The 56,942-nt window shown below is 70.4% G+C and carries 50 protein-coding genes and 1 pseudogene (1 of these 51 running past the window's edge); 24 read left to right on the forward strand and 27 right to left on the reverse strand.

What is annotated here, in order from left to right:
- Nucleotides 1-34: 34 nt before the first annotated feature.
- Nucleotides 35-811: an FHA domain-containing protein gene (locus tag AVR91_RS11290; RefSeq protein ID WP_063275232.1), complete on the reverse strand. Its 777-nt coding sequence runs from the start codon at nucleotides 809-811 to the stop codon at nucleotides 35-37.
- Nucleotides 808-2,544, reverse strand: a complete 1,737-nt coding sequence (locus AVR91_RS11295) for a serine/threonine-protein kinase (protein WP_063275231.1) — start codon at nucleotides 2,542-2,544, stop codon at nucleotides 808-810. Before AVR91_RS11295 ends, AVR91_RS11290 begins: the two co-directional genes overlap by 4 nt.
- A gap of 136 nt (nucleotides 2,545-2,680) precedes the next feature.
- Here AVR91_RS11295 and AVR91_RS11300 point away from each other — a divergent pair, with 136 nt between their 5' ends.
- The 5 genes from AVR91_RS11300 to AVR91_RS11320 are packed head-to-tail and all read left to right on the forward strand — an operon-like array spanning nucleotide 2,681 to nucleotide 10,185.
- Entirely contained in the window at nucleotides 2,681-4,759 is a 2,079-nt protein-coding gene (locus AVR91_RS11300) for a fibronectin type III domain-containing protein (protein ID WP_143253958.1), read from the forward strand.
- Between the two features lie 17 nt (nucleotides 4,760-4,776).
- Nucleotides 4,777-5,739 (forward strand): AAA family ATPase, encoded by a 963-nt coding sequence (locus tag AVR91_RS11305; RefSeq protein ID WP_063275243.1) that lies wholly within the window; start codon nucleotides 4,777-4,779, stop codon nucleotides 5,737-5,739.
- Nucleotides 5,739-6,866 carry a DUF58 domain-containing protein gene (locus AVR91_RS11310; protein ID WP_228709183.1) on the forward strand — a complete coding sequence of 376 codons (1,128 nt, stop codon included), beginning with the start codon at nucleotides 5,739-5,741 and terminating at the stop codon, nucleotides 6,864-6,866. The genes AVR91_RS11305 and AVR91_RS11310 overlap by 1 nt, the downstream gene beginning before the upstream one ends.
- Nucleotides 6,867-6,889: 23 nt before the next feature.
- Nucleotides 6,890-8,944 (forward strand): transglutaminase family protein, encoded by a 2,055-nt coding sequence (locus AVR91_RS11315; RefSeq protein ID WP_063275229.1) that lies wholly within the window; start codon nucleotides 6,890-6,892, stop codon nucleotides 8,942-8,944.
- A complete protein-coding gene (locus AVR91_RS11320; RefSeq protein WP_063275228.1) occupies nucleotides 8,941-10,185 on the forward strand; it encodes a protein kinase domain-containing protein in 1,245 nt (414 codons plus the stop codon). The genes AVR91_RS11315 and AVR91_RS11320 overlap by 4 nt, the downstream gene beginning before the upstream one ends.
- Before the next feature lie 4 nt (nucleotides 10,186-10,189).
- On the opposite strand, the gene AVR91_RS11325 is transcribed toward AVR91_RS11320, so the two are convergent.
- The 9 genes from AVR91_RS11325 to AVR91_RS11365 form a co-directional block, all read right to left on the reverse strand.
- Entirely contained in the window at nucleotides 10,190-10,558 is a 369-nt protein-coding gene (locus tag AVR91_RS11325) for a YciI family protein (RefSeq protein WP_063275241.1), read from the reverse strand.
- 85 nt (nucleotides 10,559-10,643) lie between these two features.
- Nucleotides 10,644-13,358, reverse strand: coding sequence for a helix-turn-helix transcriptional regulator (locus AVR91_RS11330; protein WP_063275227.1), 2,715 nt, complete (start codon nucleotides 13,356-13,358; stop codon nucleotides 10,644-10,646).
- A 44-nt stretch (nucleotides 13,359-13,402) separates the two neighbouring features.
- Nucleotides 13,403-15,535: a transglutaminase family protein gene (locus tag AVR91_RS11335; RefSeq protein WP_063275226.1), complete on the reverse strand. Its 2,133-nt coding sequence runs from the start codon at nucleotides 15,533-15,535 to the stop codon at nucleotides 13,403-13,405.
- Nucleotides 15,532-16,653, reverse strand: coding sequence for a DUF58 domain-containing protein (locus tag AVR91_RS11340; protein WP_063275225.1), 1,122 nt, complete (start codon nucleotides 16,651-16,653; stop codon nucleotides 15,532-15,534). The genes AVR91_RS11335 and AVR91_RS11340 overlap by 4 nt, the downstream gene beginning before the upstream one ends.
- 2 nt (nucleotides 16,654-16,655) lie before the next feature.
- Nucleotides 16,656-17,615 carry an AAA family ATPase gene (locus AVR91_RS11345; RefSeq protein ID WP_063275240.1) on the reverse strand — a complete coding sequence of 320 codons (960 nt, stop codon included), beginning with the start codon at nucleotides 17,613-17,615 and terminating at the stop codon, nucleotides 16,656-16,658.
- 111 nt (nucleotides 17,616-17,726) lie between these two features.
- Complete coding sequence (locus AVR91_RS11350; protein WP_063275224.1) at nucleotides 17,727-18,047, reverse strand: hypothetical protein; 321 nt, start codon at nucleotides 18,045-18,047, stop codon at nucleotides 17,727-17,729.
- Nucleotides 18,048-18,051: 4 nt separating this feature from the next.
- Nucleotides 18,052-20,820, reverse strand: coding sequence for a polymorphic toxin-type HINT domain-containing protein (locus AVR91_RS11355; RefSeq protein WP_228709184.1), 2,769 nt, complete (start codon nucleotides 20,818-20,820; stop codon nucleotides 18,052-18,054).
- A gap of 126 nt (nucleotides 20,821-20,946) precedes the next feature.
- Nucleotides 20,947-21,270: a hypothetical protein gene (locus tag AVR91_RS11360; protein ID WP_063275222.1), complete on the reverse strand. Its 324-nt coding sequence runs from the start codon at nucleotides 21,268-21,270 to the stop codon at nucleotides 20,947-20,949.
- A gap of 4 nt (nucleotides 21,271-21,274) precedes the next feature.
- Nucleotides 21,275-22,048 carry a TMF family protein gene (locus AVR91_RS11365; protein WP_143253959.1) on the reverse strand — a complete coding sequence of 258 codons (774 nt, stop codon included), beginning with the start codon at nucleotides 22,046-22,048 and terminating at the stop codon, nucleotides 21,275-21,277.
- A gap of 111 nt (nucleotides 22,049-22,159) precedes the next feature.
- Between AVR91_RS11365 and AVR91_RS11370 the strand changes: the two genes are divergently transcribed.
- Entirely contained in the window at nucleotides 22,160-23,422 is a 1,263-nt protein-coding gene (locus AVR91_RS11370) for a serine/threonine protein kinase (protein ID WP_063275220.1), read from the forward strand.
- Nucleotides 23,423-23,689: 267 nt separating this feature from the next.
- On the opposite strand, the gene AVR91_RS11375 is transcribed toward AVR91_RS11370, so the two are convergent.
- From AVR91_RS11375 to AVR91_RS11385, 3 genes are read right to left on the reverse strand one after another with little or no spacing between them, the layout of a single operon-like run.
- Entirely contained in the window at nucleotides 23,690-25,507 is a 1,818-nt protein-coding gene (locus AVR91_RS11375) for a fibronectin type III domain-containing protein (protein WP_063275239.1), read from the reverse strand.
- Between the two features lie 57 nt (nucleotides 25,508-25,564).
- Nucleotides 25,565-26,815: a sensor histidine kinase gene (locus AVR91_RS11380; protein WP_063275219.1), complete on the reverse strand. Its 1,251-nt coding sequence runs from the start codon at nucleotides 26,813-26,815 to the stop codon at nucleotides 25,565-25,567.
- A complete protein-coding gene (locus tag AVR91_RS11385; protein WP_083737498.1) occupies nucleotides 26,812-27,492 on the reverse strand; it encodes a response regulator transcription factor in 681 nt (226 codons plus the stop codon). The genes AVR91_RS11380 and AVR91_RS11385 overlap by 4 nt, the downstream gene beginning before the upstream one ends.
- A gap of 57 nt (nucleotides 27,493-27,549) precedes the next feature.
- On the opposite strand from AVR91_RS11385, the gene AVR91_RS44285 reads away from it, so the two are divergent.
- Genes AVR91_RS44285 through AVR91_RS11400 form a run of 3 tightly spaced genes read left to right on the forward strand, consistent with a single transcriptional unit; the run spans nucleotide 27,550 to nucleotide 30,065 of the window.
- Nucleotides 27,550-28,821: an AfsR/SARP family transcriptional regulator gene (locus AVR91_RS44285; protein ID WP_063275218.1), complete on the forward strand. Its 1,272-nt coding sequence runs from the start codon at nucleotides 27,550-27,552 to the stop codon at nucleotides 28,819-28,821.
- Nucleotides 28,818-29,390, forward strand: coding sequence for a helix-turn-helix transcriptional regulator (locus tag AVR91_RS11395; RefSeq protein ID WP_063275217.1), 573 nt, complete (start codon nucleotides 28,818-28,820; stop codon nucleotides 29,388-29,390). Before AVR91_RS44285 ends, AVR91_RS11395 begins: the two co-directional genes overlap by 4 nt.
- Nucleotides 29,391-29,408: 18 nt before the next feature.
- On the forward strand, nucleotides 29,409-30,065 hold the full coding sequence (locus AVR91_RS11400; protein ID WP_063275216.1) for a winged helix-turn-helix domain-containing protein: 657 nt from the start codon (nucleotides 29,409-29,411) through the stop codon (nucleotides 30,063-30,065).
- 10 nt (nucleotides 30,066-30,075) lie between these two features.
- On the opposite strand, the gene AVR91_RS11405 is transcribed toward AVR91_RS11400, so the two are convergent.
- Entirely contained in the window at nucleotides 30,076-31,326 is a 1,251-nt protein-coding gene (locus AVR91_RS11405) for a hypothetical protein (protein ID WP_063275215.1), read from the reverse strand.
- Nucleotides 31,323-31,874, reverse strand: coding sequence for an RNA polymerase sigma factor (locus AVR91_RS11410; RefSeq protein ID WP_143253961.1), 552 nt, complete (start codon nucleotides 31,872-31,874; stop codon nucleotides 31,323-31,325). The genes AVR91_RS11405 and AVR91_RS11410 overlap by 4 nt, the downstream gene beginning before the upstream one ends.
- Nucleotides 31,875-31,977: 103 nt before the next feature.
- Between AVR91_RS11410 and AVR91_RS11415 the strand changes: the two genes are divergently transcribed.
- From AVR91_RS11415 to AVR91_RS11445, 7 genes and pseudogenes are all read left to right on the forward strand, one after another.
- Entirely contained in the window at nucleotides 31,978-33,420 is a 1,443-nt protein-coding gene (locus AVR91_RS11415; protein ID WP_063275214.1) for a hypothetical protein, read from the forward strand.
- 61 nt (nucleotides 33,421-33,481) lie between these two features.
- Nucleotides 33,482-33,910 (forward strand): hypothetical protein, encoded by a 429-nt coding sequence (locus tag AVR91_RS11420; RefSeq protein ID WP_211282694.1) that lies wholly within the window; start codon nucleotides 33,482-33,484, stop codon nucleotides 33,908-33,910.
- A pseudogene (locus tag AVR91_RS44505) lies at nucleotides 33,849-34,355 on the forward strand (WD40 repeat domain-containing protein); the annotation flags it as partial. The gene AVR91_RS11420 and the pseudogene AVR91_RS44505, both read left to right, overlap by 62 nt.
- Nucleotides 34,356-34,374: 19 nt before the next feature.
- On the forward strand, nucleotides 34,375-34,626 hold the full coding sequence (locus AVR91_RS43760) for a hypothetical protein (RefSeq protein WP_063275213.1): 252 nt from the start codon (nucleotides 34,375-34,377) through the stop codon (nucleotides 34,624-34,626).
- A 35-nt stretch (nucleotides 34,627-34,661) separates the two neighbouring features.
- Entirely contained in the window at nucleotides 34,662-36,041 is a 1,380-nt protein-coding gene (locus AVR91_RS11435; RefSeq protein WP_063275212.1) for a serine hydrolase domain-containing protein, read from the forward strand.
- 13 nt (nucleotides 36,042-36,054) lie between these two features.
- Nucleotides 36,055-36,807 (forward strand): MerR family transcriptional regulator, encoded by a 753-nt coding sequence (locus tag AVR91_RS11440; RefSeq protein WP_211282698.1) that lies wholly within the window; start codon nucleotides 36,055-36,057, stop codon nucleotides 36,805-36,807.
- An 86-nt stretch (nucleotides 36,808-36,893) separates the two neighbouring features.
- Nucleotides 36,894-37,991 carry an NAD(P)/FAD-dependent oxidoreductase gene (locus AVR91_RS11445; RefSeq protein ID WP_063275211.1) on the forward strand — a complete coding sequence of 366 codons (1,098 nt, stop codon included), beginning with the start codon at nucleotides 36,894-36,896 and terminating at the stop codon, nucleotides 37,989-37,991.
- Between the two features lie 277 nt (nucleotides 37,992-38,268).
- Here AVR91_RS11445 and AVR91_RS11450 read toward each other — a convergent pair whose 3' ends face one another.
- The 5 genes from AVR91_RS11450 to AVR91_RS11470 all read right to left on the reverse strand — a co-directional run bounded on the left by AVR91_RS11450 (nucleotide 38,269) and on the right by AVR91_RS11470 (nucleotide 43,232).
- Nucleotides 38,269-39,237: an amidohydrolase family protein gene (locus AVR91_RS11450; protein ID WP_063275210.1), complete on the reverse strand. Its 969-nt coding sequence runs from the start codon at nucleotides 39,235-39,237 to the stop codon at nucleotides 38,269-38,271.
- A gap of 120 nt (nucleotides 39,238-39,357) precedes the next feature.
- Nucleotides 39,358-39,873, reverse strand: coding sequence for an SRPBCC family protein (locus AVR91_RS11455; protein ID WP_063275209.1), 516 nt, complete (start codon nucleotides 39,871-39,873; stop codon nucleotides 39,358-39,360).
- Nucleotides 39,874-39,958: 85 nt separating this feature from the next.
- Nucleotides 39,959-40,882, reverse strand: a complete 924-nt coding sequence (locus tag AVR91_RS11460) for a VOC family protein (RefSeq protein ID WP_063275208.1) — start codon at nucleotides 40,880-40,882, stop codon at nucleotides 39,959-39,961.
- Between the two features lies 1 nt (nucleotide 40,883).
- Complete coding sequence (locus AVR91_RS11465) at nucleotides 40,884-41,741, reverse strand: fumarylacetoacetate hydrolase family protein (protein WP_063275207.1); 858 nt, start codon at nucleotides 41,739-41,741, stop codon at nucleotides 40,884-40,886.
- Nucleotides 41,742-41,783: 42 nt separating this feature from the next.
- On the reverse strand, nucleotides 41,784-43,232 hold the full coding sequence (locus tag AVR91_RS11470) for an amidohydrolase family protein (protein WP_063275206.1): 1,449 nt from the start codon (nucleotides 43,230-43,232) through the stop codon (nucleotides 41,784-41,786).
- Nucleotides 43,233-43,336: 104 nt separating this feature from the next.
- Between AVR91_RS11470 and AVR91_RS11475 the strand changes: the two genes are divergently transcribed.
- From AVR91_RS11475 to AVR91_RS11490, 4 genes are all read left to right on the forward strand, one after another.
- Nucleotides 43,337-44,026 (forward strand): GntR family transcriptional regulator, encoded by a 690-nt coding sequence (locus AVR91_RS11475; RefSeq protein ID WP_063275205.1) that lies wholly within the window; start codon nucleotides 43,337-43,339, stop codon nucleotides 44,024-44,026.
- Nucleotides 44,027-44,108: 82 nt separating this feature from the next.
- A complete protein-coding gene (locus AVR91_RS11480; RefSeq protein WP_063275204.1) occupies nucleotides 44,109-44,699 on the forward strand; it encodes a TetR/AcrR family transcriptional regulator in 591 nt (196 codons plus the stop codon).
- A 454-nt stretch (nucleotides 44,700-45,153) separates the two neighbouring features.
- On the forward strand, nucleotides 45,154-45,717 hold the full coding sequence (locus tag AVR91_RS11485; protein WP_063275203.1) for a hypothetical protein: 564 nt from the start codon (nucleotides 45,154-45,156) through the stop codon (nucleotides 45,715-45,717).
- Between the two features lies 1 nt (nucleotide 45,718).
- Nucleotides 45,719-47,152, forward strand: a complete 1,434-nt coding sequence (locus AVR91_RS11490; protein ID WP_063275202.1) for a dihydrolipoyl dehydrogenase family protein — start codon at nucleotides 45,719-45,721, stop codon at nucleotides 47,150-47,152.
- Nucleotides 47,153-47,232: 80 nt separating this feature from the next.
- Here AVR91_RS11490 and AVR91_RS11495 read toward each other — a convergent pair whose 3' ends face one another.
- Genes AVR91_RS11495 through AVR91_RS11515 form a run of 5 tightly spaced genes read right to left on the reverse strand, consistent with a single transcriptional unit; the run spans nucleotide 47,233 to nucleotide 52,561 of the window.
- A complete protein-coding gene (locus AVR91_RS11495) occupies nucleotides 47,233-48,438 on the reverse strand; it encodes a PucR family transcriptional regulator (RefSeq protein ID WP_063275201.1) in 1,206 nt (401 codons plus the stop codon).
- A gap of 19 nt (nucleotides 48,439-48,457) precedes the next feature.
- Complete coding sequence (locus AVR91_RS11500; protein WP_063275200.1) at nucleotides 48,458-48,823, reverse strand: RidA family protein; 366 nt, start codon at nucleotides 48,821-48,823, stop codon at nucleotides 48,458-48,460.
- Nucleotides 48,820-50,058: an NAD(P)/FAD-dependent oxidoreductase gene (locus AVR91_RS11505; RefSeq protein WP_228709185.1), complete on the reverse strand. Its 1,239-nt coding sequence runs from the start codon at nucleotides 50,056-50,058 to the stop codon at nucleotides 48,820-48,822. The genes AVR91_RS11500 and AVR91_RS11505 overlap by 4 nt, the downstream gene beginning before the upstream one ends.
- Nucleotides 50,055-50,999 (reverse strand): dipeptidase, encoded by a 945-nt coding sequence (locus AVR91_RS11510; protein WP_063823170.1) that lies wholly within the window; start codon nucleotides 50,997-50,999, stop codon nucleotides 50,055-50,057. The genes AVR91_RS11505 and AVR91_RS11510 overlap by 4 nt, the downstream gene beginning before the upstream one ends.
- Entirely contained in the window at nucleotides 50,999-52,561 is a 1,563-nt protein-coding gene (locus AVR91_RS11515; protein ID WP_143253962.1) for an amidohydrolase family protein, read from the reverse strand. The genes AVR91_RS11510 and AVR91_RS11515 overlap by 1 nt, the downstream gene beginning before the upstream one ends.
- Nucleotides 52,562-52,665: 104 nt before the next feature.
- Here AVR91_RS11515 and AVR91_RS11520 point away from each other — a divergent pair, with 104 nt between their 5' ends.
- From AVR91_RS11520 to AVR91_RS11535, 4 genes are all read left to right on the forward strand, one after another.
- Complete coding sequence (locus tag AVR91_RS11520) at nucleotides 52,666-54,060, forward strand: serine hydrolase domain-containing protein (RefSeq protein WP_063275196.1); 1,395 nt, start codon at nucleotides 52,666-52,668, stop codon at nucleotides 54,058-54,060.
- Between the two features lie 389 nt (nucleotides 54,061-54,449).
- Entirely contained in the window at nucleotides 54,450-55,043 is a 594-nt protein-coding gene (locus tag AVR91_RS11525; protein WP_063275195.1) for a TetR/AcrR family transcriptional regulator, read from the forward strand.
- A gap of 2 nt (nucleotides 55,044-55,045) precedes the next feature.
- Nucleotides 55,046-55,894, forward strand: coding sequence for an oxidoreductase (locus AVR91_RS11530; protein ID WP_063275194.1), 849 nt, complete (start codon nucleotides 55,046-55,048; stop codon nucleotides 55,892-55,894).
- 601 nt (nucleotides 55,895-56,495) lie between these two features.
- Nucleotides 56,496-56,768, forward strand: coding sequence for a GlsB/YeaQ/YmgE family stress response membrane protein (locus AVR91_RS11535; RefSeq protein ID WP_063275193.1), 273 nt, complete (start codon nucleotides 56,496-56,498; stop codon nucleotides 56,766-56,768).
- A gap of 159 nt (nucleotides 56,769-56,927) precedes the next feature.
- On the opposite strand, the gene AVR91_RS11540 is transcribed toward AVR91_RS11535, so the two are convergent.
- Nucleotides 56,928-56,942: the end of a hypothetical protein gene (locus AVR91_RS11540; RefSeq protein WP_143253963.1), read on the reverse strand. The gene runs 306 nt beyond the window's last position; the window shows 15 of its 321 coding nt (coding positions 307-321); its start codon lies beyond the right edge, outside the window; its stop codon occupies nucleotides 56,928-56,930.

A 56,942-nucleotide genomic window follows, 5' to 3' on the forward strand; every position in this document is an offset into this window, starting at 1 on the left:
AAGTGGCTTTCGCAACACGCGACCGCGGACGAGATCACGACCACGACCGCGCTTCCAGCAGCGCGAGATCCGGCGGCACCAGGGTCGCGGAGTGCAGCAGCTCGCCGATCAGATGGACGTTCAGCGCATTGCCCACCGGCTCGCCGATCTCTTCCCTGGTGAGGCCGGGCACCCCGGCGTCGACGAGCCGCATGCGGACGTTGGTCACCACGTGCTCGGCCTTCTTGGGCGCCCACTTCCGTTCCGGTTCCAGCTTGGCCAGCTGCTCGGCGACCCGGCGCCAGCTCAGGGGCTGGGGGTAGGCCTCCTGCCGGAGGAAGCGTTGTGCCAGCGCGACCAGGACGGTGCGCTCCTCCGTGGTCAGCCGCCAGACGCCCGGCGGTTCCGTGACCTCCGTGCCGAGGGACACCGGGGCAGTCGAATCCTTTCCCGCGACGAAGATCTCCAGCAGATGTTCACGTCCGCTGGAACCGCGGACGAAAAGCGCGGTGTAGCCGTCGGAAAGCGGTGCCGGTTCGTCGCCGCCGAAGACGAGCCGGGAGCCGGGGAGCCGGATCGGGAGCTTGCCCTCGTTGCGCACGCACCAGGCGCCGCCTTCGTGGACGAGGGTTCCCTGATGACGGCTGATCCGGCGATCGTCCTCGCCGAGACAGACGTGCACGTCGTCCCGGTTGCGGCCGAACAAGAGCTGCCGTCCGTCTTTCGGGGGCATCGACGACCGGCCGGACACGGTCGAGGCGAAGATCGTCCCCGGCTCGGCCGGCGGGACACCGTGGGCGAGGCTGGGATGGCAGCGGTCGAACGTGGTCATGGCAGTCTCCTCGCCACTTCGCCCGCCAGGATCGTGGCCGGGCCGCAGAGCCGTGCCGACGGCGGGTCGCCGTTCACGACGATCAGGACGGATTCCAGCATCGGGATGTTGTCGATATCGGTGTACGGGCGATAGGCGATCGTCGAGCGGCACGTTCCCGGCCCGTAGTCGTCGGCGGCCGTCCGGATCTCCCGGCCGGCCTCGGTGCTGTACGCGCCGTCCTCGTCGTCGAGGGGATGTCCCCGGTCGAAGATCACCCGGACCCGGACGGCGGGACCCTCGAAGTTGCAGCTCCACCGGCCGAAGTACGGCTGCGGCGGGCCGGGCACTTCGGGTGCCGCGGGATCGAGGAGGGCGCACGCGTCCACCTCCGCGAGGGAGCGCGCCGGGAATTTCCCTTTCCGAAGCGGATTTCCGTCGCGGGACAGCGCCTTCGTCGCCGAATCGGTGGCGACGTCGGCGATCGCGCACAGGTCAACCGGGGCGCCGGGGTCGTCGCTCGCGGTGACCGCGACGAGGTATCCCTCGGGTACGAGGATCAGCCGGGCGCATTTGTCGTCCTGGAGCGGGCCGCCGACGACGTCGAAGGCACCGACGCGTTTCAGTTCGCCGTCCGGCGGATTCCCGGGATGGCTCTTCAGTTCCACTTTGACGTCGGTGAAAGTCCCGTCGCCGCGGTGGAGGAGCACGTCGCACCGGTTGAAGTTGCCGTAATCGGGTTCGAGTTCGGTGCGCCCGTACGAGCGGAGCGCGGCCGTGTCGGTCAAGCGGCAGGGATCGAGAGCACGCGCGTCGAAGGGTGCGGGCGTCGCCGGCGTGCCCGCCGAGAGCATGCCGGCCGCGACGGCCGCGATTCCCGCCGCCACGCCGATCGGACGCCGGAACCGGTGGCGCCGGCCTCGTCGCGCCGGTGCCACCTTGCCCGGGCACGCCGCCAGGGCGGCGGCCGCTTCGGCGGCGGACGGACGGAGTGCCGGGTCCGGATCCAGCATCCGCGCGAGCGGAGCGGCCAGTTCGCCCGCGGCACGGGACATCGGGATGTCGCCGTCCGCGGCACGCCGGACCCTGGCGAGCGGGGTCTCCCCGGCGAACATCGGCGAACCCTCGAGGGCGGCGTAGAGCGTCGCGCCGAGGGAGAACACGTCCGAGGCCTCCGTGGGCGGGTCGCCGCGTGCGACCTCGGGAGCGAGATAGCCGGGAGTGCCCGCGTACAGCGCGGCGTCGGTCAAGGTCTCGTCCGCCGCGACGGAACGGGAAATGCCGAAATCGGTCAGTTTCACCCGCCCGTCCTCGCCGATCAGGACGTTGCCCGGTTTGAGGTCGCGATGGAGGATCTTCCGCTCGTGGACGGCGGCGAGCGCCGACGCCAGCCGGACCCCGATTTCCGCGACCTCCGCCTCGGGCAAGGGGCGTTCGGTCAAAACGGCGGCGAGGGTCCGCGAAGGGACGTACTCCTGGATCAGCCACAGCTCGTCGTGATCGCTGACGATTTCGTGATAGACGACGACATTCGGATGGTCGACCGAAGCGGCCAGGCGTGCTTCGCGGCGCAGCTTGCGGCCGGCTCCGGTGGCGCTCATCTTCGCTTGTTTGGCCGCGACCGTCCGCCCGGTCCGCTCGTCGAGCGCGCGCCAGACCACGCCCTCCCCGCCGGCGCCGACGCGTTCGACCAGCCGGTAGCGATCCGCGATCAGGCGGCCCGCCGGTTCACGGTCTCGGCGCGAGAACGTCATGTCGGACCATCCGTGGTCGTGAGCCGGAGAAAGTACCCGTACGGGCACCGAGCGTAGCGTGGCCGGTCCCCGCGCCAGTAGGAGACGGGGAATCGGTTCGGGAACCCTCCCGAATCGCTCGGCTACCGTCCGTGCCGTGAAAAAGGGCACTCGGGGGAGCACGGCTTGGCGGGCCCGGCTGCCGGTCGTGACGATCGTCGTGGTCTCGGTGGCGGTTTTGACGACCGCGGTCACCGGCGCGGCGAAACCGCCGCCGGGGATCCAAGAGATCCCCGGCGGCCACTGGGTCTACAACTCCCTGCTCCAGTCGGCTTTCCACATCGACGGCGGTACGGCGGGGATCGACGCGCAGGTCGCGGTGCCCGGCGATCCGGGCAGCCAGGTCGTGCAGGGGGACACCAGCGGCTACGTCGTGGGCGGTACCCGGATCACCCCGTTCGGCAAGTCGGACCTGACCGCCGGGCCGCCGGGGGTGCCGCCCTCGGGCGAGGTCCCGGCCGGGGTGGAGACCGCGGGCGGCCCGTATCTGGTGTACCGGCAGGCCGGACAGATCATCCGGCTCGGCGATCCGCCCGCGCCGATCTCCGCCGGGGGACCGGTCGGCGACCCGGTCGCCACCGCGGAGGGGACACTGTGGCTGCCGCGTATCGCGTCCGGTCTGCTCTGCCGGCTGGACCGCGGCGCGGAGAACGTGTCCTGCCCGGTCACCCTGCCCGCCGGCCACTTCGGCGCACTGACCCTGGTGGGGGACGAACTGTACTTCGTCGACGCGTCCGACGGCGTCGTGCGTGCGGTCGAATCCGGTGGTCTCGGCGTGCCGGTCCCGATGGGGCTCGGCGCGGGCGCCGACCTCCGGACGGCGGCCAACGACGTCGCCGGTCGCGTGGCCGTGCTCGACCCGGCGCGGAGCCTGCTGCATCTGGTCGACCCCGCTCCCGGGCCGCGGCGGCCGATCACGGTGCCGCTCCCGCCAGGGCAGTACGACGCGCCGGTCGCGGCGGGTTCGGTGGTCGTCGTGGTCAACCGCACGTCGGGCAGGTTGTTCACCTACGACGCCGACGGCAGGCAGACCGACGACAAGCCGCTCCCGGCCGACGGCGGCACGGCACGGGTCGTCCGCGGCGAGGACGCGCACGTCTACGTCGACGGCGGCCAGGGCGCCCACGTCCTCGTCGTCGCCAAGGACGGCAAGGTCACCGACGTTCCCGTGGTACCGCCCACGGAGAAGAAGGATCAACCGGTCCCGGCGCAGCCCGCCCCGGGACAGGGGCCGGTGGCTCCGCCCGCTCAGCGAGGTGGCGAGGACGGGCGTCGCGGCCAGGACCCCGGTACCGACCGGCCCGGTCCCTCGAAGCCGAACCCGCCGCCGGTCACCCCGCCCGCCGTCCCGGCCAGTCCACCGGGCGCGCCGCCCGGGGTGTCGGCGACGGGAGAGGCGGGCGCGGTCACGGTCGCGTGGTCGGCCGCTCCCGCCAACCGGGCCGACGTGACGTCGTACCGGATCAGCTGGGCGGGTGGTTCCCGGACGGTGGACGGCGGCACCCGCCGGGTCAGGATCACCGGGCTGGCGAACGGAACCCGGTACACGTTCACCGTCGTCGCGGTGAACAAGGCGGGCACCGGGCCGGGTGCTTCGGCGTCGGCGACCCCGGCGGCGGCCGCGGCCGCACCGGCGCTCACCGTGAGCCGCCGCGACGACGCCGCGATGCTCTCCTGGACCCGGCCGGACCTCGGCGGCGGGGAACTGGTGCACTATCTCGTCACCGGTACCGGTTTCGCGCAGCAGACGGTCGCGGGCACCTCCGCGAGCTATCCCGGGCTGACCGCCGGGAATTCCTACACCTTCACCGTTCGCGCGGTGACCAGGACACCCGGCGGGCAGACGCGCGAAGGTCGGCCGGCGAGCCGGACGATCACCGTTCCCGCGCCGACGATCACCATCAGCCGCGGCCGGGACACCTCCAGCGAGAACTGTCACGAACCGGACTGTGCCCAAGTCAACGTGACGATGAAGGGTTTCGAGCCGGGCAAGCGGTACGCGATCCGGCTCAGCTCGTCGAGCAACACCGACGTGCGGACCGAATACACCACGACCGATGCCGACGGTTCGGCGACCTACAACGAACTCAACTACGACGTACCCGGCCAGACCATCTGGGTCAGCGTGCAGACCCCGGACGGCCGGATCACCTCCAACAGGATCAGGTGGACTTAGTGGTCACCATCGGCTCGATGACTCCCTTTCCCCCGCCCGGCGAGGTCTACGGACGCATCGCGAAGAACGTCCACAGTGTGTTGCGCGGCAAGGAAAAGATCGTCCGGCTCGCGGTCGCCGCGCTGTTCGCCGAGGGACATCTGCTGGTGGAGGACGTGCCCGGGGTCGGCAAGACGACACTGGCCCGCTGCCTGGCCAGGAGCGTCGGCGGATCGTGGAACCGCATCCAGTTCACCCCCGACCTGTTGCCCGGCGACATCACCGGCGTCCCCGTCTACCACCAGAAGGAAGAACGCTTCGAATTCCACCCCGGCGGGGTGTTCGCGAACGTCGTCGTCGCGGACGAGATCAACCGGGGCACCCCGAAAACGCAGTCGGCCCTGCTCGAGGTGATGGCCGAGCGGACGGTCACCGTCGACGCCGTCCGGCACGAGGTACCGCGGCCGTTCCTGGTCGTCGCGACCCAGAACCCGATCGAGATGGCCGGGACCTACCGGTTGCCCGAAGCGCAGCTGGACCGGTTCCTGATGCGGCTCGACGTCGGTTATCCGGACCTAGCCTCCGAGGTCAAGGTGATCATGGGCGACTGCGCGGGCTTCGGCCCGGACGAACTGGCGCCGGTGGTGGACATCGAGACGGTGCGCCGGACGATCGGCCAGGTCCGGGCCGTCCACGTCGAATCCGCCCTCTGCGAGTACGCCGCCCGGCTCGCGGCCGCGACCCGTGAGCACGCCGCCCTGCGCTACGGGGCCAGCCCGCGGGGCAGCATCGCGCTGATCCGCGCCGGGCAGGCCTACGCCGCGACGGACGGCAGGGCGTTCGTCACCGTGGACGACGTCAAGGAGGTCGCACAGGCCGTTCTGGCGCACCGGCTGATCCTCACCGCCGATGCCGAGCTGAACGGCCGCGACCCCGGCGGAGTGGTGGACGAGGTCCTCGATGCGACACCCGCCCCGGTGAGCGTGGGGCCGCGGGCCTGATGATCCGGCTGACCAAACGCGGGGCGGGCGTTCTCGCCGCGACCGTGGGGCTGTTCGTCCTCGGCCACTGGGCCGGTTATCCGTTCTTCCTCGCGATCGCGGGGGCCGGGGCCGGCGTGCTGATCGCGGCGATCGTCGCGACCGGACGACGTCCCCGCGTCGTGGTGTCCCGCCGGATCTCCCCGGACCGGGTGGAGCGTGGCAGGCCCGCGGCCGCCACCCTGCTGGTGCGCAATCCGGCCAGGCGGCGGCACGGTGCCTTCACCGCGGGGGACCGGGTCGGTGAGGCGACGCGGACGGTCGACATCCGCGCGCTGGGCCCCAACGCGGAAACCGCGCACAACTACGAACTGCCCACCGAGCGGCGTGGACGGCACCAGGTCGGTCCGCTGGTCCTCGAGCGGGCGGATCCCTTGGGGCTCGCGTCCCGGCGGCTGACCACGGGCGAGACCGCGATGCTGTGGGTCCACCCGAGGGTGCACGTGCTGTCCCCGCCCGGCGGCGGGCGGCCGCGGCACCACCACGAGGGGGCCGTCGCGGACGAACGGCTGCGCGGTTCCGAAGACCTGCGCGAGGTCCGCGAATACGTGCACGGCGACGAAATCAGGCATCTGCACTGGAAGGCGACGGCGAGGACCGGCAGCCTGATGGTGCGTGACCACGTCGACCCGCATCAGCCCAGGTTCACCGTGCTGCTGGACTCCCGGTTGCGCGGCCCCCGGCTGGAGGACGCCGTCGACACGGCCGCGTCGCTGGCCGGTTCGGCGGCGCGCGCGGACCGGCCGACGCGGCTGGTCTCCTCCGGCGGTCTCGACGTCGACACCGGGGGAGGACCGCGGGCGGTGCGCCCGCTGCTGGACGCCTTGTGCGTGCTCGAACCGTCGTCCGGTCCGGCACTGGTCCCGGAGGGGTTGAGCCGCTCCGGGGTCGGCGGGCTGGCGGTGGTGACCGCCGGTGGTACTCCGGCCGATCGGGTCGCGGTGGCCGCGTTGCGCGGCCGGTACTCGCCGTTGATCGTCTTCGTGCTCGGCGACGACGAGACGTTCGGCGGTATCCCCGGCGCGGTGGTGCTCCCGGTCTCCGATGCCGCCGAAGCGGCCCGGCGATGGAACGCGCTCGGCTTATGAATCCACAATGGACACAACGGCTCGTGGTCGCGCTACTGCTGCTCGCCTCGGGACTGCCCGGCCTGCTTTTCGCGCCGGTGTTCGGCGTGGGCTCCCTGCTGCTCCCGCTCGTCACGGTCCTTCTGGTCTGTTTCGCCGTCACCGAGGTCTCCCTGCGGGTGGCCGCGCTGCGTCCGTGGCGGCCGGTCCTGATGCTCGTCTCGGGCTTGCTCGCGTTGGGAGAGCTCGAATTCGGGCCTGGTCTCCCGGACGCGGCGATGCTGCGGGGACTGCTCGACGGGGTCACCCGGTCCTGGCAGCTGACACTCCAGTCGACCTGGCCCGCGCGGGCGGACGCGGAACTGTTCCTGTTCGTGCCGCTCGCGGTGCTGTTCGCCGCGGTGCTCGCGGTGGAATCGGCGCGTGTGCCGGCGGTGGCCTTGCTTCCGGGGCTCGCCGTCGCCGCGTTGAGCCAGGCTTACGTGACGCTGTCCGGGCCGGTCGCCACCGCCGCCGGGCTGGCCTACGTCGTCGTCGCCGGCACGCTGCTCGCCCTGACCCGGCGGCGCGAGAGCAGGCTCGTCCTCCTGGTGCCCACCGTGGTGCTCGCCGTGGCGGTCTCGGCCGGGGTCACCGCCCTCGATCAGGGAGCGCGGCCCTCGCTGGCGCTCGAACACGACGCCGCCCCGGTGCCGCCGCTGCGGGTGGACAACCCGCTCGACCAGGTCGCCGACCGGCTGACCCGCCCGGGCGAACCGGTCTTTCGCCACACCGGGACGGCCGGGACCGATCGCTGGCGGATCGCCGTCCTCACCGACTTCGACGGCGTCAGCTGGCGGGAGAACGGCGGCTATCTCCGGTTCGGTGCGACGCTCGGGACGGCCACCCGGCACGCGCGGATCACGGTCCCGCCCGGCGGTGGCCCCTGGCTGCCCAGCCAGCCTCTCCTGGCCACGGTCACCGGGGCCGATCCGCTGGTCGACCCCGCGACCGGCACCCTCCTGCTGCCGGGACGGCGGGGGCCGGTGGAGTACGAGCTCGGCTGGCGTGAACCGGCGGTGGCGCCGGAGACGTTGCTGGACGCGGGAATCGAGGCCGCGGCGGTGACGGGCGGGGTCGGGCAGGTGCCGCCCGGCGTCGCAGAACTGGCGCGGACGGCCACCGGCGGGCTGCGCCCGTCGTTCCGGGCAGCGCTGGTACTGGAGCGGTATCTCGCCGAGCACTACCGGCGGGCGACCGGTCCGGTACTGCCGACCGGAAGCGGCTGGGCGCAGCTGAACAACTTCCTGTTCACCACTCGCGCGGGTACCAGTGAGCAGTTCGCCGCCGCCTATGCGGCGCTGGCGAGGCTGACCGGGATCCCCGCCCGGGTCGCGGTGGGATTCCGGTCCCCGCAAGGAGGTCCCGGCCCGGTGACAGTCCACAATGGAGACTCCTTCGCCTGGCCGGAGGTGGCCGTCGCCGGTGTCGGCTGGGTTCCGCTCGATCCGGCAGGCGGTGCGTCCCGCGGCACCGCCACGACGGCCGGTGCGTTGGCGCGGGCCACCGACCAGGCACGCGACGCCCTCCCGCCAACGCAGCGGTTACATGATCCGGACGTTCGCCCGGACGGGCCCATCGCCCCCGAACCGCCCAATCCCGACACGTCGTGGATCGCGACCTTGCTCGCCTGGCTCGGAATCGGTGCGGTCTCGGTGCTCGTCTGTGCCGTCGTGGCGATTCCGGGGCGGCGGGCCGTCCGGACCGCCCGACGGCGCCGCCGCACCGGTCCGGCGGCGGTCGTCGCGGCCTGGATGGAGGCGAGGGACGTCCTGCGCGCGCACGACATCGTGGTGTCCCGCGGTGCCACGGCCCGCGAACTCGCCAGAGGGTTACCGTCCACAGTGGACAAATCTGTGGTGGAAGGCCTGGAATGGCTCGCTCGCCTGGTGGACATCGCGCTGTGGTCCCCGTACGGCGCCGACGACCGGACGGCCGCGCAGGCGTGGTCGGCGGTCCGGGCGATCCGGAAGGGGCTCACGAAGGTCTCGTTCCCGGCCCGGTTGCGAGCCGCGTTCGACCTGGGCAGCCTGCGGGAGCCGGGACTCGTGGCCGAATGACCGGAAACGTGTTCGGCGCACCCCTCGGCATCGGGCCGGTCGCGACCGTCTATCCCGCGACCTACGCGGGGGTACCGGTCGCGATGAAGGTCTTCCCTGCGCGGCTCGATCGAGCGACCTTGTCGGCGGTGGAACGCGATCGCGACCGGTTGCGGGCGGTGGCCTCCGCGCTGCCGGTCGACGGCGTCGACCAGTTGCCCGGCGGGCGGCACGCGCTCCGGATGGAACGGTGCACGCAGTCCCTCGCCGCGCTGCTGGGCCGGCTGGGAAGGCTTCCCACGGGCGATGCCGTCGTACTCGGCCATACCGTCGCGACCTGTCTGGCCTCCGCGCACGCCGCCGGGGTCGTGCACGGCGGTGTCCACCCCGCGAACGTGCTGTTCCGCACGAACGACGAACCGGTCCTCGCCGACTTCGGCGTCGCGCTGCGGCAGGCGTTCCCGCGCGATCCGACGCGGTCGCTCGAATACCTGGCGCCGGAGACCCTGCGCACCGACACGTTCGACGAACGGACCGATCTGTACGGCCTGGGACTGGTGCTGTACCTGGCCCTGACCGGCGACCATCCGCAGCCCGGCAGGCTCGGGGAACCGATGGGCGAGCGGTTGCTGAGGCTGCTGCGCACCCCGGTGCCGCCGATCGACCGGCCCGATGTGCCGGTCATCCTGTCGGCGATGGTGAGCAGGCTGCTCGCCCCGGATCCGGCGCACCGCCCGCCGGACGCCGCGTGGGTCGCCGACCGGCTCGCCGAAATGTTCCCCCGCCCCGCGGAACCGGACCGACCTCCCCCGTCGAACGAGCGCGAAGACGCCGCCCCGCCCACACCGGCGAAGGCCCGCCGTTCGATCGGTGGCCTCGTAGTCGGTGCGGTGGCGGTCGTCCTCGGTGTGGTGGTCGCGTTCCTGATCGGCGATCGGCGGCCGGAGGTCGTCACCACGACTCCGGCCGCCACGCCCGGACCGGAGCAGGTGGTGGACCTCGAACTGGAGCTCGCCGAGCCGGCCGACCGGGGAAACCAGGTCATGCTCGCTTGGACGAGCAGTTCGGACATCGTCGACTACGCGGTGATCGTCGCCCCCGAGAACGAGCCCAACCGGACCGTGCTGGCCGGGCGGGCGCACGCGATCACCATTCCGGTCGATCCCGTGCGCCGCTACTGCTTCGAGGTGCAGGCGACCGACAGCCGGGTCATCCACACGAGCCCGCCCAAGTCGATCCGCGGAGCCGTTTGCCGCCCCTGACCGCTCAGGCGGGGGGCTCTTCCTGGAGCGCGCGGACCTCGACCCGGCTGCGCAGCGCACGCGAGGCCTGCTTGGTCCATTCGATCGCGACGTCGTCGTTTTCGGCCTCGATGATCCAGAAGCCGCCCAGGTACTCCTTGGCCTCGACGAACGGGCCAGGGGTGAGCACCGGGGTGTCGCCGGAGTAGTCCACCGTGGTCGCGGTCGACGGCGGCTGCAGGCCACCGGCGGTCACGAACGCGCCCGCCTCCTCGAGGGCGGAGTTGAACGCGCCGACCTCGGCGATGAGCTTTTGCAGCTCGGCGGGGTCCATGTCCGCCATCGTCGGCTCCTCGGCGGCGTCGTGGGGAAGGCTCAGGAAGTACTTCGTCATGGTCGGCTCCTCGTCGTCGGTGCTGTGCCGAAAACCTATGCGGCGGACCCCGGTCGGCGAATCAGTCATCGTGACCGGTATCCGATCACCGGACGAGGCCTGCCAGCTCGGCACGGCCGGTCACACCCAGCTTCGGATACGCCTTGTAGAGGTGGTGGCCGACGGTCCGCGGGCTGAGGAAGAGCTGCGCGGCGATCTCCTTGTTCGTCTGACCGGCGGCGGCCAGCCGGACGACCTGCAGCTCCTGCGGGGTCAACAGGGTGAGCGGGCCGCTGCGCCGGGGTTCGTCGCCCCGCTCGCCGAACGTGGCCAGCTCACCGCGAGCGCGCTCGGCCCAGAGCTCCGCGCCGAGTCCCTCGAACGCGGACACCGCCGCCGCGAGATGGGCGCGGGCCTCGGTGCGGCGGCGCTGACGGCGCAGCCACTCGCCGTAGACCAGCTGGGTACGGGCGTGCTCGTAGGGGCCGCCGTGCCGCTCCTGGATCCGCAGCGCTTCGGTGTACAGCGCGTCGGCGTCATCGGCCAGCAGGGCCCGGCAACGCAGAGCGAGCCCGGCGGCGATCGGGCGGTCGACCTGTTCGGCCCAGTGCAGGAACGTGGCCAACGGTTCGTGGGCGCGATCCGGCTCGCCCGTGCGTACGGCGGCTTCCACCAGATCCGGCACCGCGCGCATCAGGAGATCGCGGCTCGCGGGCCCCTGGAACACCTTCTCGAGCCGGTCGGCCGCCTCCTTGAACCGCCGGGCGGAAAGGTCGAGCATGCCGAGCCCCCAGTCCGCGAGCTCGGCGTTGACCCGGTGCCGGGCCCGGGCCCGCGGGAGCACCTCCTCGGCAAGCGCCCGGCAGCGCGCCTCGTCACCCGAGACGGCAAGCAGCCACACCTCGATCGACCGGTGCGCCAGGCGTTCGGTCGTGTTGCCGAGTTCGGCGGCCACGGCCGCGCCTTCCGCCACACACGCACGGGCGTCGGCGAACTCACCGCGGAACAACCGCGCCACGGCGAGCACGTTCAGGGTGTACGGGACCCAGCCCAGCGCGCCGGTGGCCCGCACCTGGGCCAGCATGTCCTCGGTCCCGGCGGCGACGCCGTCGTCGTCCGCGATCATGAGCCCGCCGAACCCGGCCGTGACGCGATGCATCAGGTCGTTCCCGCCGCCGCTCTCGGTGGTGTAGAGGTCGCGCATCGGGCCGACGGCCGCCTCCGGGCGTCCGGCGAAGAGCTCCGCCCAGCCGAAAAGGGCGGTGACGATCGGTGCCCAGTCCTCCGGCGGGGTGAACCCGCGCATCAGATCGGCCACGCGCCTCAGCAGATCGTGCGCCGCTCCGTGCCGGGCGGCGTGCACGGCCTCGAAGAAGTTGAGCGCGGCGCGCTCCGGATCGGTGTCGCGCACCAGCTCCGCGGCCCCGATCGCCAGCTCCGCATCGGCCCTCGGCGAGGTGCGTTCGTATTCCACGGCGCCACGCGTGTAGATGGCGTCGGCCCGGACACCGGGCTCGGAGGTGAGCGAGAGCGCTTCGGCCGCCAGCCGGGCGGCGCGGTCGGCCTTGCCGGCGTCGAACGCGGCCTGGCTGGCGCGGGCGATACGCCGGGCCTTCAGTTCACGGTCGGCGCTGAGCCGGCCGGCGCGGTCGTAAGCGGCCGACACCGCCATCGCGCCGCCTCGGTGCCAGGCGCGCTCCGCCGCGCGTTCGAGTTCGGCGGCCACCGTCTCGTCGGGGCTCGTGGTGGCGGCGGCGAGGTGCCACGCGCGGCGGTCCGCGTCGGTCCCCAGCGCGTCGGCGTACGCGCGATGTACCTCGATCCGCCGGTGCAGCGGCGCGTCCTGGTAGGCGGCCGCCCGGACCAGGGGGTGGCGGAACGTGATCCGGCTGTCGATCCGGAGCAGCCGGTCCCGTTCGGCGGGTGCCAGGTCGCCGGGGGCGCCACCGAGCGCTTCGATCACGTGCAGGATCGTCGCGAGCGGTGCCGCCGTGTCGGCCGCCGCCGCCAGGAGCGCGCGCTGGGTGGGTTCGGGAAGCTCGACGATCTGGCGGCGGAACGCCTCCTGCACGCGGCGGGTCACCGGCAGCGGCCGGACCTGCTCGGCCGGGTCGGGCTCGTCGGCGTCGCGTGCCGCGAGCCGCGACGACCCGAGTTCGATGATCGCCAGCGGATTGCCACCGGACTCCGCGAGGACCCGGGCCCGTACCGGTTCGACGAGTTCGGGCGCGTGCTCGTCGAGCAGGCGGGCGGCGTCGGGCGAGGCGAGGCCGGACAGCTCCACGACCTCGATGCCGGCCATCTCGAACGGCGCCGACGTCTCACGCACGGCGAACAGCAACGCGATCCGGTCGGCCACGAACCGGCGGGCCGCGAACAGCAGCGCCTCCACGGAACCCTGGTCGAGCCATTGCAGATCGTCGACCACACACAGCAGAGGCGCGTCCTCGGCCAGGTCGGCGAGCAACGACAGGGTGCCGGCGGAGATCAGGAACCGATTGGCCTCGTCTCCCTCGGCCAGGCCGAAAGCGCATCGCAGTGCCGTCGCCTGCGGGGTGGGCAGGGCGTCCAGCCGGGCCAAATGCGGAAACAGGAGCTGATGCAGACCGCCGTACGCCAGCTCGGAATCGGACTCGACCCCCGCCCCGCGGACCACCCGCATGCCCTCGGCTTCGGCGATCGACACCGCGTGGTCGACAAGGACCGATTTCCCGATTCCCGCCGCGCCCCGCAACGCCAGCACACCGCTTCGCGCGTCACGCGCGTTCGCCAGCAGGCGTTGCACCCGTGCCAGCTCGACGTTTCTTCCCACCAGCGACATGTGGTCACCCTAGATGGGTGACGCTGCCGTACAGCGCCCCGTATTCACGAGCGGGCGGGTAACAGCGTGCGGGGGTTCACCGCGGCAAGCAGCCGCGCGCGCAGGCCGCGCCGGGCCAGGCCACGCCGGACTTCGCGTACCGCGGCCCACGCCTGCGGTCCGGAGTGCGGGCCGGTGCCCACCCCGGACCACAGCGCGACGTCCACTGTGGACGCCAGCAGTCGTAGTCCGTCTACTGTGGACTGACCGCCGGTGCCGTGCGCGGCGGCCGCCAGATCGCGGACCGTCATACCCGCGGTGCACGGGACGCGGTGTTCGCGCAACCGGTCTTTGACCTCCCGGCAGGCACCGAGCACCGCGCCGATGCCGTGCTGACGTCGCCGCCACCATGCCCGGGCGCCCTTGGCGAGCGGGACACCGGCCAGCCAGGCCACCAGCAGTGCCGCGAGCGCGATCAGGACCGTGCCGAACGGGAACGTCCAGCCGCCGTCTCCGGTGCCGCCGTCGCCGGCCCCGGCATCGCTCCCGGGCAGTGGCCGTTCCTGGATCTGCGCGGCCGGTGGCAGCTGCGTGCGCGCCTGCGCGGTCACCGCCGCGAGGCTGGTCGCGCCGCCGGTTCCGGTGCGCGCCGCGCCCGTCGGATCCAGCGCGACCCAGCCGACGCCGGAGACCGCGACCTCGGGCCAGGCCACGACGTCGCCGTTGTGGACGGTGTAGCCGCCGCCGGCGTCCGGCTTGTCCGGCGTCCGGAAGCCGACCACCAGGCGGGCCGGGATGGCGAGTGTCCGCGCGAGGGCGACGTAGGCGCTCGCGAACTGCTCGCTCGTGCCCAATTTGGTCTCGAAGAGGAACTTCCGCAGCTGTGGCCAGCCGTGTCCGCTCGGCAGGTCGGTTCCCGTGGCCAGCCGGTAGCGCTCGCGAAGGAACCGCTCCAGCGCGAGCGCGGTCCGGAAGCTGGGGCGCAGCCCGCCGACCGCCTCCCGGGCCAGCTGGCCGACTTCCGGCGGCACGTCGCCGATGCCCGCGAGGCCGCCGGGCGCGGCCGGGTCGAGCGCCGCGTCGAGCAGATCCGCCGGATGGATCTCCGGCGACCACCAGCTCAGGGTGTACCGCTGTGGGCCGTCGCCGGGGCGCGGCAACCAGAGCGTGCCTTGCGATTCCTCGACCAGCGGTGCGATCCCGCCGACCGCGGCGGGCCAGGTCTGGCTGGGCAGCCACGGCCCGGTCAGGCCGCTCGTGGTGACCGTCGCCGAGCGCCGGTGCGCGGGCACGGACACCGCCGGGCCGGGCGCGAGTTCGGTGCCGAGCCGCCGATAGCGGCTGCCGGGGGTCCAGTTGACGCCGTCGAAGTCGTCCAGCACGACCAGCGGCCAGCGGTCCGTGTCGGTGTCGCCGCGGAAGGAGAACAACGGCGTGCCCGGATGTTCCAGCCGGTAGGCCACTTCGTCGAGCGGATTCCCGACTCGCGCGTCGAGTTCGGCGACCTGGTCCCGTTTCAGCGAGTACGCCGGACCGGGCGCGGGTACGAGCAGGTTCGCGACGAGCGCGCCGGCGACACCGAGCACGAGCGCGGGTACGGCCAGCGCCAGCGCGGGCACCTTTCCGCGGTGGCCTTCGGCGTCCGACTGTGGCATCAGGGCGAACACCCCGCCCGCGACGGCCGCGTACCCGAGTCCGCAGAACAGGGCCGGGAATCCGGACAGCGCCTGGAAAAGCTGGCTCACGACCACGACGGTGAAGCTCGGGAGGAGCGCCAGGATCGGCCGCCTCAGCCTCAGCAGCTCCACCCCGATCACCCCGGCCAGCAGCACCAGCAGCGGGACGAACAACAGCGTGGACGGCTCCGGCCGGGCGGGCCAGGTCGACTGCAGCGCGAGCCGCCAGGATTCGGTGACGCCGTCGGCGAGCGCGGAAAACGTCGCCCCGGTGGGAAAACCGGCGGCCGTCGTCGAGTAGAGCACGGTCTCCACGACCCCGGCCAGCCCGACGACCAGCAGCAGCGACGCGCGCCACGGCACCAGGGATTCCCTGCGCGAGCACAGCTCGGTGACGCCGAAGACCAGGAGCAACGGGACACCGAGGGGCGCGAGCAACGCCGCCACACCGAACACCGGGGCGAAGAACAGTCCCGCGACCATGGCGGCCAGCAGGATCAGCGCGACGGTGAGCCGGTTCATCCCGTCACCTCGTTCCACTTGCGCACCGCGTGCGCGGCGTCGGCGGCGTTGATCACGCGGACACCCGGAACGACGGGCGGTTCGGTCGCGGCGAGGTCGACGAGGAACAGCGAGGAATAGCGGGGCCGCAGGGCGGTCAGCCCGTCCAGCCTGCCGGTGGTGACGGCCATCAGACAGCCGCCCTGATCGCGCGCCGACGCCAGCTCGCGCGTCACGAGCGCCTCGCCGGCGTCTTGGCCGAGCTGGCACAGCTCGTCGAGCAGAAGCCGCGAACCGAGCGGGCCGCCGGCGGTGGCGAGGTCGAGACCGCCGGAGCCGACGAGCCGGGTGTGGTGCCCGGCCATCGCGGACGCGTGCAGAAGTGACGCGGCGACGTCGACGGCTTCTTCGAAAACCTCGGGAGTGAAGGACGAACGGCGGGTGTCGAGCAGGAGCGTGAACCGCGGCTGCTGCGGATCGGCGTAGTCACGGACCATCATCCGGCCGGTCCGCGCGGTGGCTTTCCAGTGCAGGTGCCGGATTTCGTCGCCCGGCTGGTATTCACGGACGTCGCGAAGGTCGAGCGAACCGCGCAACGAGTCGGTCGTGCTGCCTTCGTGGTGATGGCGTGGGTAGCCGCCGGTCAGCGCACGCGCGGGGTGCCGTCGCGGATGTACCCAGAGCTCCGCGGTCTCCCCGGCCGAAAGCCGGTTCCTGGCCAGGCCGAACGGGTCGACGCGGTGCAGTGTCAGCGGCCCGACCGGGAGCCTGCCGCGGCGTCCGGTAGGCAGTTCGTAGCGATAGGTGGCTTCGGCGTCCTGGGCGAGCGACCTGACCCGGATGGTCTGGACGGCGGCGCCTGCCTTGTCCCTGGCGTCGAATCCGCGCTGGCGGCGCCCGGCGAGGTTGCGGACCGTCAGCTTCGCGAGCGCCGGACGTCCGCGCTCGACGCGTTCCGGATACACCTCACGGCTGACGCCGACACGCAGACCGCGCGCGGTGACCACGACCGCGGCGGCCACCGCGGCCAGCCCGGCCACACCCAGCACGCGGAACAGCGGGTAGCCCGCCCATTCGGCGGCGACGAGCAGCAGTGCCGACACCACGAGCAGGACCACGCCGCGGGCGGTCAGCCGCATGGTCAGCGGCCCGCGTGGTTCATCGCCGGCGCCGGGACGGACGCCAGCACCTCGGCCACGATGTCCGCCGGGCCGAGCTGGTTGAGCTCGGCCTCCGCGGTGAGCACGAGCCGGTGCGCGAGGACCGGGACGGCGACTTCCTTGATGTCGTCGGGGGTGACGAACTGGCGGCTGCCGGTCGAGGCGATCGCCTGCGCGGCCCGGACGAGCGCGATGCTGCCGCGCGGGCTCGCGCCGAACCGCACGGCCGGATGGACCCGGGTGGCCGCGGCGATCCGGGCGGCGTACTCGCAGACGGCCTGATCGAGGTGACCGGCGCGGACCTCGGCGATGGCGGCCAGCAGCATCGGGACGTCGACCACCGCGGGCAGATCGTCGGCCGAGACGCCGGCGCAGTCACCCATGATCACCATGACCTCGGACTGCAAATCCGGGTAGCCGACCGAAATCCGCATCAGGAACCGGTCGAGCTGGGCCTCGGGCAGCCGGTAGGTGCCCTCCATCTCGATCGGGTTCTGGGTGGCGATGACGAGGAACGGCCGCGGCACCTCGTGCCCGACGGCGTCGACCGTGACCCGTCGCTCGGCCATCACCTCGAGCAGCGCGGACTGCGTTTTCGGGGTACCGCGGTTGATTTCGTCGGCGACCACGATATTGGCGAAGACGCCGCCGGGGTGGAACGCGAACTGCTCGTCCTTCTGGTGATAGACGGTGACGCCGGTGATGTCGCCGGGGAGCAGGTCCGGGGTGAACTGGATCCGGCTCCAGCTGCCGCCGATACTGCGGGCGAGACAACGGGCCAAGGTGGTCTTGCCGAGACCGGGGACGTCCTCGATCAGCAGGTGCCCCTCGGCGAAGAGCGCGGCCACGGCGAGCCGGACGATCTCCGGCTTGCCGCGGATCACCCCCTGGATGTTCGCCGCGATCAGTTCGAAGGCCTCACCGGCCCTGGACCTGCCCACCTTGCCCCCTGCGATGTCGATCCCGCTGGACCGTTCGGCCCATGATGCCACCTGCTCACGGTAACCGGCCAGGTACAGGAACAGGTCGTCTCCAGTACATCGGAGCTTTACTCAGCCGCTGGTGGCCTTGGTGATCCCGTCGGACATGCGTCGCGCGAGCTGCTGGAACTTGGCCCACGAGCCCGGATCCGCGTTCCAGTCGTACATCGTCTGGGTACTGAGCGTCTCGAACAACGGATGCGCGGGATCGGCGGCCATGCGCCGCAGGAGGTCCGCCACTTCGGCAGCGCGATCGCCGAGGATGTGCACCAGCCGCTCCGCGGACTCGTCGGCTTGTTCCGCCAGGCCGTCGTGGATGAACAGTTCGAGTTCGTCGGCGTTGTAGTACGCCCCGAACTCGTCGAGCATGGTGTCTTGCGGGTTCGGCGACATCGGCTCACGGCTCCGGGAAGTAGGTGACTGGTCGCCACTCGTTCGCGTTCGGCGCGTACTCGTAGACGACGCGGGCGTTCTTCTGAGGCGCCACGACGAGATCGGGAATGCGATTGCCGTTCGCGTCCAGTGCCAGGGGACTGCTCGGCCCGCCGACCCGGCGCGCGACTTGCGCCGACTCACCGAATCCTCGAGGGTCGTTCGTGGTCACAAGGACTCTGTGCCGGACCGGTTTCCCGGTAACCGGATGGACATAGAGCTGCTGACCGGTCACAGGATCAGTGTAGGAAACCACTGTGCCGTCGCGGAGGTCGGCTTCGAGCTGGGCTCGTGCCCGTCCCAGCGCTTCGGCTTCGGCCTGCGCGCTCCGGAACCGGGAAGCACGGCTTGCCGGCGCGGCCAGACCGTCCGGGGCCATGCCGGTGCGTACTCGCGTGGCCTGCTGCCCGTCCGTCGTCTGGTAGCCATGCCTGCCATGACCGTGGCCTTCCTGTGCGGCGTTCGGATGCGGATTCTCCAGCGGCCGATCGGCATCGGCGACCGACCGCTCGGCACGCCGTCGAGATTGTTCTGCCCGCCATTGCTCCCGTGCGCCACCGCTGTAGCAGTCCTCACCGCCGGCGTTGTGGGTGAGCACGTCTTGGCCGCCGACGTTGACGTAGTACGTGTGCAGGCCTTCGATCGTGAGGTTGTGCACCTGTTGCCGTTGCGTCCGCTCGTCCAGGGCGACGACTCGCAGGAGACGGCCGTCGGGTGTACGGAGCAGGTTTCCTCGGACGAGGTCTTCGGCGTCGGTCCACCGGCCGGTGTCGGCGACCCAGAACGGGTGCTCGTCAGTGGCTGTGACAGTGCCGGTGGCGTCTCCTCGGTCGCCGTCGGTGTCGACGGTGATCCGTACCAGCTCCTTCAGGCCCTGTCCGGGAATGAGGTCGATCACCGGCCGGGCCTGAGTGAGGCCTGTGACGGGGTCGGTCGCCAGCACCCGGTCGCCGAGCCTGACTTGTTCGATCGGCTTGTAGGTGCCGTCGGCCAGCAGCACGGGCGTGCCGGGTACGAAGCTGTTCGGTGTGGGGCAAGTGTCCGTGCCGGTGTCCCGCCGGTCCCGATCCGACGGGCGGGCGGGGGAATCGCCCCGGCCGGCCCGGGGCAACGTGGGCAGTTGCGTCACCGGATTCGGGAGCACCCTGCTGCCGCGCCGGTCGCCATTTTTCGGCGACCGTGAAGCCGTCCGTGGTGCGGCCGTGTCCGGAGTAATCGGCGGCGGCGCGCTGTCGACTCGATCGGGTGCCGTCTGGTGGTCCGGCCGCGGCCTGGCGCCGGTGTCCAGATCGGGTCCCCGACCTCCGGGCAACGCCTCGACCGCGTTGAGTACCCGCTTGCCGACGCCGACACCGGGGATGAACATGGTGCCGATGTCGACCGCCGCGCGGCCGACGACACGTTCCGGCTTGTCGCTGTTCCAGTCCTCCTTGTACGGGCGGATGACCTCGTCCACCACCTTGCCGGGATTTCTCACGATCTCGGCGACCGCCTCACCGCGTTCTTTGATGCGTTTGTCGGCCGCGCGCCACTCTTCGCTGTCCGGATCGGCCTCCGACCACGTCGTGGCGTCCTGGTTCGCCTGCACGAAGCTGCCGATGGCGGCCGGGATCGCCTCCAGGCTCTCCACGATGGTTTCCCGCGCTTCGTCGGCCACATTGCCGACCAGGTGGTCATCCGGGTCGTTGGCCGCCGCGGGTGGTTGCGCCGGCCTGGGGCGGGATGGGGTCCGGGACGCCATCCCGGGGAACTCATCGGACCGCCCACGCGTGGGACCCGCGGTCAGCAGGCTGTCGAGATTCTCGCGGACACCCCCGCGCGCTCCTGTGCTTCTGCCGTCGGCACGGCCGCGATCGGTGACCACGGCGTTCGGCACCATGCCCGGAAACCGGTCCCCGCTATCGGACTTCGGTTCGCCGGTAAGCACATCGCGCAGGTGATCCGGCAGTCGTGCCGGTGCGGAAATCTCTCCGGCGCCGCTGTCGTCCTTGTGGGTTTGTGGTCGGTCTTTCTTTGCTTTCCGGGCGTCTGCCGATTGCTGTCGTGATCGTTGTGGGGTCGGTGATGTCCTGGCGATCCTCTCCTCTAGCGTTTCCTCCTTTTTGGGGTGGGACAGGTCGAGTGGGAAGCGTTCTGTTGCTTCGGGTCGGGATCCTGCCGAGGTCAGGTTCTTGAGGATCTCTCCGGCGCCGCCGTTGGCTTTCGGGGTTTGTGGTCGGTCTTTCTTTGCTTTCCGGGCGTCTGCCGATTGCTGTCGTGATCGTTGCGGAGTCGGTGATGTCCTGGCGACCCTCTCCTCTAGCGTTTCCTCCTTTTTGCCGTCATTTTTGTTGTCCGCCGGCCGGCTTTCCCTGGCCTTACGGACGTCGGCCGCCTGCTGCCGCGCTCGTTCCGGGGTCGGCCCGGTCAGCCGGCCCGCCGGCGACTCGGCTTTCTTCTTGTCATCCTTGCCTACGTCTGACGATTTGCCGACTTTCCGCACGACGGTCGGTGTCTTGACGACCTTTGTCGTCTTCTTGTCGCCCGCCGGCCGGCTTTCCCTGGCCTTACGGACGTCGGCCGCCTGCTGCCGCGCTCGTTCCGGGGTCGGCCCGGTCAACCGGCCCGCGGGCGACTCCGCCTTCTTCGGGTTCGGATCCTTGGCAGGTGGCTGACCGGCGGTGTTCCTCGGCTCCGCGTGCGCGTCCGTCGCCCCGAGCACGCCGAACACCGCGGTCAGGACGCCGCCGGCCACCGAGTAGAGGATCGCTCTCGTCGGGTCTGCTTTGTTGCTCACCACTGTCGTCGCCTCCGTTCGGGACAGTCCGTGAAGGCCTCCCTCCCTACGCTCAAGGTAGGAAAGGAGGCCTTCACGGACAGCTCAATGCGTTCGCTCGTAGATTTCTTCGGCCAGCGAATGGCCCATCAGGCCGCCGAAGACGCCCGCCGCCACGCCGATCACCAGGCCCAGCGGCGAAGTCACCAGCGCGCCGGCCGCGATGCCGAAGGCCAGCGAGCCTGTCGCACCTCCGAGTCCCGTGTAGGCGCCCACGCTCAGCGGAGTGGGTTCGCACGCGAGGTAGTCCTCGTCGTCGTCTTCCGGGTACGGCTCGAATTCGTCGGCAGGAGGTGGCGGCGGGTCTTCGCGCTCCCAGACGTCCTGCGGGATCACGATGTACCGGGTGGGTTCCAGCGTGGCGGTCATCGCGTCACCAGGCGTCGGCCGAGACCGTGCCGTTGGTCGACGTCGCGCTGGACCACGAGGACGCGCCCTTGCCCGACGAGCTCGCCGTCTTCGTGACCGTGTTGCCCGACTTGTGGGTGGTCTTCGTGATCGTCTTGCGGTCGGGAAGGTCGGACTTCTTGGCCCGGTCGTGCTTCGTCTCGTGGTCGTGGCAGGGCTTCTTGCCCGACGGCCGCTTCATCGATTCGCGCAGCTCCTTCAAGTCCTTTTCGGACTGGGCGAGCCGCTTTTTGGCATCCCGTAACGTCTTCTCGGCGTTCTTGACCGTCTTGCGCGCCTCGTCGACGGCCTTGATCGCGGTGTCCAGCTTCGGCGCGGAAGGGGCGATGGTCAGCTTCACCGGAGACACCGTCGGCGCCTTGGCCGCCGCCTGCACCACGAACCGCTTCTGCACCGGTGCCTGTCGCACCTTCTTCACCTGCGGCTTCGACAACGCGACCGGTACGGCGGCGCGATGAGCCGCGGCGGGCTTGACCTTGTGTACCTGCTTGGGCGCGGCCTGCTGCGCGGGCGCCGCGTGTGCCTTCGGCGAGACGTTCACCGGCTTCGGCGCGACCGGTGCGGCACCGGGCACGTGCGCCGGTGTCGGCGCCTGCGGGGGAGCCGGGGCCGGTGCGGGGACAGGGGCCGCGTTGTCGGTCGAGCTGTCCACCAACGCGTTCGCCGTCGTCGCGCCGATCGCGGCGGTCGCCAGCCCGGCCACCCCGTAGACGGCCGCGCGCCGCAGATTTCGCTTCATGTTCGCCTCCTTGGTCATGGGCGAAGAGTGGCCTCCCGGGGTCCATGGCCAATACATCCGCGGTACATCGGGATTCGCCGTGGACGGCCGGCGGATGACAGACTGGGGACGATGGAAGACGACGAGCTGGTGCCATTGGGCGAGGGCCCGGCCGCCACCGTGCTGGCCGGAATGGACGAGACGACCGGTGAGGCCTTCGCACTCAAGGTGTACCCCGGTCGCGTCGACCGTCGCACCCGCGGCGAGCTGGAGAGGGAACTTTCCGCGTTGAGCTCGCTCAGCGAGCTCGACACGGTTCTCATTCCCACCGAGGCGAAGGAACTGCCGGACGGCCGGTTCGCCGTCCGGATGGAACTCTGCACGCAATCGCTGGCCGACCTCGTCGGCGCGTTCGGCCCGCTTTCCGTCCAGGATGTGCTTTCCCTGGGCGAAGCCCTCGCGACGACGCTGGCCGCGGCGCACCAGGCCGGCGTCGTCCACGGCGGGATGACACCCGGCAACGTCCTCTTCCGCGCGTCCGGGGCACCGGTGCTGACGGACTTCGGGATCGCGCTGCGCCAGTCGTTCCCCGGCGATCCCGGCGTCGGATTCCTCGCGCCGGAAACGATCACCGACGGCATTCGCGACGAACGAACCGATCTCTACGGCCTCGGCGCGCTCCTGTACTTCGCGCTCACTGGCCGTTCCCCCGCGAGGGAAGAGCCCGGCGAGACAGTGGACCAGCTGACGCTGCGCGTGCTCAGCGGGCCGGTCGCGCCGATCGATCGGCCCGGCCTCCCGCCCGGCCTCGGCCCGCTTGTGGCCTCACTGCTGGAACGCGACCCCGGCGCCCGCCCGATCGACGCCACCCTGGTCGCCGCCCGTCTCGGCGCGACGCCCGGCACCGCGGCCACCCCACGCCCGCTCGGCGCGCCGATCCTGGACTACGGCCCCGAACACGCGAAAACCCATCGTAAAGGGAAAACCCGGCTGATCCTGGGGGTCGCCGCCGGGGCCGCGGTCCTCGCCGCGGCGGGGATCTTCGTGCTGCGGAACCGGCCGAGTGAGCTGAGCGTGCCGCCCGCCGGCGCCGCCCCGGTGACCAGCGCGCCCACCACGACCGTCAAGCCCGTGCGGCTCGACTTCGCCGATCCCGTCGACCACGGCAAGTACGTCCAACTCTCCTGGAGCAGCAACGAATCCACGCTGCACTACGCCGTCATCGTCGCGGGAGTGGACTTGCCGCGGAAGACGCATTACGTCGAGAGCGGCACGACCTACCGCGTTGATGTCGAGCCCGGCCGGCAGTACTGCTTCGTCGTCCAGGCGACCGACAGCGTGCATTCCTACGAAAGCGAGAGCAAAGGCATCCGTGGCGCCCGCTGCGTTCGCTAGTGCCTCCTGCCGTAGGGCAGCACGCGTGTTCAGGCGGACGACACGCTTCTGTACCTCCTTGTCCGAAGTCCGTGAAGGCCTCCTTGAGGGACTCTGGGTCCCTCAAGGAGGCCTTCACGGACTGGGTATATAGGCACGCGGCGGGAGCGGAGGCGTGACTCGCGTGATCAGGGACGTGATTCGCGTGATTGGAGGCCGCATTCGGGTGTTTCGCCATAAGCCGCGGTCCTTGCGGAGAGGTCGTGACGCTGTAGGCGCGCGAAGCCGCTAGCCCGACTGCCAGGTGATGACGTTGGACTTCACGCCGGTGTCGGTGACCACCCACACCTGGTTGCCGACCTGACCGAAGTCGAACGCCTCGAAGGTGAGGTTCCCGCTGGCCGGGATGTCACAACCGCGACCCTCGTTGCTGTAGTCGGGATCGCTCGACCACGGCCGGACCTTCACCCGGGTGCCGGGCTGGAAACCCTTCATCACCACACGGATCTTGGCGCACTTCGGGGCTTCGCACGTCTCGTTGTAGGTCCCGGTCTTGCCGCGGCTGATGGTGATCGTCGGCCTCGGCCCGGCGGGCGGGGAAACCCTCGCCGTGGCCGGGGCGCCTCGCCCCGCGCGGTTCTCCGCCGCGACCGTGATCGTGTACGTCACGCCGTCGCGCAGGTTCGGGATCGACGTCGACCGCGCGGCACCATCGAGCGCGGCCGAACCCGCGCCCGCTCCGGAAGACGGCGTCCACGACACGCGGTATCCCGTCACCGCCGCGCCGTTCGGGGCCGCCGCGCCCCAGGTGACGTTCGCCGTCGTGCCCGCCAAGGTGGCGCGGAGGCCACTGGGAAGGCCGGGTGGGCTCGCCGCGAGTGCCTTGGGGGACGTCGCGGGCGGTGGCGGTTTCGGCCTCGACTGCGATGGCGGCCGGACGCCTCCGTTCCCCCGTTGCGGGGGCAGCTGGGTCGTCGAGGTCGGGGGCACCGTCGTCGGCTGGGGGACCGGCGGCTTGTCGGCGGTCACCGCGACCTGCGCGACCGTGCCCTCCGGATCGACCACCAGGACATGGTTTCCTTGCGCGCCTTCGATGTAGACCCGTTTGTCCTCGCCGCGCGAGAGCTTGGGCGAGCCGTTCTCCGGCGGGATCGGCATCGAGTGCCGTGGCAGGCCGTCGGGGGAGTAGGTGACCACGGTGTTGCGGGTCAGGTCGAGCAGGACGACCGCCGACGACGAAGCGGTCGGCCGCGAGTACTGGCCGTCGGACAGGTCGATCGTCTTGGGCGGGCCGGGGGCGCGCCCGGCGCTCAACCCACTCGCGTCGACGAAGTACAGCTTGCGCAGGCCCGGTTCGAGGATCGCGATCCGTCCGGCCGCGTCGGCCGAGGCGATCTGCGCGCCCGCGCTGAACGACGCGTTCAGTGCCAGCGGCTTGCCGAGCCCGGTGTCGGTGACGGTCTGCAGGGTGCTCGCCGTGGTGTCGACGAACGCCGGGGTGTCGCCGACGACGGTCAGCGCGCCGGTATGCCCGCGGGCGGCCTGCACCGTGCACCCGACGGTGTCTGTGCCCTTCGCCAGCCGGCACAGTTTCCCGTCGCCCGTGCGCTGCAGCCAGACCGTGCCGTCCGAGGTGGCGACCGGATCGCCGAGGGAGCCGCCCGTGTCGATCGACGTGAAGGCGTCGCCGAGCCGGACGACACGACCGGCCTCGCGGAAGACGAGGTACGGCCCGCCGGCGGTTTCGAGCAGGAACGGCCGTTCCCCGGTCACCGGCTGGTCCACCGAGCGGCTCACGGTGAGATCGGACTTGCCGAATTCGACGATCCGCCGCTGGCCGATCACATACGCGCTCGTGTCGCCCTGGACCACGTCGGAGCCGGGTTCGAGATCCGGCACGGCGGCCTGGGCGTCCACGCTCCGGTTGGCGCCGTTGACGAGGAAGACCAAGCCGAGAGCGGGGCTGGCGACCCAATGCCCGGCCTGCGTGAGTCCCAAGCCGGGGACGGGTTTCACCGCACCGGTGGCGACGGCGACCACGATCGCCACACAGGTCGCGGTCAGCACGGCGAGCGGCAGACGCCGCTTGAATCCCCTCTCCGGCACCACCCGATCATAGAAGCACGAGGTACAGAATTGGAGCCGCTCCGATACATTCGCCGGTCAGGGTGCTTCCGGCAGCCGCAGTTCGAAGATCGCGCCGCCTTCTTCGGCGTTGTAGACACGCAGCCTGCCGCCGTGCGCGAGCGCGACCCACCGGACGATCGACAGGCCGAGCCCGCTCGACCCGCCACCGCTGGTGAACCGGTCGAAGTTCTCCTCCGCGACGGACGAGTCGATTCCGGGCCCGCTGTCCGCGACCGTCACCTTTCCGCCGGCGACGGTGACGTGCACGATGGCCTCGTAACCGGGGCGCCGTCCGTAACGCAGCGCGTTGTCGAGCAGGTTGGCCACCGCCCGCTGGACCAGCGTCGGGTCGGCGGAGACCGTCGACGGCGCCGCCACCAACGTCACCTGCGCGCCCTCGGCGGGTGTTTCCGCCACGACGCTCGCGACGAGCTGGTCCAGCCGCACCGGCTGGATGGCCAGGGACTCGACCCCGGCCGCGAGCCGCGCGCGCACGAGCAGGCCGTCGATGATGCCGCCCATCCGCGACGCGAGCCGGACGGTCCGTGGCAGTAGTTCGTCGCTCTCGGCGGGGTTGCGCAACGCCGCTTCGGCCAGCGCGCGCAAAGCCGCGACCGGTGTGCGGAGGTCGTGCGCCGTTTCGGCGAGCAGGACCTCCTGTTGCTGGAGCGCGGTGGTCGCGGGCCGGATCGCGCGTCCGGACAGCACGTGCCCGGTCACCCCGATCGCGCCCAGCAGGAGCACACAGCCCCCGATGACCAGCAGTTTCAGCTGGTCGTGCGCGGCGAGGGCGTCGCGCGCGTCGGCGACCGCGACGATCGCGCCGGCCTCCTGGTTGTTGCGGTTGCGGAAGGGCTCGACGCCGACGCGGACCATCTCACCCGCGGTTCCGCTGCTGTAGCCGTTGAGCACGGCCCCGTTCCGCGCCGACAGGTCGGCGAAGGTCTGCAACCGCTGGGCATCGACCGCCACGCAGGTCCGGCCGCTCGTGTAGGGCGGGAACGCGCCCGCGCCGCTGGGCAGGATCACGAACTGCGGACATTGCCGGTTCACCTCGTCCTGGCCGACGTAGGTGGTGGTGACGGTGTCGCCCTCGCCCATGATCAGCCGTTTGACCGGGGCTGTGACGCGGGCGAGCTCGGCGTCCAGCTGGACTTCCCGCTGCTGCAGGTCGGCGCTCACGGCGAGCCAGGCGAAGACGATCAGCCCGGCGGCGTTCAATCCGGTGAACAGCCAGGTGAGCAGCCACCGCAGGCGCCGGAGGCGATCGGCCGCGGAGCCCTTCACCGGGCCGCGATCCGGTAGCCGCGGCCGCGGACGGTGTCGATGACCTCGGGATCGCCGAGCCGCACCCGAAGCCGCCGGATCACCACGTCGACCACATTGGACATCGGGTCGGTGCTGGTGTCCCAGCAGTGCTCGATCAGCTCGTCACGTCCGACGGCCTGATCCGGGCGGGAAAGCAAGTACTCCAGCACCGCGAACTCCTTGTCGCTCAAGGTGAGCAGCGTGTCGCCGCGGCGCACCTGCCGCCGCGCGCAGTCCATTTCGAGGTCATCGTGGCGCAGCACCGACGGCCGTCCGGCGCCCGCGCGACGGTAGAGCGCGTGGACGCGGGCGCTCATCTCGGCCACCGCGAACGGCTTCACCAGATAGTCGTCGCCGCCGTGTTCGAACCCGGCGACCCGGTCGGCGAGGCTGTCGCGCGCGGTCAGGAACAACACCGGTACCGCCCAGCCTTCCTGACGGCGGCGGTGGACGTATTCGATCGAATCGCCGTCGGGCAGCATCCGATCGAACACCACGCAGGCGAACCCGCCCGCGGCCAGCTCGGCGTCGGCCTGCGCCAGGTCGCCCGCCTCGCGGACGGGCAAGCCGCTCCCGTGCAACTCGGCGGTGATCGCCACACGGAGGTCTTCGTCGTCCTCAACGACCAGCACCCGCTCTGTCGGCTCTGTTGTCATCGGAACCTCAGGTACATGGCGCGATCGTAGGGAGACACGAAGCAAGGGGGTGCGAGCATGGTGCTCTTCCAGGTCCTGGGGCCACTCGAGGTGCGTGGCCGCGACGGCGTCACGGGGCGGCCGGCCGGCGGGAAACCCGCCACGGTGCTGGCCGCGCTCCTGATGCAGCCTAACGCCTGGGTGGCGGTGGACCGGCTGATCGAGAACACCTGGCCGGAACAGGCCGCGCCGGCTTCGGCCGAAGCGAACTTGAAGACATATATGTGGCAGCTGCGGCGGCTGTTGCCGGAACACGACGACGGCCCCCGTATCGAAGGGCGGGCCGGGGCCTACCGGCTGCACGTCGGCCCCGGCGAGCTGGACGCCGACTGTGCCGCGGCGCTCGCCGAGGACGCCGCGCGGGCACTGGCCGAGGGCACACCGGGAACCGCGTTGACCTTGGTGGAGCAGGGTTTGCGGTTGTGGCGGGGCCGGCCGTTCGAGGGGGTGGACGTCCTCGCCGACGACGCGGTCGAGCGGCTCGACGAATTGCACCGGCAGCTGCGGGAGTCGCTCGCCGACGCTCAGCTCGGGCTCGGGCGCACGGCCGACGCGGTGGCCACGTTGCAGGCACTGACCGCGGACGACCCACTGCGCGAGGACGTCTGGGCGCGGCTGATCCGGGCCCAGCACGAGATGGGACGTCCGGCCCAGGCGCTGGCCACGTTCCACCGGGCGCGGCGGCTCCTCGCCGCCGAACTGGGGGTGCGCCCGGGACCCGAGCTGAGGAAGGCGTTCCAGGCGGTGCACGGTTCCGGGGCACCGGACCGGCCGCGACGGGAGCTGCCGCGGACGGTCGAGCCGCTGGGCGGCCGGGAGCGGGAGTTCGCGGCACTGGGCCGGGCACTGACCGGGTGCGCGCCCGCGGTCGTCGTCACCGGTGCCGCGGGGGCGGGGAAGACGGCGCTCGCCGTGGCCGCGGCCCACCGGATCAGCGAACGCTTTCCCGACGGGCAGTTCTTCGTCGATCTGCACGGCGGATCCCGGCCATTGGCCATCGCGGCGGTGCTGGAGCGGCTGTTGCGCGGCCTCGGGTTCCCGCCCGCGCTGATACCGTCCGATGTGGACGAACGAGCCGCGCTGTGGCGTTCGGAGCTGGCCGGGCGGCGGGTGCTGGTGGTCTTCGACGACGCCGCGGCCCGCGGCCAGGTCGCGGCGCTGCTGCCCGCGACCGGCCGCAGCGCCGCCATCGTCACGACGCGCGCCCGGGACTTCTCGCTCGCCGGGGCCACGACCGTCCACTTGGGGCCCGAGCGAGCCTCGGCCAGGCAGCTGGAGCGAGTGGCATGACACTTTCCACGGCGACCGACGAGGTGCTCGTCCTGGCGGCGATGGCCGGAGCGCTGCCGATGTTCCACACCGAGGACCTCGACAACCTGCGGCGCGGCGTGCACTACCGCGTACTCGTGCCGGTCGAGGCGAGGAACAGCCGGGAGACGGCAAGGCGGCTGGACATGTTCGCCTCACACGGCGCCGAAATCCGCACCGTGCCGTCCGTGCCGATGACCGCGATGGTCGTCGACGGCACGCTCGCGTTGCTGCCGGGGGACCGATGCGGTGAGCTCACCGAGTTCCGTGAGCCCGGCGTCGTGAGAGTCGTGGTGGAGCTGTTCGAACGACTGTGGCGGCCCACCGGACCGCCGGGCAGCGGATCGGGGCCGACCCAGCGCGAATTGGACCTGCTGACCCTGCTCATGAACGGCTACACCGACGAGTCCGCCGCGGCCCGGCTCGGCATCTCCGAGCGGACCGTGCGGAGGATGGTGTCCGAGCTGATGCACCGGCTCAGCGCGCGCAGCCGGTTCCAGGCCGGCGCGAAGGCCGCGGACCGCGGCTGGTTGATAGAGCTCGCCGGGTGATCACGCTACGGTCGTCGGGTGCGTGTATTGGTCACCGAGGACGACGAGGATCTCCGGTCAGCCGTCGAGGCTTCACTGCGCGGCTCCGGGTTCGCCGTCGACGTCGCCAAGGACCTCCCCGACGCCGACGAGGCGCTGAGCGTCAACGCCTACGACTGCGTCGTGCTCGACCGGATGCTGCCGGCCGGGGACTCCCTCGGCTACGTCGGCGAACGCCGCCGGGACGGCTGGGAGGTCCCGGTGCTGTTCCTGACCGCGCGCGACACGGTCGCCGACCGGATCGCCGGACTGGCACTGGCCGACGACTATCTGGTCAAGCCCTTCGCGATGGCCGAACTGATCGCGCGAGTGCGCAGCCTCTGCCGCCGTGGTGATTCAGGAGCGGCGCCGGTGCTGAACTTCCTCGACCTCGAACTGGACATCGGCAGGCACGAGGCGCGACGAGGTGGCGTCACGTTGACGTTGACCGGTAAGGAGTTCGCGGTCCTGCGGCGGCTGATGGTCTCGGCGGGCGAGCCGGTCCGGCGCCGCGCGCTGACCGACGCGGGCTGGGACGAGCTGGTGCCCCCGTCGCCCAACGCGCTCGAGGTGCTGATCGCGCAGCTGCGGCACAAGCTCGGGCCACCTCCCGTGATCCACACCGTGCGGGGCATCGGGTACGTCCTGCGCGGCTGAACATTCCCGGCTACAACGCCCCTTCGAATACGACAGCGCCGTGGGCGTCACGCGCTTGAATACCGACCCCTTGCGGGAACGGATCGTTCACCTCTTTCGGGAGGAAGACCACGAAGGTCCTGTCGACCACATCGGTCGTCGAGGTTCGTCCGGCGCCGAAGTCACAGGTCACCGTCACGGCCGTCTCCGGCAGCAGGGTCCCGGCGTACGGCGTCCGGGCGTTGCCCCGTTCACCACCGTCTTCCACGCCGCCCAGTGGCTGCATCGGGATGGTCCGGGGCCGCGTCGGCGGGAGCTCGAAATGATCTTGGTAGACGCGCATCTTCGTCCGGCCGGGACGACGCGGGTCCGGAACGGTCGTGCACGCCAGGCTCCGGTCGCCCAACCGGCCGAGTACGACCCGGTAGCCGTCCTTGTCCAGTAGCGCGCCCGGCCGGTAGCCCGCCGCGTCGGAGACGGCGTCCACCGCGCCGGACAGGCATTCGTCGAGCGCCCGTCCCGCGGGCGAGGTCCGGTCGGCCGGGGCGATCGGACGGTCGACGGTCGAAAGCAGCGGCGGGGGAGCCGACGGCAGGGTCGTGGTCGCCGCTCCGGCGGGTCCGTAAACGGACAGTCGCGTCTTCGCGGGGGCGGTCCAGGTGAACGAAACGAACTGATGGGTCAGTGGCGACGCCTCCAGGGTGTCCCCGCCGCCGGAATCCTCGGCCTGGAAGGCGAGACCCGCACCCGGCCAGGCCGGATCCAGTACCCCGCCGATCATCCCGGTCGCGCTCTGCAGGAGCAGTCCGGTGCGGGTGCCCGGCGCGTACGCGGGGGCGGCGTCCGGATCGGAGACGGTCACGGTGGTCAGCGTCGTCTCGCAGAACATCGGCTTGCCCGCCGCCGTCGCGGCGACGACCGAAACGTCCAGCATGACGTCGGTGAACAGGGGGACCCATTCCTCGCGCGGGGCCAGCCGGTCCGACTTGCCCGCGGCCCGCACCGCCGCCCAGCAGCGGTCGAGCGACGACGTCGCCAGCCCGGTGTCGAGGGTGAGCCCGCCGGCGGCCGGTTCGGGGCCGGGGGGCGCGCCCTGCTGACGGAGCGACTGCGCCGCGGCGGCGACGCCGGACGCGACGAGAACGACCGCCGCCGCGGCGGCGTACCAGACGCGTGCCTTCCGCCGCGGCTTCGCGATCCCCTCGCGGACGGCCGACCGCATCCGGGCGCGGACGTCGTCCGGCATCGCGTGGTGAGGCGGGTACACGGGTTCGTCGCTCATTTCTCCTCCAGCAACGTACGCAGCCGGGCTCGTCCCCGGGAAAGATGGGCGCGGACGGTGACCTCGGCGATGCCGAGCAGTTCCGCGGCGTCGGCGATGCCCACCTCGGCGGCCAGGCAGAGTTCGACGACCTCGCGCTGCGATTTCGGCAGCGACCGGACGGCTTCGGCGACCTGCTGCAGCCGGCGCTGGCCGTCGATCCTCTCGGCCACCGAGTCGGCGTGGTCGGATACGGCAGGCTGGGCCGGGATCTTCCCGAGCAGCCGCAGCCGGCGGCGAGCACCGCGGTGCTCGTCACGGGCGACGTTCGCCGCGACCGTGTAGAGCCACGGCAGGGCGCTGTCCCGCACCAGGGTCACCTCGGCCCGCCGCCGCCAGGCGATGAGGAACGTCGTGGACGCCAGGTCCTCGGCGCTGCTCCATGAACCGGTCAGGCGATAGGTGTAGTTCCACAGCGCCTCGGCATGCCGCTCGAACAGCTCACTGAACGCCCCCTCGTCGCCGTCGGCCGCGCGGGCCCACAGTTCCCGGTCACCGGTCTGTTCCACCGGTTCTCCCAACCCGATCGCAAGGTTGCTCACGCCCTGGTTGTGGCCGGCACCGCTCGAACGTTGCGCGCAACTTCCCGGGGCGGAGGAGCCACATCGAGACATGATCATGGAACAGGTCCGGACGACGGACAACCAGGCGCCGCCCTGGCGGATGCCCCTGTGCACAGCGGTGCTCTCGGCGGTGGTGTTCCTGCTCGCCCGTCCGCATTTGATCGACGACACGTACATCACGCTGGCGTACGCGCGCAATGTCGCCTTCCACGGCCACTGGGGCCTGCTCGCCGACGCGACGTCGAACACCGCGACGTCTCCGGCGAACGTGCTCGTCCTGGCGGCCCTGACCATCGTCGTCCGCGACGCGGTCTTCGCCGCCGGAGCGCTGTTCGTACTCTGCCAGGTCCTTCTCGCCCTGGCGTTGCGCAGGCTCGGCACGGCGTGCGGGCTGCCGTCCCGGTTCCCCGCCCTGACGCTCGGCGCGCTGACCGCGAACCCGCTTCTCCTCTCGTCGATCGGGCTGGAGGTCGCCCTCGGCGCGGCGGTCCTTGGCTGGCTGACCGTGTTCGCCGTCGAGAAGAACCCATTCGCCTTCGGGTCGACAGCCGGCTTGCTCGCCCTGGTCCGGCTGGATCTGATCGTGTTCGCGGTGGTGCTCTTCGTCTTCCTCCGTCCCGGCGTGGGACGGGCGCTGCTCGGCGCAGGGCTGATCACGGTGCCATGGTTCGGCTTCAGCTGGGTGGTGCTCGGCGCGGCGGTACCGGACACCGTGGTGATCAAGACCCTCCAGGGTGCGCAACACGCTTGGGGCGCTTGGAACTTCGGCAACGGCCCGCTGTTCTACGCGCGGGTCTCGCCGGTGATGGCCGTGCTGGCGTTCCTGCCCGCCGTCCTCGCCGTGGGGGCATTGGCCATCCGGCTGCGGACGAGCCCGGCGGGCCTGCGGCCGTTCGCGGCGCTCGCCGTCGGCGGCCTGCTCTACCACCTCGGCTACGTACTGCTGGCGGTCCCGCCCTACCACTGGTACTACGGCCCCGGACTCACCGCGGCGACCGTCGTCCTCTGTGCCGTGGCGGTTTCCCACCGGATCATGGTCAGCGGGGTGCTCGCGCTGATCGTCGCCGGTCTGATCGCGTACGCGGCCGCCGGACTTCCCCGTACACACGCGCCGTTGACGTCGAACTACACGTCGAGCGCGCAGTACGCCCGTATCGGAGCGGAACTGGGCACGCTCGCCGGAGGCCGGATCGTCGGCAGCGCGGGCGAAATCGGCGTCCTCGCCTACAGTTGCGGCTGCCCGGTCGTCGATGTCTTCTCCGACCGCGGCCTGCTGCCCGCCGCGATCGAGGCGCGCGGCGAAGAGAACCGCTGGATTCGCGCGATGCTTCGCGTGAACTACGCCTTCTTCGACTTCGATGTCCGGCCACGGCGTCCCGACCTCGTGCTGCGACGGCTGGCTGCTCCTCCGCCGGACGCGCTCGCGCACTGGACGCTCGATGCGCCGACTCTCGGGAAGCAGGAGCTGTACCTCGTGCCGAACAAGGAGTGATGTGGTGCGGGCCCCAGGCCTCACACTGGTAGCCACTGCCGAGGCGGGGAGTGGACTTGACATGGCGATCACGACGTGGGTCCAGGCGGCCGGAACCGTGTTGCTGGGGCTGGTCGGGCTCTGGTTCGCACACAACTATCGACGGCAGATCCGGCTCAAACTCGCCGAACGACAGGTCGAGTCGTACGTGCGGCTCTGGGCGCTGACCGCGCCTGCCGCCCCGTTCCGCGCTACTCCGTTGGAGTCCGTCGAGCTGAAGAAGCTCCACGACGACATGGGAAAGTGGTACTTCGACGACGGCGACGGCATCCTCACCTCGTCCGCGGCTCGCGATTTGTTCATAGGCGTCCACGGCAATCTCGTCTGCCCGATCGGTGAGGTGAAGCCGACCGTGCTGGCCGCGCAACTCGCCGCGTTGTCCCCGGCCGATGCCGAACGCCGTCGCGGCTGCGCGATCATCCGCCAGGTATCCCTTTGCGAACCCAGCTGAAGAAGGACTTGGCCATGCACTTCGGCGTCGGCTATTACACCGACCTTCAGCCCGACGATCGGGCCTTTCTGGTCAGCTGTGGTTTGTCTCCCCGGCGGCGGCCGTGGCGCCCACGACGGCTTCGCCCAGCGGACCGGCCACGGGTCGACTCCTGCGTGTGCGGCACCTGTCCGGCCTGAATCCTGAATACATCACCGGAACAGAGGAAGGTGCGCAACGCCCTCCATACGGCCTTCGCTCGTGCGTTCGGCTCGCACTGGAGCGTCTGTCATCGCTGGCCGGTGCGAGCAAAGACCGGGCGGTGCGGCTGTGGGACGTCGCCGATCCGGCTCGCCCTTCGCCCATCGGCGCGCCGATCACCGGACATGCCGACGGTGTCCGGTCGATGGCGTTCAGCCCCGACGGAAGAACTCTGGCGACGGGCACCGAATACAGCGACGTCGCGGTGCGGTTGTGGAACATTCATGGTCGTGGGCGTCCCGCGCGAGATCGGCGGGCTCGACTCGCCCGGCTCGTCCCCGGCCCTGCCCGAGATCGTCCTCGATGTCCTCGGCGACCGGGACATCCCGGTCCCTGGCGACGTCGAGTTCGGACATGCCGGGCCAAACCTGCCGATGCCGGTCGGCATCCGCGTCACGCTCGACGCGCGGCAGCGGACGCCGGCGCTGCTCGAACCAGCGGTCGGCCGCTCACGATGGCCGGAACAGCGTGCTTGACCTTGTCCCAGGGGCAAGGTTCGAGGATCGACGGCATGAACGAGATCGCGCAGCTCAGCAAGAAGATCGCCGCCTTCCGCGAGGCCACCGGGATGCCAGGGTTCCTCGCCGGCATCTACCGCGGTGGTGAGCAGGCGGTCGTGGCCCACGGGGTGGCGAACGTCGCCACCGGGACGCCGATGCACGAGAACACCGGCTTCCTGTTCGGTTCCATCACCAAGATCATGACGACGACGCTCGTCCTGCAGCAGGTCGAGCGCGGCGTCCTCGACCTCGACACGCCGGTCACCGCCTACCTGCCCGAGTTCCGGCTGGCCGAGCCCGGTGCCGCGGAGAAGATCCGCGTCCGGCACCTCGTGACGCACACCAGCGGGATCGACGCCGACCTCTTCTTCCCGGACGCCGCCGGCCCCAACGCCCTGAAGGTCTACGTGGAGCGGCTCGGCCGCGAGTGCGGCGCCCTCTTCGAGCCGGGCGAGTACGTCAGTTACTCCAACGGCGGCATGATCGTCGCCGGTCGGCTGCTGGAGGTGGTGACCGGCACGCCGTATCACGAACTGCTCGAACGGGACGTCTTCGCGCCCACCGGGATGACGAGTTCGTGCACGTCCGCCGAGCGGGCCATCCTTCGCGCCACCGCGATCGGGCACTTCCCCGCGGTCACCGGAGAGGTCCGGCCGACCGGCATGTTCACGCTGCCGCGGACGTGGGGTCCGGCCGGTGGCACGCCGATCGGCACCATCGAGGATCTCCTCGCCTTCGGCCGGGTGCACCTCGGCGATGGCACGGCGCCGTCGGGTGCCCGGGTGCTGTCGACGGAGTCGGTCGCACGCATGGGGTCGGTCACGCACGACATGGGCACGCCGGACTCGTCGCCGGTCGGAATGGGCTGGCTGGTGCGGAGGCTCGGCGGCACGACGGTGCTGACCATGACCGGGGCTTCCCCCGGCGGGGTCGCGGTGCTCGCCGTCCTGCCGGAGCGCGACCTGGTGTTCGCCGCGTACGGCAACGACGCGCGGGCACTGGAGCTGCACGACGACATACTGCTGTGGCTCGCCGGGCAGTTCGGCGAGGTCGAGACGCCCGTCTATGCCCCGGAGCCGGTCGATCTCCGGCCGTACGCGGGGACATACCGCTCCGACCAGCTCCGCGTCGACGTGCGTGTCGTCGACGGCGAACTGGAGGAACAAGTGACCTACGAACCGGCGGACGAGGCGCAGGAGCGGATCTTCACCGGTTTCGTCGGCGGCTCGTTCACCGCGCCACCACTGCGTTACGTGCCGATCGGGAAGGGACTGTTCGCCCCCGCCGGGATGCCGTTGGAGGGGCTGCCGTCGCACTACCTGGTGTCGTATCACGGCGAGACGGCGTACCGATGCTCCGGCGGCCGGATGACGCGGCGCACGCCGGCCTGACACGATGCGGTCCATGAACGACGAGCGGACCGATGGACGGCACCTGCTGACCATCGGCAGGCTCGCCGACTACGCGGGCGTGACGATCAAAGCGGTGCGGGTCTACCACGACCGAGGTCTGCTGCCCGAGCCGCCACGAGACTCCTCCGGCTACCGGCGGTACGGCGCCGAGCACGCCATCCAGCTCGTCAAGATCCGGACACTGGCCGAAGCCGGCGTACCGCTTGCCCGGATCGGGGAGCTACTCGCGGCTGGCCGGGAACAGTTCGCCGCGGCGATCGACGAGATCGACCGTGGCCTGCGCGAGCGGGCCGAGCAGATCCGCCGGGCCCGGCACCGGCTCGCCCAGCTCCACGACGGGGATCGCCTGTTCGTCTCGGCGGAGGTCGCGGACTACCTCGGGCAACTGCGCGAGATCGGCGTCAGCGAGCGCACCGTGCTCCTCGAACGCGACCTGTGGATCATGATGCGCTCGGTGGCGCCCGGCCAAGCGGCCGCCTGGATCGCGGGCAAGGTGGCCGCCGTCGCGGATCCCGAATTCCGCTCGCTCTACCTCGATTACGACGCCGCGTTCGGCTGGTCGCCGGACGACCCACGACTACCCGCGATAGCCGAGCGGACCCGACAATGGTTCGCCGCACAGGAGAGCGACACCGAGACCGGGCCGCCACCCGATCCCACCGCCACCCGCCTCGCCGCCACGACGACCACCGCCTCCTCACCGGCCTGGGCCCGGATCGCCGAACTGGCCAGGCACAGGACCTGACCGAACCTCCGCGGCACAGAGCGATGGGACGACCGGGAGGCCGATTACCCTCACCGGGGTCGATGCGGCGAGAAGGGGTGGGGAAGATGCGGGTGGTCGTCGTCGGTGGCGGGATCGTCGGCGCCGCGGCCGGATACGAACTGGCCAGGGCCGGGGTGGACGTGGTGCTGGTGGACTCGTCGGCGCCGGGCCGCGCGACATCGGCGGGCGCGGGCATCATCTGCCCCTGGTCGTCCAAAGTGGACGATCCGGACTGGTACCGGATCGCCGTCGCAGGCGCGGAGTACTACGAAGGGTTGCGGTCGGCGCTGGCCGAAGACGGCGAAACCGAGCTCGGCTACCGGCGGGTCGGCTCGCTGAGCCTGGTCACCGAAGCCGAATCCGAGGAGGCGCTGCGGCGTGTGGCGGCACGCGCCGAGGAGTCGCCGTTGGCCGGTGAGGTCGAGCTGATCGACGCTCGCCGGGCCCGCGAGTTCTTCCCACCGCTCGCGCACGACGGTCCGGCGATCCACATTCCGGGCGCCGCGCGACTGGACGGCCGGTCGGTCCGCGACGCGATGCGCCGGGCGGCGGTGCGGAACGGCGCACGGATCGTCGACGGAACGGCGTCCATCGTCGCCGACACCGCGGTCCGGGGAGTACGGGCAGGCGAGGAATTCATCGGCGCGGACGCCGTGATCGCGGCGGCCGGTGCCTGGTCACCGCGGCTGCTGGAGCCGGTCGGTGTCGAGGTACGGGTCGAGCCGCAGCGCGGCCAGATCGTCCATCTCCGTCTGCCGGGCGTGGACACCGCGCACTGGCCGGTGATCCTGCCGCGGTCGCGGCACTACCTCCTGGCCTTCGACGACTCGCGGATCGTGGTCGGCGCGACCCGCGAGGACGGCACCGGCTTCGATCACCGGGTCACCGCCGCCGGTATGGCGGAGGTGCTGGCCGAAGCGCTGTCGGTGGCGCCGGGGCTGGCCGATGCGACGTACGTGGAGACCCGTGTCGGATTCCGTCCCGCCGGGCCCGACCTCCTCCCGCTTCTCGGCACCGTCCCGCAGGTGGCCGGGCTGGTCGTGGCCAACGGCTTGGGCGCGTCGGGTCTGACGATGGGCCCGTACGTCGGCTCGATCGCGGCGCGCTTGGCCCGTGCGGTCGATCCGGGGCTCGACCTGAAGCCTTACCACCCCTTGCGGTGATGCCGTGCCGCCCGGAGGGCTCAGTGATGTGGGTGCCGAGGATGGTCGGACGGCGTTCGCCCCCGTTCACGGGGATGAGCGCCGCGGAACGGCGGCAGATCATTTCCGGCGTTGCGGCCGGTGACCGACGCCGACCAGGCCCGGACATCGTCCAGCCCGCTGGCCGCTGAGGACGAACCAGAGGGCCCGTGGCGAACCCGGCTGAACTCATGCTCGAGCCGGTCCTTCGGTCGAGTCCTCGGGCGAGGCCGATCGATGGTGCGGTGTGGTGTGGTGTTCAGGTGACGTTGTTCGTTTGGTCCGGGGTGGCGCCGAGGAGCCGGTGGGCGTTGCGGGTGGTGAGTTGTCGCCAGGTGGGATCGGTTCCGGGCCAGGTGGTGTCGAGCGTGGTGAGCGCTCGGAAGACCTGGGGGCGGCGGGTCCAGACGTAGTCGCTGCCGTAGAGCAGGTGCTCGGGTGTGGTGATGGTGGACAGGGCGGTGATCTGGGATGGGGTGGGGGTGCCTGCCAGGTCGTAGTGGAAGCGGTGCAGCAGTTCGGAAGCCGATGGGCCGTGGGTGTCTTCGCTCAGCGTGGCGAACAGCTCCAGCCGGTCGGCCAGCAGTGGCAGCACGCCACCGGCGTGGGGGACGATCAGGCGCAGGTGGGGGTAGCGGTGCGCGGCGCCGCTGAGGATGAAGTCGATGACGGTGCGGGCGGTGTCGAACAGGAACTCCACCATGGGCCGGGGCCGTCCGAGAGCAAGGGCTTCGTGACCAGCGCAGCTGGTGGGGTGCAGGAACACGACGGCGCCGCGGCGGTCCAGTTCGGCGAGGACCGGGGCCAGCCGGGGGTCACCGAGGTAGTGCCCGGCGGTGTTGGTCATCCAGACGACCCCGTCGGCGCCGTCGGTGAAGGCGTGGCCGATCTCGTCGAGTGCGCCGTCGATGTCGGGTAGTGGCAGGGAGGCGAAGTAGCCGAACCGGCCGGGGTGAGTCCGGGTGATCCGGGCGGCGGCTTGATTCACCTCGCGGGCCAGTCGCCGAGCCGCGGCGGCATCGCCGAAATACACCCCGGGCGAGGAGATCGACAGGAATGCTCGGTCGATTCCGGCGTCGGCCATCAAGGCGAGGTGATCCTCGACGGCCCAGTGCGGCCAGTAGCTTTCCGGCATGCCATCGGCTTCGTGGTGTCCGGCCGCGATGGCGGCGCGGACGTAGTCCTCGGTGGTGAAATGCGCGTGCACGTCGATCAATCCGCCGGTCATGCCGGGGCCTCCTCTGTCGCGTGTGATCGGTCGGTCGCCATGGGGCCTGCGCGGGTCGAGCAGGCCGGAGGTCGGCTCCACGCCGAACGGGGCGCCGAGGGCGTGGAGCCGCGGCCCCGGTTATCCGGCTGTTCCTTCGAGGTGTGCCTTGATCAGTTCCAGGCCGGGCTGGATGCGTGCCGGGTCTTCGACCGGGTGCGGGCCGGGCGGCTCGGTGTCCGGGATCAGCCGCTCGAACAGCCGGCAGAACAGGGTCGTCCCGTCACCGAGGTCGAACGTGGTGAAGGTGGCGATCGCGTGCATCGCCGGGGCGAGGGAGCCGTCGTCGAGCACGTCCCTGCCGACCACCGTCCACAGCTTGCCGGGGACCCGCGCCACCACGGTGTAGAGCTTCGGCTTCTCGTTCAGGTCCGGCTGGATGGTCTCGAGCAGCACGTCGCCCATTTCGGCGGGGACGCCTTCGGTGCCGCGTCGCACTTCGGCGCCGAGGGCCATCGGGAGCCACTTCGGCAGGTTCGACCAGGTGGTCACCCAGTCGTACACCTCCTGTGCCGGGCGCTCGATGACGATGCGGTTTTCGACGAACCGGATGTTCAGGTCGTCCGGGATCTGGGGGACGTACAATTCCACTGACACGACTTCTCCTTTTCCGATCAGGCGCGGGGTTTCCGGCGCCTGGGGTCTTTTCTCGATCTTCCGGCGGCAGCCTGCTCGGCCGCGGTCACCGGGAGGGGGCGTGCTGTCCGGTCATGAGCGCGGCGAGGTCGTCCGGCTCCAGGAACGACGGCGGCGGTGGCGGGCCCCAGCTGAACAGGCCTTGCGCGCCTTCGAAGACCTCCGGGGTCCAGACCTCGTCCTCGGGGATGCAGTCCATGTCGGCGTAGTACTCGCTGAAGTTGCCCGCCGGATCCTTGAGGTACCAGAAGAAGTTGGACCCCGCGTGGTGCCTGCCGAGGCCCCAGACATGCCGGCCGGGATCGCCTACCAGCATCGCCTTCGCTCCTCGCCCGACGTCGTCGATGTCGTCGACCTGCCAGGACGTGTGGTGCAGGAAATTCACCGGTGCGGCGAGCGCCAGCACGTTGTGGTGATCGACCGAGCAGCGCATGAAAGCGCCCTTGTCCCCGATGTAATCGCTGACCTTGAAACCGAGTCCCTCGGTGAAGAACCCCATGGTGGCTTGGAGATCGGTCGTGCCCACCACGCAGTGCCCGAGTTTCCTTGGCCGGATCGGGTCCTCGCGCAGCACTCCGGGTGCGCGGCCGGACCGCTCGATGCGGCCGGGCCCGTTGTAGGGGGTGCCCGGGACGGGCAGCTGTACGATCCGCGGCGCGATCTCGACACGGACGGTGAAGCCGGAAACCGGCTCGATCGCGGTGACCGCGGTGCCGTCCGTGCCGCCGGCGACGCCGAGGCGGTCCAGCCGCGACGCGGTCCGTGCGACATCGTCGACATCGTCGACCCCCACCCCGAGTTCGAGCACCCGCCGGGATACGGCGTGCCGGACCCGCAGCTGCTCGCCGCCTTCGCGAGTGCTGAAGGCCCCGTCACCGAGGTGAGTGAGACCGAAATCGGTGTAGTAGTCGATGGTTTCCGCGACGTTCGGCACACCCATCGTGACCTGGGTAAGGCGGTGCATGCCCATGTCAGTCCTCCTGTGCGGCAACGAATGTCTGGCGCATCTCACCGATGCCTTCGATCCAGCTGACGAGGTGTTCGCCGGGCCGCAAGAACCGCCTCGGCGTGCGGCCCATGCCCACGCCCGCCGGAGTCCCGGTGAAGACGAGATCACCCGGGAACAAGGTGATGGTTCGCGAAAGCTCGGAAATCAGCCTGGCGACCGGGAAGATCAGCTCACGGGTACGGCCGTCCTGCACCGTCTCGCCGTCGACCGCGCAGCCGAGCGCGAGGTCGTCCCGGTCCGTCAGCTCGTCCGGCGTGACCAGCCACGGCCCGACCGGCGCGAAGTTCGGGAACGACTTGCCGAGGCTGAACTGCGGGACGGGACCGGCCAGCTGCGAGACGCGCTCGGAGAGATCCTGCCCGATCGTCACCCCGGCGACGTGGTCCCACGCCTCGGATTCCGCGACGCGGGTGGCCGTCCGGCCGATGACGGCGACGAGTTCCACCTCCCAGTCCACGTCCCCACCGGCCGGAAGCACGACCTCCGCGTCAGGACCGGTCAACGCGGACACGAACTTGGTGAACGTCGGCGGAAGCCCGCCCGGTGCCTCGAAACCGGACTCGGCGGCGTGGGCGTCGTAGTTCAGGCCGATCGCGACGATCTGCCGCGGGGCCGGTGACGGCGAGCCCAGCCGCGCACGGGTGAAGATGACGCCGGGTCCGGCAGGCGGTTGTTCCGCCCACGCCCGGAACCCGTCCCAGTTTTCGTAAACGGACGCGAGGCCTGGGCCGAACTTGCCGCCGGAGGCCGTGTCGACGTCGATTCCGGTGTCGTCGGCGGTCAGCAGCACCGCTCGTCCGTCCACATTGGCCAGTCTCATGATTTTGCCTTTCCGTTGAAGGGAACACGCGCCACCGCACGTTCACCGCTTCGCCATCGAGTCGCTGTGCGTGGCCGCTGACCGGTAGTCGGTGTAGGTGTAGGGGTTGTCGAGGACCTTGGTCTCGGGGATCTCCGGGTTCATGCCCTCGTGCCAGGCCTGCTCGCCGAGTTCGGCGCGCAGGTAGTCGACCGTCGCCTCGACCGCACGACGTGCACCGGCCAGGTCGACACCGACGAGGTGGCCCGCGCGCTTCACGATCCGGCCGTCGACCAGGACCGTGTCGACATCGGCACGCTGGGCGTGCAGGACGACGTGTCCGTGGGGGTTCAGCAGCGGCGTCATCGCCGGTGAGTCGTCATTGCGGACGAGCACGAGGTCCGCTTTCTTGCCGACCTGGACACTGCCGATCTCGCTGTCCCGCCCGAGTGCTCGTGCTCCGCCTCGCGTGGCCCACTCGACGACCTGCTCGGCATGCAGGGAAGCGTGGGTGACGGTTTCACCGCGAGCGTGCGCTTCCTGGTGCTCGTAGGCGCGGGCGGCACCCAGCGTCGTACGCATGGCGGAGAACAGGTCGCCGCTGCAGAGCACGCAGCTGTCCAGCGACAGCGACACCGGGATGCCGTGGGCAAGCAGGGCGGCTGTCGCGGGATAGCCCTGTCCGGCGTTCTGCTCGCTTTCCGTGGACACCGACACCGATCCGCCGGTCGCCGCGATGCGGGCGTAGGAGTCCGCCGAAAGCGTCGAGGCGTGCACGTACACCGTCCTGGCCTCGCCGTAGCCGTGCTCGTGGATCAGGCGGACGGCGTCGTCGCCGGTCGCGCCCCATACCCCGGCGTGCGTGGTCACCGCCAGGTCGAGCGCACGGGCGACTTCGAAAGCCGGCTGCTCGGGGAAGCCGGGATCACCGGTGACATCAAAGGCGATCTGGAAGCCTTCGAGATCCCCGGAGCGACGATCGAAGAACTTGCGGAATTCGGGTGTGCCGGTCCAGTTCGCGGGCGCGTCCTGGATGTTGCCGTACGCCAGCACGAACCTTCCCGGCACCGAGGCGAGCGCGTCGACCGCGGCGTCGGCGTGATCGGTGGTCTGCAGGCCGTGCGACCAGTCCACGCAGGTGGTGACCCCGGCGTCGAGCGCCTCCAGCGCGCCGAGGAGGTTCCCGGCGTGGATGTCCTCCGGCCGGAACTTCGTGCCCCAGTTCAGGTAGTACCACACGAAATACTGCGTGAGTGTCCAGTCGGCGCCGTATCCGCGGGTCGTGGTCTGCCACATGTGCCGGTGGGTGTCGACCATCCCGGGCATGACGACGCCGCCGCGGGCGTCGATCTCGTCCGTGCCGTCGGGAACGACGAGATCGACACCGATGGCCGCGATGCGGCCGTCGACCACGAGCACGTCGTGGCCTTCGAGCACGGTGCGGCCGGAATCCATGGTGAGGACCGTCCCGGCACGGAGAACGGTCGGGCGTCGAACGTCGTTCGCGGGCATCGATGGCTCCTCGTTCGGCAGGTGGATCTTGCTGGGCTGTTTTCGAAACTACGCCAAACTTTCGAAAGTTCAAGAGGTATTCGTAAAGTGCTACGGTGTGTGGCATGACCAAGAGCGGCGGGGCGACTCGTACGGACGGCATCCACCAGGCGTTGCGCGCCGACATCCTCGCGGGCAGGCTGGCGCCGGGCGGGCGGCTCAAGTTCCCGGACCTGGCCGACCGCTACAAGGTGAGCGTCGGCGCTACCCGCGAGGCGCTGACGAGGCTGGTCGCCGAAGGGCTGGTGGTGGCCAGGCCGCGTCAGGGTTACTTGGTGCGGCCGCTGTCCCATCAGGATCTGGCCGAGCTGACGCAAGCGCGGGCGGAGATCGAAGCACTGGTACTGGGGCTCTCGGTGCGGGAAGGCGACACGCGCTGGGAGGCCGATGCCGTTGCCGCGCACCACGTTCTGGAACGCACGCCTTACCGCGACCCGGCGGATTCGGGCCGCCTGTCCGAAGAGTGGTCGCAGGCACACGCGGCCTTCCACCACGCGCTGCTGACCGGGTGCGGGAACCAGCGGCTGCTCGACACGGCGCGGTCGTTGCGGCAGGAGGCCGAACTGTACCGGCAGTGGTCGGTGACTTTGGGCAACGAGCCCGGTCGCGACGTCGCCTCCGAACATCGAGCGCTGCTCGACGCCGTCCTCGCGCGCGACGCCGACCACGCGCAGAAACTGCTGCGCGACCACATCGCCCACACCGCCCGGCTGCTGATCAGCGGCGCACCGGATCAACCCGACCAGGCCGAGTGAGTGGTACGCCTGATCGGTCTGACTCGTTGTCCGCAACATCTAGCGCGCGATACCGATCGTTCTATCCGTTAAGCTTGGTGGAATGGTGCGCAACGTTCGTGGTCGGGTATCCGAAGCGCGGTCAAGGCTGCTTGCGACGGCCACCCGGCTCTTCTACGCCGAGGGGCTGCACGCGGTGGGGATCGATCGGATCGTCGCGGAGGCCAATGTCACCAGGGCCACGCTGTATCGGCACTTCCCGAGCAAGGACGATCTCGTCGTGGCGTACCTGCAGGGTGTCCACGCGATGGAGCGCGAAGGTTTCGACAAGGCGCTCGCCAGTGGTTTACCGGCAGACGCCACGCTGCGGGTTGTCGCGAAGTCGATCGCTGAGGGCATCCGGTCCGCCCAGTTCCGCGGATGCGCCTCGCTCAACGCGGTGGCCGAGTATCCGGACCCCGAGCATCCCGCTCATCAGGCCGTGCTGGCCCACCGCGAATGGTTCCTTGGTGCCATCACCGCCTTGCTCGCGCAGGTCGGCGAACACCCGCCGGAACTCGCGGGACGGCACTTCGTGATGATGCGCGACGGCGCGATGGCCTCGGGGTGCCTGTCGGATCCGGCCGAGGTCTGCGACACGTTCCTCCAGGGAGTCGACGGGATTCTGCAACACCGCATCGCTTCGTCGAAGTAGCGCCGACGGCACTATCGAGCCGCCCGCGATGTCATCGGACCGGACACCGTGCACACGGGCAAGAATGGCAAGCGATTCGCCCAGGTCTTACGAATCCAGGCCGACTGGGATGACGCGCCGGACGTTGTGAGCTCTCCTCGGTCCAGGCGGCGGTAGATGCATCCGGGAAGTTCCGCCGCCCTGGCCCACGGGACGGCGGTGTGTGCCCACCGCAAGCGAAGATCGAGCCATGCGGCGTGTTCGTCACTTCACCAAGGCGCAGCTCCGGTCGAAGCCTGAAGGGGACGTCGAGCGGGCGCTACAACGCTTCGGGCGGCCGGCTCAGGGGTCGCCATGTTCTCTGGCTGTAAGAATTTGGATAGAACGATCTGTCTTGACTGCGCGACCGGTACCCGCCACTCTGAGATAGAACGTTCGGTCTTGCCGGGGAGCTTCCCCGCAGCTTGAAGGGATCATGGTGACTACTGTCGACACGCCTGCCATTGGTGGGTTCGCTCCGGCGCTGCGCCGGCTGTATTTCGTGCGGTTCGCGTTCGCCATCGTGTGGGCGGTACTGGTCTTCGTGACGACCAAATCGGGCTTGGGCGCGGTGGGCGTCGTCCTGGTCGTCGTGTACCCGCTGTTCGACGTGGGCGCCGCCGTCGTGGACGCCCGGTCGGCGAAGGGCGCCGGCCCGGTCCGCGGGCTCTACGTGAACATGGCGATCAGCCTGCTCGCCACCATCGGCGTGGGCATCGCCGCCACGTCGGGTATCCCGGCGGTGCTACGGGTATGGGGTGCCTGGGCGATCGTGGCCGGTCTCGTCCAGCTGATCGTCGGCGTCGCCCGCCGCCGGATGGGCGGGCAGTGGCCGATGATCCTCAGCGGCGGCATCTCCGTGCTGGCCGGTGCCAACTTCGTCATCAGCGCCTCCGCGGCGGACCCGGCGCTGTCCGGGGTGGCCGGTTACGCCGTGCTCGGCGGCATCTTCTTCCTCGTCTCGGCGATCCGACTCAGCCGCGCCGCGAAGGGAAACTGACGTGACCGCCTACGACGTCCTCGTCATCGGGGCCGGGCCGGTCGGGGAGAACGTGGCCGACCGAGTGGTGCGGGGTGGCCTGACCGCCGCGATCGTCGAGCGCGAACTCGTCGGTGGCGAGTGCTCCTACTGGGCCTGCATGCCGACCAAAGCGCTGTTGCGCAGTGGCGCGGTGCTGCGCGCGGCCCGCCAGGTGCCCGGCGCGCGGGAAGCGGTGACCGGCGAAATCGACGTGGCCGCCGTGCTCCGCCGTCGTGACGATTTCGCGTCTCACTGGAACGACGAAGGCCAGGTATCTTGGCTCGACTCGGCAGGCGTCCCGCTGTTCCGCGGACACGGCCGGATCGGCGGCGACCGGGTCGTCGAGGTGACCGCGGCCGACGGCACCACCACGACGCTGACCGCGCGGCACGCGGTCGTCGTCGCCACCGGCAGTAGCGCACTGGTCCCGGACATCGAGGGGCTGCGTGACGCGAAGCCGTGGACGAGCCGCGAACTGGTCGCGGCGAGAGAGATCCCGGCCCGGCTCGCGATCATCGGCGGCGGCGTGGTGGCCACGGAAATGGCGACCGCGTTCAGCAGCCTGGGAACATCGGTGACCATGCTGGCCCGCGACGGCGTGCTGCACCTCAACGAGCCGTTCGCCGGCGAGCAGGTGACAGCCTCGTTGCGGGACAAGGGGGTGTCGGTCCGCATCGGTGCCGAAGCCGGATCTGTCCGGCGCGACGACGATGGCACGGTGTCCATCATCCTCACCGACGGCGAGCGGATAGAAGCCGACGAACTGCTCGTCGCGATCGGCCGGACCCCGAACACCGAAGACGTCGGCCTGGACAACCTCGGACTGAAGCCGGGCGCCTGGCTCGCCGTCGACAGCACGATGCGGGTCCTCGCCGAGGACGGCGCCACGCTCGGCGACGGCTGGCTCTACGCCGCCGGCGACGTCAACCGGCGTGTCCTGCTGACGCACCAGGGCAAGTACCAGGCACGCGCGGTGGGTGACGTGATCGTGGCCCGCGCGAAGGACGAGCCCGTGGACGACGCTCCCTGGGGCCGTCACGCGACGACCGCCGACGAACGCGCGGTCCCGCAGGTCGTTTTCACCGAACCGGAAATCGCGTCGGTCGGCCTCAGCGCCGCCGGCGCCGCGGCCGCCGGGCTGCGAATCCGGGTCGTCGACTACGACTTGGCCGCCACCGCCGGCGCCGCCCTGCACACGGACGGCTACCAGGGGCACGCGCGGATGGTCGTCGACGAGGATCGCAAGGTGATCATCGGCTGCACCTTCGTCGGACCGGATGTCGCGGAGATGATCCACGCGGCGACCATCGCGGTCGCCGGCGAGGTGCCGCTGGACCGGCTCTGGCACGCCGTTCCGGCCTTTCCCACCGTCAGCGAGGTGTGGCTGCGGCTGCTCGAAGCCTACGGCCGCTGACCCACCCGGCCGACGCCCCGGCCTCGCCGCGATCTGGCGAGCCGGGGCACCGGCACCCGGTTCCGAGTTCACCGGTCGCGTCAAATGTCACCGAGGAGCCTCGCGGCCTTGATGCCGAGATGCAGGACGAGGCGGCGTTCCCCGTCGCTCAGGTCGAAGCCGGTGAGCTCCTCGATGCGATGGAGCCGGTGGTAGATCGTCGCCCGGTGCACACCGAGACACTCGGCCACGGCACGGGAGTCGCCCGCGCGGTCGAGGAAGGTCTCCGCGGTGACGAGAAGCGCGGGATCGGCGTCGAGAAGCGCGGTGATCGCCTCCGCGACACCCATGCTGCGGAGTTGCTCGCGCGGTTGAGCGGCCAGCAACGCGTAGATGCCCAGCGCTTCGTGGCGGGCGACGGGCCGGAACCCGGGGATGACGTCGGCGACCCGGATCGCGTCGAGAGCCTGCCGGTACGAGGTCGCGGCGTCGGCCAGCCGCGCCGCCGGACGGCCCACCCCGGCGACCACGGCCCGCCAGCGATCGGCACGCCCCAGCCCCCGCACAGCCGACGAGCACAGCTCCTCCGCGACCCGAGGAACCCGCTCGATCGCCCGCTGCGTCACGACCAGCAAACCGTGGCCCGGGCGAACCAGGACCATGCTCTCGCGGAACGACATCGCGTTCGATGCCGTACGAAGAGCCGCTCCGATTGCCAGACGATCACCCTCGTCGACCTCCTGACCGGCTACCGGCAACGGCGCGACGACGATGGCGACGACGCCGCCGCGCGCCGCGAAGAGGTTTGATTCGACGAGCCCGTCGGCAGCGAGGGTGCGAGCCACACGGTCCTCCGACAGCAGATCCCGGAGGAACTCCCCGACGCGGGCGTCGTGCAGCTCGCCCAGAGCCCGCTCACGGAACAGCACCTCCGCGGCTTCGCCTGCCGCGACACCGGCGAGAGCGAGCCCGGCGTCGTCCACCTGCTCGTCGGCGTCGATGAGCCACAGGTAGCCGAACTGAACACCCTGGAACCGGATCGGGATCGCGACCCTCGGCAGCAGGTCGAGCTCCGCGGAAGCGGGAAGGCGTACCGGGCCGTCAGCGCGGGAGAGCCGAAAGCGCCGTAACCACGCGACCCCCTCCGGCGGAGCCTCACGGTTCAGGACCACCCGCGCTCGCATATCGTCGATCGGACCAGCCTGCGCACTGTAGGCGAGCAGCCGGAAATGGACGTCGTCGACCGCGACCGCCCGGCCCAGCTGCCGAGCCAGGGCGTCCACCACCCGCTGCAGGTCTTCGCTCACGAAACCTGAATGTAGCCGTTCAGGGAGCACCGTCGAGCCATGCGACGACGTCCAGCTCGACACGAAAGGGTGGGACCAGCTGCGCGCCGATCGTCGTCCGGGCCGGGCGCATGTCGGGGAACTCCTCCGTCCAGACCTCGTTGTATCCGGGGAAGTCCGCGAGGTCAGCCAGGTAGGCGGTGACCTTGAGGATCTGGTCCGGTCGCGCGCCTGCCCCGGCCAATACTCGTCGGACGTTCGCGAAGGCCGCGCGGGCCTCGTCGTGGAACGCCCCGGTCACCGGCCGCCGGCTCTCGTCGACACCGACCTGGCCCGACAACAGCAGGAGATCGCCCTGCCGCCGGAAAGCCGGCGCGGGCGGCGGGGCGATCGCGTCTTCATTCATCGAAGCCTCCGCAGCGGATCGAAAGGAGTCAACTCGGATGCGCCGGTACCGCACATGATCTGCCTGGCCAGCAGCTTCCCGGTGACCGGTCCCAGCGTCACCCCCCACATGCCGTGACCACCCGCGACGTGGACGCCCGCGACCTTCGTCGCGCCGATCACCGGCAGGCCGTCGGGCGTCAGCGGCCTGGGCCCGACCCACGGTTCGCGAACATCTTCCCAGTCGGCACCATCGATCAGGGGGCGGATCGAGCGCAGGATGGCGTCCAGGCGGCGACCGTCGAACGGCGCGTCCCGGTCGGCGATCTCCATGGTGCCCGCGACTCGGACCCGGTCTCCGTACGGCGTCAGAGTCACTCGGGCACCGGGCAAGTAGACCGGACCGGTGAGCGGTTCGGCTAGCCGGATGCTGCACGAATAACCGCGCCCGGCCTGCACCGGTACCCGCACACCCAGTCGGCGACCCAGCTCCGGCAACCACGCACCCGTCGCGAGCACGACGGCGTCGGCCCGGTGCGGCGGCCCCGCCCAGGTGTCCACCCGCGGCCCGCCCGGCCCGAATCCGATCGACCGCGCCTGGACGTCCGTGACGATCTCGCCACCCCGCTCGTGCACCGCCTCGGCGAGCGCGTCGAGGAACGCGCCCGGTGCGACGAACCGCTGCCCCTCCAGATGCAGGACCCGCGCGACCTGGTCGGAGAACGGAGCCTCGTACCCCGCCGAGATCCGGTAGGACACCTCCTGCCCGGAGGCGCGGGCGTGGGCGAACTCGTGCTCGAACCCCGCGGTGTCTTGGCCGGCGGTGAACCCGATCCGAAAGGTCCGCTCGTGGACCTCCGCCGCGACACCGCCATTGGCCAGTTCGTCGAAAGCGCCGAGGCCTTCCATCGCCAGCGGCCCGAGCGCGGCCATCCCCCGCCGCCACCGAGACACTGTCGCGTTGCGGGCGAACCCGGCCAGGAACGCCACCTTCACCGCGGACGGCCGCCCGGTCACCGAGACCGGCGAGCCTGGGGTGAGCAGGCTTCGTACGCCCTCCCGCAGCAGTGCCGGCTCCGCCAGCGGCGACACCATGGCCGGAACGAGATAGCCGGCGTTGCCCCACGAGGCGCCCGCCCCGACCTCCGACCGCTCCAGAACGGTGACCTCCGCACCGTGCTCCTGCAGGAACCACGCACACGAGAGCCCGACGACGCCGGCACCTACGACCACAACGCGCCGAGGTTGTCCTTTCACCGCCACACCTTCTCCGCCACACGCAGGAAATTCCCGCCCAGGATCCCGGCTACGGCCTCCGGCGCGTGGCCTCGGTCCAGCAGGGTCGCGGTGATGGCAGGTAGGCGCTCCGGCTCGATGAACTCCAGCCGATCCCACTGCGAATAGCTCGCCGGGAACAGCTCGGGATTCGCCGCCAGCTCGGCGTCGACCTGGTCGAAACAGAAATCCAACCCGAGGCCCACGTGTTCCCAGCCGATCAGCTCCACGGCGTGCTCGACGTGACGGACGAGCGCCTCGGTGCTCGCGTCGTTGGCCCCCAGGAACATCCCCACCCCGTTGATCCCGACGACCCCACCGGTCGCCGCGCAAGCGAGCATCTGGTCGTCCCGCACGTTGCGCGCGTCGTCGTATACCGCCCGCGCGGCCGTATGGGACACCACCACCGGTGCCGCCGACGCCGCGAAGACGTCCATCGACGTCCGGTACGAGCAGTGCGCGGTGTCGACCACCATCCCCACCCGGTTCATCTCGGCCACCACCTCCCGGCCGAACTCGGTCAGGCCGCCGTCGGTTTCGTCGTGACAGCCCGAGCCGGCGGCGTTGCGCTGGTTGTAGGTCAGCAGCATGGTGCGCACACCCAGGTCGTAGTAGGTCCGCACCAGGTCGACCCGCCCACCCAGCGGGTTGGTGTCTTCCAGGTCGAACGCGACAGCGAGCCGTCCGGTGGCCTTGGCCGCCCGCACGTCCTCTGCCGTGCGGGCGAGGACGTAGCGGTCGGGCCTGGCGAATAGCTTACGTCGGAACCCCGACAGCACCCGGATCGTGGCCGCGACGTCGTGCGGCGCGTAGCCGACGTTCACCGACACGAACGACGCCCCCGACTCGGCGTACCGCCAGAGCGCGTCGACATCGGCGTCCGGGTCGAGCGGAAGGCAGCAGTGCTGCTCCCACACCACCATCAGTGGTCACCCGTCAGGCACGAGGGGCAACCCGGCAGGCGCGCGCCGTGATGAAGGGCTTTCTTGTAGTGGGCCTCTTCCTCCAGCGTCGGAGGAAGGTCCGCGGTCAGCAGCGGCTGCTCCGGGAGCGCGTCGAGGTCCACCACGGCGCCGTCCTTGATGACGGCGCGGATGCTCTGGTAGTTCTTGGCGCTCCGCAACGGATCCGCGTCAAGGACGACCAGATCCGCGATCTTGCCCGCCTCGATCGTCCCGAGGTCGTCGTCGACCTGATAGGCCTTGGCGATGTTGAGGGTCGCCGCATGCAGCAACGCGATCGGCGACATGCCCTTCTCCTCCATCGCCCTGAGCCAGACGAAGTGCCCCGTCGCCAGGCGATTCAGACCCTCGTCTTCGGGCAGACCGTTCCAGGTGCCCTTGACCATCGGCTCGTTCATGACTTCCGGGGCGAAGATGCCGCCGTCGTTGGCGAGCAGGATCGACGCCCCCGAGTCGACGAGATTGCGGGCGTTGACGTCCGAGGCCTTCCAGATCGTCCACTCGGGGTCCGAAATGGACTCCTTCAGGATCTTGAATCCGTTGTCGGTGAGCGGGAAGACGACGGCGCCGCAGTTCTTCTCGGCGAGGAGCTCGAGGGTCTCGCGCGGGATCTCGGTGGGGCCGGTCGTGTTGCAGTGCTGCACAAGGTCGCAGCCCGCCTCGATCGCCATCCGCAGGCCCTCGACCGACGAGGTGTGGGCCTGCGCGGTCAACCCGGCTCGGTGAGCTTCTTCGACGATGACGCGCTGCGTGCGCTCCGAGAACTGGATGAAGGCGCCGGCCGAGGCCCCGCCGTGCTCGTTCGACGCGTACTTGACGAAATCCACCCCGCGCCCGATGTACTCGCGGACCTCCTTGCCGACCGCCTCGGGCGTCAGCCACATCAGATGCCGCCCGACGTTCTCGACCCACGTCGCGTTCACCCGATCGACGAAATGGGAGCTCCCGACGCCGGGGATCCTTTTGTCGAAGTCCTCGGAGAACGGGCCGTCGAATCCGACGATGTTGCCGGCGCAGCGAATACGACTGCCGGATGTCACGCCCCGGTCGATCCGGTCACGCGCCGACATCAGCGCACGTCGTGGCCCCCAGGTGTCGAAGACCGTCGTCATCCCGTTTTTCAGCGCGACCTGTGCGGCCTCGACGATCAAATCCTCGTAGCGTCCTTCGTACCGGACGAGCGTCTCGAAGAGAATGTTGACCAGGAGATGCACGTTGGCGTTCATCAGCCCGGGGATGACGAACTTTCCACTGAAGTCGACGGTTTCGGTGCCCGCCGGGACAGGCAGCGCATCCTGGCGGTCGATCGCCACGATGCGGCCGTCCTCTATCAGGATCGCGCGACCGTCGATGCCTTTGTCGGAAACGCCGTCGATGACGGTCGAACCAGTCAGCAGGAGTGACATCGTCTTCCTTCCGTGGTCCAGCACGCCGTGCTCCTCACGCCGTCTCATCACGTTAGATCCGGAGGTGCCACGCAGGTATGGACAGGAGTCGCGAGGCCACCGCGGCCGATTCGACAATCGTCGCAGACGGTGCGCCTCTCTTGAGACGATTGACGATGGCCGGTGCCACGGTCGCCTGTCAGGATCGGAGTACCGAGCACCTCCGGGGAGGACAGCACCCGATGATCACATCGAACGAACTCGCGGATCGTCTCTCGCGACTGGCGGAGAAGTTCACCGTGAGCGGCGCGTCGGCCGCCCTGTGGCACGACGGCACGCTCGTCCGGGCCGAGACCGGCACGGTCAACGTGGTGACCGGCGCCCCCGTGCTGCCCAGTACTCTCTTCGCGGCCGGATCCGTCACGAAGGTGCTCACCGCGTCACTGGCGATGACCCTGGTGGACGAGGGGCGGCTCGACCTCGATGCGCCCGTGCTGAAGTACCTCCCCGGCTTCACCACGGCAGACCCCGGCCGCTCCGCGGCGATCACCGTGCGCATGCTGCTCGACCACTCGTCCGGCCTGCCCGGCAACTACATGCCGGACCTGGCACCGGGCGAGGACGTGCTCGAACGGCTGATGCGAGAGCTCGCGACGCTGAACGTCACGGGCGTCCCCGGCCGGCGGTTCTCCTACAGCAACATGGGAATGAGCACTCTCGGACGACTGGTGGAGGCGATCACCGCCGAACGCTTCGACGTCGCACTGAGTACACGCGTTCTTCGGCCGCTCGGCATGGTCGCGACCGCGGACGCCGAGGAAATGCTCCTCCACTCCACCGCTGTGGGGCATGTCGTCGACCCGGCGAGCGGGACCGTCTCCCGGGTCCCCCGCCTGCGTGTCTGGCCCGAATACGGTCCGGCCGGTTCCCGTTTGTGGCTCGACGTCGAATCGTTGGTCCGCTTCGGCCGGATGCACATCGACGGCCTGACACCCAATGGACACCGGATCCTTTCGCAGGCGGCCGTGGAACAGATGCGCACGCCCAGGTACGACGACTTCTGGGGCTGCCTCCGCGGGTGCGCGAACTTCGGACTCGGTTGGGGCCTTCTCCGGGAGGGTGACGACCCGGTCCTGACCCACTCAGGCGCCAACCTCGGCATGCATTCGACCCTCTCTGTCATTCCCGGACAGAAGGTCGTGCTCGCGGTACTCACCAACAGCGCCACCGGGGCGATGCTGCATTCCACCCTGTGCACCGAGCTCCTCGACGAGTTCTTCGATGTCCGGAGCCCAGCTGCCATCAGCCCGCCCGAGGAGATCACCGAAGTCGACAACGAGCGGTTCACCGGGCTCTACCGGGCCCCCGACGGTCAGGTGTCCGTCGAGACGCATGATGGCCGTCTCCATGCCCGGTTGATTCCCGACCCCGGACTGGCCGAATGGGACCGGCTGATGGGCAGTCCCGCCGGCAGCGGTCAGGCCATGCCGATCATGTGCGTCGACCATGAGCGGAACCGATTCGTCATCGACGTCGGCACCCCGGGGAATTTCGTACCGGTACAGTTCTACGAACCGGACCTGGACGGACGTCCCACCCTGGTACGACTGGGGACGCTCTACGAACGAACGCCGTGAGCGCGTAGTCCTCTCAGAATTTCCAGCACAAATGCCGGCTGAAATTCATGTGCTCCGCACCAGAACCGTCGTTCGCTCGAACGTCCGCTCAGCGGCATGAGCGGATATTCGATATGCGGCGAGCATCGGGGGGGGGCGAGCTGCCCGTGCCTGCCTGCGTGAGCAGTGACCTGATCGATGGCCGGCCGCAGAACCCAGCCACGGGCGTGTCCTCGGTGTGAGACTCCCCCGAGTGCTCCCGAGCCATCGTCATCCCGCCGAGATCTGTTGTCGGCCGTAGTCACTTCCCGAGCTGAGGCTTCGAGCGGGACGCAGCAGTGCGGTCTACGTCACGAAGAATTTTTTCGACACAGTGCCGATTTTCCTCTGCGCTGTGTCATAGTGGTGTCGTGGCAACGAAACGTCGTGAAACGCCGAGCAAGGGCGATTTGCGGGAACAGGCGATCCTGGACGCCGCCGAGGCGCTGCTCGAACGGGAACACATCGAGCCGATGACCGTCGAGTCGATCGCCAAGGGGGCGGGAATCTCCCGCGGCTCGCTGTACTTCTACTTCGGGTCGAAACAAGAAGTTCTCGCCGCGCTGGTCGCACGCACCGTCGCCCGGTTGCACCTGGACGATCAGTCCGCCGACCCCGGCTTGCCCGCGCACGACACCGTGCGAAGGGCTGTGGAGAACACAGCCCGCACCTGGCGTGAGCACGGACTGGTGATGCGGGCGGCGGTCGAGTTCGGCCCCGAAGTGCCCGAGATCGCCCGGCTGTGGCGCGACACCATCGCCAACAACACCGAGGCCATGACTCGTGTCCTCGTCGCGGCCGGGTTGCCCGACGAGGACGGCCCGACCGGCGCGGCGGCGCTCGCCCAGGCCCTGTGCTGGATGACCGAACGCAACTTCTACCACGCGTCGACACAACCCGGCGGCCTGGATCGCATGACCGAGACGATGGTCGAGATCTGGTGCCGTGTCCTACCTGGAGGGTAGCCATGCTTTTCCTGATCACCGGTGTCAGCAGCGGTCTCGGCCGGGCGTTCGCCCAAGGGGCGCTCGACGCCGGGCACACCGTCGTCGGCACGACCCGCCGGGAGGAGGACGCGATGGCGTTCGAAGCGCTCGCGCCGGGACGTGCGCACGCACGGCAGCTGGATGTCACCGACGACGACGCGGTGTTCTCGGTCGTGGGTGAGATCGAGACGCGGGTCGGACCGATCGACGTGCTCATCGCGAACGCCGGCTATGGACACGAGGGAGTGTTCGAGGAATCACCCCTGTCCGAGCTACGGGAACAGTTCGCCGTCAACGTGTTCGGTGTGGCCGCCACGGTCCAGGCGGTACTGCCGTTCATGCGCAAGCGTCGTGCGGGGCACGTGTTCGCGGTCAGCTCCATGGGCGGGCTGATGACCGTACCCGGGCTGGCCTACTACTGCGGCAGCAAGTACGCCGTGGAAGGCATACTGGAGACCGTCGCCAAGGAGGTCGCGGACTTCGGCGTGCACGTGACGATCATCGAACCCGGCTCGTTCCGCACCGACTGGGCGGGCCGATCGATGGTCCGCACGCAACGATCCATTCAGGACTACGACACATTGTTCGAACCCATTCGTGCGACCCGGCAGGCGGCCAGCGGCAACCAACTGGGTAACCCGGCCAAAGCGGCAGAGGCCGTCCTGAAGGTCCTGGAGGCCGAGAAGCCACCCGTGCATCTGGTCCTGGGCTCAGATGCGCTGCGACTGGTCACGGCCGGCCGCGCGGCGGTCGACAAGGACCTGCACGAGTGGGCGGAGCTATCCCGCTCCACCGACTTCCCCGATGGCCACCAGATCGCTTCGAACTGACCACGACGCGACCGGCGAGCCCACCAGGTTCCGCGCAGCGCTCGGGTGGACCTCCGCCAACGACGGCAACGTCGCCGCGGAAGTTCAATCCGGGGCAGACCCGACTGCCAGCCGACGCGGCGGCGTCACCAACCGATGAGGCCTATGACCGCTACCGCTGCTCCAAGCGTCGTTGGTGGGCGGCGGACGAACTGCGGCAGTGCCACGACAAGCTCCTGCCACTCTGGCAGGCAGGTTCGAACCCACGGCAGTCCCATCGTCGCGGTGTAACCGATCGAAGAAGTCAAGGGTACTTCTGCCGAACTGCTGGATCAGGTTTCCTCTTCGGAAAAGGAGCGGGGGCACCGGATTCCGGTGCCCCCGCTCCTTGTTCGTCCCGAGCCCGTCAGACGGTGCTCAGGTGACGCCCGGCGTTGTTCCAGCCTTAAGCGAGGACGTCGGCGTCGCTGCCGTTGCCCGCCGCGCCGGGGTGTCCGCCGGTGGTGACGCTGTGGTTCCTCGCGTAGCCGGTCGCACCGGTGGCACCGGCCCCCGCCTCGTTTGGCGCCCGTCTCCTGGTCTCCGTAGTCTGGGCTAGCTCGTCCGACCGTGGAGGGAAACGATGTTCTGGACCATTGTGGGCTGGATTCTGTTCGGCCTGATCGCCGGTTTCATTGCCCGGGCCCTGGTGCCGGGCAAGGACGACATCGGCCTGCTGCGGACGATCGTCCTGGGGATCGTCGGCTCGGTCGTGGGCGGCCTGTTGTTCGGCCTGCTCACCGTCGGCTTCCGCGGCTTCCAGCCGGCCGGCTGGATCGGCTCGGTCATCGGCGCGATCATCGTCCTGGTGATCTACAACAAGGTCACCGGCCGCAAGACCCGACCTCGCGCCTGACTGCCCGGGTTGCCCAGCCACCGTTGGTGGTGATGAACCACTTCTCGCGCTGCTTCTGGCTGCTGTGGCTGAACTCGACTCGTCCACCCGGCCGTCGCTCAGCTGCGGGCACGGGATTCCGCGGCAGCGTCCCGAATGGCTCGGCGGCAAGCTACGCGTTCAGTACCCTTGACC

The organism is Amycolatopsis keratiniphila subsp. keratiniphila (genome assembly GCF_001620365.2).
GTDB classification, from domain to species: Bacteria; Actinomycetota; Actinomycetes; order Mycobacteriales; family Pseudonocardiaceae; genus Amycolatopsis; species Amycolatopsis keratiniphila.

Coding starts and splice junctions, on each gene's coding strand:
- AVR91_RS11350 (WP_063275224.1), bottom strand. CDS start 18,047: ATGTCGCCGAACCCGCAAGACACCATGCTCGACGAGTTCGGGGCGTAC.
- AVR91_RS11520 (WP_063275196.1), top strand. CDS start 52,666: ATGATCACATCGAACGAACTCGCGGATCGTCTCTCGCGACTGGCGGAG.
- AVR91_RS11335 (WP_063275226.1), bottom strand. CDS start 15,535: ATGAACCGGCTCACCGTCGCGCTGATCCTGCTGGCCGCCATGGTCGCG.
- AVR91_RS11320 (WP_063275228.1), top strand. CDS start 8,941: ATGACCGGAAACGTGTTCGGCGCACCCCTCGGCATCGGGCCGGTCGCG.
- AVR91_RS11370 (WP_063275220.1), top strand. CDS start 22,160: ATGGAAGACGACGAGCTGGTGCCATTGGGCGAGGGCCCGGCCGCCACC.
- AVR91_RS11485 (WP_063275203.1), top strand. CDS start 45,154: ATGGTGACTACTGTCGACACGCCTGCCATTGGTGGGTTCGCTCCGGCG.
- AVR91_RS11465 (WP_063275207.1), bottom strand. CDS start 41,741: ATGAGACTGGCCAATGTGGACGGACGAGCGGTGCTGCTGACCGCCGAC.
- AVR91_RS11360 (WP_063275222.1), bottom strand. CDS start 21,270: ATGACCGCCACGCTGGAACCCACCCGGTACATCGTGATCCCGCAGGAC.
- AVR91_RS11295 (WP_063275231.1), bottom strand. CDS start 2,544: ATGACGTTCTCGCGCCGAGACCGTGAACCGGCGGGCCGCCTGATCGCG.
- AVR91_RS11305 (WP_063275243.1), top strand. CDS start 4,777: ATGACTCCCTTTCCCCCGCCCGGCGAGGTCTACGGACGCATCGCGAAG.
- AVR91_RS11500 (WP_063275200.1), bottom strand. CDS start 48,823: ATGAATGAAGACGCGATCGCCCCGCCGCCCGCGCCGGCTTTCCGGCGG.
- AVR91_RS11310 (WP_228709183.1), top strand. CDS start 5,739: ATGATCCGGCTGACCAAACGCGGGGCGGGCGTTCTCGCCGCGACCGTG.
- AVR91_RS11385 (WP_083737498.1), bottom strand. CDS start 27,492: ATGACAACAGAGCCGACAGAGCGGGTGCTGGTCGTTGAGGACGACGAA.
- AVR91_RS11420 (WP_211282694.1), top strand. CDS start 33,482: ATGGCGATCACGACGTGGGTCCAGGCGGCCGGAACCGTGTTGCTGGGG.
- AVR91_RS11440 (WP_211282698.1), top strand. CDS start 36,055: ATGAACGACGAGCGGACCGATGGACGGCACCTGCTGACCATCGGCAGG.
- AVR91_RS11405 (WP_063275215.1), bottom strand. CDS start 31,326: ATGAGCGACGAACCCGTGTACCCGCCTCACCACGCGATGCCGGACGAC.
- AVR91_RS11470 (WP_063275206.1), bottom strand. CDS start 43,232: ATGCCCGCGAACGACGTTCGACGCCCGACCGTTCTCCGTGCCGGGACG.
- AVR91_RS11450 (WP_063275210.1), bottom strand. CDS start 39,237: ATGACCGGCGGATTGATCGACGTGCACGCGCATTTCACCACCGAGGAC.
- AVR91_RS11340 (WP_063275225.1), bottom strand. CDS start 16,653: ATGCGGCTGACCGCCCGCGGCGTGGTCCTGCTCGTGGTGTCGGCACTG.
- AVR91_RS44285 (WP_063275218.1), top strand. CDS start 27,550: ATGGTGCTCTTCCAGGTCCTGGGGCCACTCGAGGTGCGTGGCCGCGAC.
- AVR91_RS11475 (WP_063275205.1), top strand. CDS start 43,337: ATGACCAAGAGCGGCGGGGCGACTCGTACGGACGGCATCCACCAGGCG.
- AVR91_RS43760 (WP_063275213.1), top strand. CDS start 34,375: ATGGTCGTGGGCGTCCCGCGCGAGATCGGCGGGCTCGACTCGCCCGGC.
- AVR91_RS11415 (WP_063275214.1), top strand. CDS start 31,978: ATGATCATGGAACAGGTCCGGACGACGGACAACCAGGCGCCGCCCTGG.
- AVR91_RS11535 (WP_063275193.1), top strand. CDS start 56,496: ATGTTCTGGACCATTGTGGGCTGGATTCTGTTCGGCCTGATCGCCGGT.
- AVR91_RS11325 (WP_063275241.1), bottom strand. CDS start 10,558: ATGACGAAGTACTTCCTGAGCCTTCCCCACGACGCCGCCGAGGAGCCG.
- AVR91_RS11290 (WP_063275232.1), bottom strand. CDS start 811: ATGACCACGTTCGACCGCTGCCATCCCAGCCTCGCCCACGGTGTCCCG.
- AVR91_RS11365 (WP_143253959.1), bottom strand. CDS start 22,048: ATGAAGCGAAATCTGCGGCGCGCGGCCGTCTACGGGGTGGCCGGGCTG.
- AVR91_RS11530 (WP_063275194.1), top strand. CDS start 55,046: ATGCTTTTCCTGATCACCGGTGTCAGCAGCGGTCTCGGCCGGGCGTTC.
- AVR91_RS11435 (WP_063275212.1), top strand. CDS start 34,662: ATGAACGAGATCGCGCAGCTCAGCAAGAAGATCGCCGCCTTCCGCGAG.
- AVR91_RS11510 (WP_063823170.1), bottom strand. CDS start 50,999: ATGGTGGTGTGGGAGCAGCACTGCTGCCTTCCGCTCGACCCGGACGCC.
- AVR91_RS11395 (WP_063275217.1), top strand. CDS start 28,818: ATGACACTTTCCACGGCGACCGACGAGGTGCTCGTCCTGGCGGCGATG.
- AVR91_RS11330 (WP_063275227.1), bottom strand. CDS start 13,358: ATGTCGCTGGTGGGAAGAAACGTCGAGCTGGCACGGGTGCAACGCCTG.
- AVR91_RS11445 (WP_063275211.1), top strand. CDS start 36,894: ATGCGGGTGGTCGTCGTCGGTGGCGGGATCGTCGGCGCCGCGGCCGGA.
- AVR91_RS11480 (WP_063275204.1), top strand. CDS start 44,109: ATGGTGCGCAACGTTCGTGGTCGGGTATCCGAAGCGCGGTCAAGGCTG.
- AVR91_RS11460 (WP_063275208.1), bottom strand. CDS start 40,882: ATGGGCATGCACCGCCTTACCCAGGTCACGATGGGTGTGCCGAACGTC.